We start from the raw sequence: 52,596 nt of genomic DNA, 5'->3' as shown, positions 1-52,596 counted from the left end.
TGGAGCGCCACGGCATCCTCCTGGTGGCGGACGAGGTGCAGACGGGAGCGGGGCGCACCGGGCGCTTCTTCGCCCTGGAGCACGAGGGGGTGGAGGCCGACGTCTACGTGCTGGCCAAGGGGCTGGCCTCGGGGTACCCCCTCAGCGCCCTCCTCTTCCGGGAGGAGCTGGCGAGCTGGCGGCCCGGAGCCCACGGCACCACCTTCGGCGGCCAGGCGGTGGCGGCGGCGGCGGCCCACGCCACCCTGGACCTCCTGGAGGGGGGCCTCATGGAAAACGCCGCGCGGGTAGGGGATTTCCTCCTAAAGGAGCTCAAGGGCATGCAGGAGCGCTTCCCCTTCCTGGGGGACGTGCGGGGCCGGGGGCTCATGATCGGCCTGGACTTCGGAAGCCCAAAGGAGGAGCGGCCCGACCTCCGGGACAAGGCCCAAAGGCTCGCTTTTGAAAAGGGCCTCCTCACCCTGGCCGCGGGGCCCTCCGCCCTCCGCCTCGCCCCGCCCCTCGTCCTCACCCGGGAGGAGGCGGCCATGGGGCTGGAGATCCTGGAGGAGGTCTTCCGGAGCCTGTAGTCCCACCCCACGCTGGCGTACGCCAGCGTGGGGGCCCCGGTAAAAAAAAGCCCACAGGACTTAGGCGAAGGATTCACCAAGAACGCCCCGCCCTGGTACCCCCAGGGCGGGGGATTCGTAACCCTACTTGGGCTCCCCTGGCCAGTCCCCCACCACCCCGGGGGCCGCCCACTCCAGGGTAAGGAGCTCCTCGAGGCTCGCCTTCCGGCCTGCGGGGATCCGCTCCACCCCCTTGCGGTCCCGGAGGGGCCCGGTGAAGGGGTCAAAGGTGGGTTTGGGGCTGGACATGTCCTTCAGAAGGGCCATAATCCGGTCGTAGACCGCCACCTTCTTCCCCCCCACGCTCATCTGGGCCTGCTTCAGGAGGGGCACATGCTTGGGGTTGATGGGCACCCCGTAGTCCGCCCCCATCTCCACCGCCCCGTGCTGCAGGAGCCAGAAGTAGTCCACGTTCTGTAGGTTCTTCGGGGTGTAAATCCCCTCCTTCACCTTCTTGAGGAAGTCAACGTAAATGACCTCCCAGTGGACGATCTGCCCCGAGACCACGTGGTCGGGGGCGAACTTGAGCATGGGGGTGTAGTGGCCGAAGGAGTAGGCCCCCTTCCGGGCCGCCGTCTGGATCACCGTGGGGGTGTCCTCGGTGAAGGCGAAGACGTCCGCCCCCTGGGAAAGCAGGGCCTCCGTGGCCTCCCGGGCCTTGGCCGGGTCGTACCAGGCGTTGATCCAGCGCACCAGGACCTGGGCCTTGGGGTTCACCGCCCGCACCCCCAGGGCGAAGGCGTTGATGTGCCGCTTCACCTCCGGGATGGGGAAGGCCGCCACGTACCCCACCTTGCCCGTCTTGGTGAGGGCCCCGGCGGCGAGGCCATTCAGGTAGTAGACCTGGTAGAAGTCGGCCATGTAGGTGGCCACGTTAGGGGCCCGCTTGATGCCGGTGGCGTGGGCGAAGAGGACGTCCGGGTACTTCTTGGCGGCCTCGAGGACCGCCTCCCCGTACCCGAAGCTGGTGGCGAAGATCACCCGGCACCCCTCCCGCACCAAGCGGTCTATGACCGGCAAGGCCTGGGCCTCGGGCACGCTTTCCACGTAGCGGGTCTCAAGCCAGGGCAGGGCCGCCTCCGCCTTCTTGCGGCCCACGTCGTGGGCGTAGGTCCAGCCCGCGTCCCCCACGGGGCCCACGTAGATGAAGCAGGCCTTGAGCTTGTCCCCCTGGGCCAGCCCTAGGCCCAGGACCAAAAGAAGCGCCAAGAGTCTCCGCATCCTCCTCACCTCCCCCGCTCAAAGGGCACCCCCAGGGCCTTGGGGGCCCGGGTGCGCCCCGAGAGGGCCAGAACAAGGATAACCAGCAGGTAAGGCATGGCGGCGAAGGCCTCGCTCGGTATAGGTACACTGCCCTGCAGGCGGAACTGGAGGAAGAAGAGGAGGCCGAAGAGGTAGGCCCCGAGGACCGCCCGGAGGGGCTCCCAGGCGGCGAGGATCACCAGGGCGATGGCCACGAAGCCGAGTCCCCCCGTCATGCCGTCCGTCCAGGAGGGGCGGTAGGCCAGGGAGAGGTAGGCCCCCGCCATCCCGATGAGCCCGCCTCCCAAAGCCAGGGCCCCGTACCGCACCCGGTCCACGTCCACGCCGAAGAGGTCCGCCGCCTTGGGGTTCTCCCCCACGCTCCTCAGGTAAAGGCCAAAGCGGGTGCGGTAAAGGAGGAGGTGGACGAGAAGGGCGAGGGCCAGGGCGAGGAGGGCCAAGCCTCCCTCGGATAGGGGGTTTTCCAGGGGAACCCCCTCGTAGCGCTTCCCCAAAAGCCCCGAGGCCCCGAGGCCCAAAGCGGCCACGGCGAGCCCCGCCACGAACTGGTTGGCCCTCAAGGAGACGGCGAAGACCCCCAAAAACACCCCGCCCAGTACCCCCACCCCCACCCCCGCCAGGAGGCCCAGGAGGGGGGAGGCCTCGAGGCCCAAGGCGAAGGCCGAAAGGGCGCTTAAGGCCATGATCCCTTCCACCCCCAGGTTCACCACCCCGCTCCTCTCGGCGAGGAGGGCCCCCAGGGAGGCCAAGAGGATGGGGGTGCCGAAGAAAACCGCGCGCAAAAGGGCCTCTTCCATCAACGCCTCCAAACTACCCGGTGCCGGCTAAGGGCCTCGGCCCCGATCAGGGCCAGGAGGAAAAGCCCCGAGACCACGTCCACCACCCGGAAGGGCATGGAGAGGGCCAGCTTCAAGGCGTCCCCCCCCGCCAGGATGAGGCCCAGGAGGAAGGCGGTGAGGAGGACCCAAAGGGGGCGTCCCCGGGCCAGCCAGGCGGCGAGGATGGCGGTGAAGCCGTAGCCCAAGGAGATCTGGGCGGGCTCCAGCAGACGGTGGTGGACCCCCGCCACCTCCCCCACCCCCGCGAGACCTGAAAGGAAGCCGGAAACCCCTCCCACAACGAGGAGAAGCCGCCCGGCGGGCAGGCCCAGGTAGCGGGCCGCGGAAGGGTTTTCCCCCAAGACCCTCAGGGCAAAGCCCAGGGGGGTGCGGAAAAGAAGCCCCTGCAAGGCCAAGGCCGCGCCTACCCCCAGAAGGAGGGTGGGCCAGTGGACCAAGGTGTCCCCAAGGCGGGGCAGGTCCGCCGCCTCAGGGAAGCGGTCGGTGTAGAGAAAGCCGAAGACCATCCGCCCCTTCCAGGGTCCCGCCACCAGGTAGACCACCAGGTAGTAGGCCAGGTAGTTCTGCATGAGCGTGGTGAGGATCTCGCTGGCCCCGAAGCGCACCCTGAGCCAGGCCGCCAGGCCCGCCCACGAGGCGCCCAAGATCCCCCCCAGGAGGAACATGAGGGGCAGGGTCCAGGGCCCCGGGGGAAGGAAGAGGGCCACGTAAGCCCCCCCCACGGCTCCCAAAAGAAGCTGCCCCTCGGCCCCGATGTTGAAGAAGCCCACGCGGAAGGCGAAGGCCAGACCGGAGCCGATGAGAAGCAGGGGTATGGCCCGCCGGGCGATCTCGGAAAGCCCCAGGGGATCGGCCAGGGGGGAAAGGAGGATCCCCAAGGCCCGCAAGGGGGAAACCCCGTAGGCGAGGAAGAGGAGGGCCAAAGCGGAAAGGGCGAGGAGCAGAAAGGCGGCGTAGGTCAAGGCCACCTTGCGCAAGGAAGGCGCTGGGTCCAGCTCCAGCCTCATGCCCGCCCCTCCGTCATCATCCGGCCCAAGCGCTCCCGGCTCGCCTCCTCCCGGGGAATGGGCCCCACCAGGCGGCCGCGGTACAGGGCCGCCACCCGGTGGGAAAGGGAGAGTATCTCGTCTAGATCCTCGCTCACCAAAAGCACCGCTCCCCCTTCCCGGACAAGGTCCACAAGCCTCCCGTGGACCTCCTCCGCCGCCCCCACGTCCACCCCGTAGGTGGGATGCATGGCCAAAACCAGCCTAGGACCCTCCTTGAGCTCCCGGGCCAGGATGACCTTCTGCACGTTCCCGCCGGAGAGGAACCGCACGGGAGCGCGGGGGGAGGGGGCCTGGATCCCGTAGCGGCGCATCAAGGCTTCGGCGTCCCGCTCCATGCGGCCGTAGTCCAGAAGCCCCCGCCGGGCGTAGCGGGGATAGGTGCGCAGGGCCAGGTTCTCCGCCACGCTCATCCCCGCCACCACGCCCGTGCTCCGTTCCTCGGGGATGTGGGCCACCCCCAGGGCGAAGAGCCGGGCCGGGTCCTGGGGAATGGGGCTACCCAGAAGGCGCACCCGGCCCCGGTAGGGGCGAAGGCCGGCCAGGGCCTCGAGGAGCTCCTTCTGCCCGCTTCCCGCCACCCCGGCGATGCCCAGGATCTCCCCCGCCCGCAAGGCGAAGGAAACCCCCTGCAGGGGAAAGCCGTGCCGGGGAACCAGGAGGTTCTCCACCTCCAAGAGCACCTCCTCCCGGGGGGGCGGGGCCTTGGGGGGCGGGGCCACCCCCCGGCCCACCATGAGGCGCACCAGGAGCCCCTTGTCCGCCTCCGCCCGCCACACCTCCCCCACCTTTTCCCCGGCCCGGAGAACGACGATGCGGTCAGCGATGTCCAGGACCTCGTCCAGCTTGTGGCTGATGAAGAGGATGGCGAGGCCCCTCTCCTTAAGCCTCCGCACCTCCTGGAAAAGGTCCTCGGCCTCCTTGGGGGTGAGGACGCTGGTGGGCTCGTCCAGGATGAGCACCTTGGGCCGGGAGAGGAGGGCCCTTAGGAGCTCCACCCGTTGCTTCTCCCCGGCGGAGAGGCGGTGGACGGGGGCCCGTAGGTCCACCCCCAGGGGGTGGTCTTGGAGGAGGGCCTGGAGCCGCTTCAGAAGCGCCCGGCGGGAGAAAAAGGGGGGGAGCTCCAGGCCCAAGGCCAGGTTCTCCGCCACCGAGTGGGCCTCCACGAGCTCGGGGTGCTGGGGCACCAGGGCGATGCCAAGCCTTTGGGCCACCCTGGGGGAGGGGATGACCACCTCCTGGCCCTCCAGGAGGATGCGCCCCTCATCGGGGGCGTAAAGGCCGTAGAGGAGGCTCACCAGGGTGGTTTTCCCCGCCCCGTTCTCCCCGAGGAGGGCCAGGACCTCTCCCCTCTTCACCTCGAGGCTCACCCCGCGGTTGGCCACCACGGGACCAAAGCGCTTGGTGATGTTCTCCAACCTCAGCATGGGAAGGCCCGCAGGCCCGGCCCTGAGGATACCACCCCCACCGCCGCCAGGGGTACAATGTCCCCAAGCCCCCGATGGGTCCGAAGCGGCTCAGAGCGCGGGGCGAGGAGGTAGAGATGGCCAAGGTAAGGCTGGAGCACGTGTGGAAGCGCTTCGGCAAGGTGGTGGCGGTCAAGGACTTCAACCTGGAAACCGAGGACGGGGAGTTCGTGGTCTTCGTGGGCCCCTCGGGTTGCGGCAAGACCACCACCTTGCGCATGATCGCCGGGCTGGAGGAGATCTCCGAGGGCAAGATCTACATCGGCGACCGCCTGGTGAACGACGTCCCCCCCAAGGACCGGGACATCGCCATGGTCTTCCAGAACTACGCCCTCTACCCCCACATGAACGTCTACGAGAACATGGCCTTCGGGCTCCGCCTGCGGCGCTACCCCAAGGACGAGATTGACCGGCGGGTGAAGGAGGCCGCCCGCATCCTGAAGATTGAGCACCTCCTCAACCGCAAGCCCCGGGAGCTCTCGGGCGGCCAGCGCCAGCGGGTGGCCATGGGAAGGGCCATCGTGCGGGAGCCCAAGGTCTTCCTCATGGACGAGCCCCTCTCCAACCTGGACGCCAAGCTCCGGGTGGAGATGCGGGCCGAGATCGCCAAGCTCCAGCGGCGCCTCGGGGTCACCACCATCTACGTGACCCACGACCAGGTGGAGGCCATGACCCTGGGCCACCGCATCGTGGTGATGCGGGACGGGGAGGTCCAGCAGGTGGACACCCCCCTCCGCCTCTACGACTTCCCCGCCAACCGCTTCGTGGCGGGCTTCATCGGTAGCCCCTCCATGAACTTCGTCAAGGCCTCGGTGGAGGCCCAGGGAGAGCGGGTCTACCTGGTGGCCCCGGGCTTCCGCATCCGCACCAACCCCATCCTGGCGCAAAGCCTCCGGCCCTACGCCGGGAAGGAGGTCTGGATGGGCGTCCGTCCCGAGCACCTGGGCCTCAAGGGCTACACGGTGATCCCCGAGGAGGAAAACGTCCTCCGAGGCGAGGTGGAGGTGGTGGAGCCCCTGGGGGCGGAGACGGAGCTCCACGTGAGCGTAGACAGCACCGTTCTGGTGGCCAAGGTGGACGGCCACGCCCCCGTGCGGCCTGGGGACCGGGTGGAGCTCTTGGCGGACACGGGCCGCCTCCACGCCTTTGACCCGGAAAGCGAAAAGGCCATCGGCCACTCCCAGGAGCCTGCGGCCGTGGCCCGCTGAGGCCGCCCCTTATCATGGAGGGGTGAGCACCGCCAAGCCTTTCATCGCTGGGGGTAGCACGGGCGGCGAGGCTACCCCGAACCGCCTGGGGGAGGGGAGAACAGCATGAAGCGGCTTCTGCACCTTCTTCTTTTCCTCGCCCTCGTCCCCTCCCTCCTGGCCCTTTTCCCCAGGCTCCAGGCGGAGCGCCCGGGACCCGTGGTCCTCCTCCTGGACGCCGAGGCGGTGAGGGAAGAGGCCAAGACCCAGGGGAAGAGCCTCCTGGAGGCCCTCGCCGCCTACCGGGCCCTGGGGGTGAACGGGGTGGCCTTCCCCGAGCGGTTCGTCAAGGACTGGGTCGCGAATGGGGTCCTCCTTTACCGCCAAGGGAGGGAGCTTCAGGAAGAGGGGCTTCCCGCCAGGCCGGGCTGGTTCTACCTGAAGGGGGACCCCAAGTTTCTCGCCCTCCTGGAGCGGGCCTACGCCCTACCCTCGGAAAAGCTCGGGCCCTGGCTCGGCTTCCCGGTGGACGTCCAGGGTTTCCCCGCCTTCTACGACCTGAAGGAGATCGCGGCGGCCAAGGCCCAGGGGTTTTACGTGGCGGTGCGGCCCATCAACCAGCGCCTTCGCCGCCTGGACCCAGAGTTGCCCCTGGTGCCGAAGGAGGCCGACGCCGTGGTCTTCGCCGGCCTCGAGGCCCTGGGGTACCCCTACCGCCTGGAGGAGGCCCGGGCCCTGGTGCGGCGGCCCGTGGCCCTTATTGAGGGCACGCCCCAGCCCGGCTTCCAGGCCTTCCGCGAGGCCGGGGTGCTCAGGCTTTTCAGCCTCCGCTACGAGTGGCAGCTCACCCTAAGCCCCGAGGAAGCGGCGGATAAATACACCCTCGCCGCCCGGGAGCGGGGGCACCAGCTCCTCTACCTCAGGCCCTACCCTTACCCCCAAGAGACCGCCCGCCTCCTCGCCCGCCTAAAGGAAGGGCTAAGGGCCAGCCACATCCCCCTGGGGACCCCTAGGCCCCGGGACTTCGCGCCAAGCCCCTTGCGCTACGCCGCCTGGGTGGGGGTAGGGGCGGGCCTTGGGCTTTTGGCCTTGGGGCTTCCCGTGTACGGGCCCTGGGTGGCCTTCCTCCTCCTCCTGCTGGCCCTGGGGTACGCCGGTAGCCAAGCGGGGGCCCTCCTTGCCGCCCTGGTCTTCCCGGTGCTGGGCTTTTTGGGGCCCAGAAACGGGCTTTGGCTGTGGGCGCGGAGCCTGGGATACGCCCTCATGGGGGCGGTCTTCCTCAGCGCCCTGGGCTCGAGCCCGGCCACGGTCCTGGGCCTCGCCCCCTTCAAAGGGGTTTCCCTCACCCTCCTCGTCCCGCCCCTCCTGGTGGCCTTAAGCTTCCTGGAAAAGGACTTCAAAGAGGCCCTCGCCCGCCTCTACGCCCACCCCCTGCGCTTGGGAGAGGTGGCCCTGGGAGGGTTGGCCCTGGCCCTTCTGGCCTTCGCCCTCCTGCGCCGGGGCAACGACGCCCCCTTGGTGCCGGAGCTGGAGCTGAAGCTAAGAAGCTTCCTCCAGGACCTCATGGTGCGCCCCCGGTTCAAGGAGGTCTTCGGGCACGCCCTCTTTCCCCTGGCCTTCCTCCTCCCCTGGCCGCGCTACCTGCAAAACGCCCTCCTCTTCCTGGCAGGCCTAGGCGTCGCCTCCATCCTGAACACCTTCAGCCACTTCCACACGCCCCTCCTCATCTCCCTCTTCCGGGTGCTGAACGGCGCCCTCCTGGGCCTCCTCCTGGGGCTAATCGGGGTTATCCTGGTAAGGAGGCTGAGGACATGGTGGTTGGGGTAGCGGGGTACTACGGGTTCAAAAACGCGGGGGACGAGGCCATCCTCGAGGCCATCGCCCGGGAGGTGCGGGCCCGGGGCCACGAGGTGGTGGCCCTCTCGGGGGAGCCCCGAAGGACGCGGGAGGAGCACGGGGTGCGGGCCTTCCACCGCCTAAACCCCCTCGCCCTCCTCCGGGCGGACCTCTGGCTTTTGGGGGGCGGGGGGCTCCTGCAGGACGCCACCAGCGCCCTAAGCCTCACCTACTACCTCTCGGTCCTCCGCCTCGCCCGCCTCTTCAAGAAGCGGGTGGTGGTCTTCAACCAGTCCCTGGGGCCCCTATCCCCCTCCGGGGAGAGGCGGGTGCAAAGGGCCCTAAAGGGCGTGCCGGTGATCCTCAGGGACCAGGACTCCCTGGAGTACGCCCGGCGCCTGGGGATCCCCGCCGAGCTTGGGGCCGACCCCGCCCTCCTCCTCAGCCCGCCCCCGGTGAAGCGGGAAGAGGACCTGGTCCTGGTCATCCCCCGGGCCGGGGTGGGCCGGGCGGCGGTAGAAACCCTGTACGTCACCGCCAACTACCTGTTCCACGAGGGCAAGCAGGTCCTCGTCCTCCTCCTCCAGCCCGGGTACGACGAGGAAGTCCTGGAAAACTTCCCGCACCACCGGGTGGAGAAGACCTCGGACCCGAGGCGGGTCCTCTACCTGGTGGCCCAGGCGGGGTACGTGATCTCCATGCGCCTTCACGGCCTCATCCTGGCGGCGGCCGCGGGCACCCCCTTCGCCGCCCTGTCCTACGACCCCAAGGTGGCGGCCTTCGCCAAGGAGACCGGGGCCTACTACCAGGAACTCCCCGGGGACCCCATCAAGCTCTCCAAGGCGGCCATGTACGGCCGCTTCCCCGACTGGGAAAAGGTAGAGGCCCTCAAGGAGCGGGCCAGGCGGAGCTTTGACCTCGCTTTAGGGGAGGCCGCCCCCGTCAAGCGCCCCCACGGACGCGGCTAAGGCGGGCGAGGATCCCCTCGCTGAAGGCCTTCAGGTCCTGCAGGGCCTCCTCCACCTCCTGCCTCAGGAGGAACTCCCCCGGGGAAAGCCTTTTCAGGAGGAGGAAGGGGGGCTGGGCGAAAAGCTCCACCCCCTGGCGCACCACCTCGGGGATAAGGCCCTCCTCCAGGGCTTCGGCCTCGAGGTCCGGAAGCAAGAACACCTCCCCCGGGCGCTTGCGGGAGAGGAGGAGCAGGAGGGCGGCCAGAGCCCCCCGCTCGGAAAGCTCGGCCACCAGGCGGTCCTCCAGGGCCTTCACCGCCTCCAGGTCCACCCGCCCCTGGCGCAAGAGGTCCTCCAGGTCCAAAGCCGAAAGGGGGAAGCGCCCTTTAAGGCGCACCAGGCGGTTCACCGCCTCCGGGGAGAGGTAAGCCAGCCCCGGGGGCACCGCCTCCTTTTCGGACTCCGGGGCGAGAAGGGCCACGTGCGCCCCTTGCGCCCGGTAGGGCCTGAGGTCCTCCACCTTCCCCTCCCCGAGGCGGAGAAGGGCCAGCGCCACCTGCCGCCGCCCCAGGGGAGCTTTGTAGAGCCAAGGGGGGCCCCCCTCCAGGAAAAAGCCCAACCGCCTCAGGTCCTCGGTGACGCCCGGGGGCTCGAGGGCCTTGGGCTCATGGGGGAAGAGCACTTCCTTGGGGTAGGGGGTCACCCGGACCCGGCGCTTCTCCCCCCTGGGGGCCTCTTCCTTCGCCTCCTTGGGGTCTTCCCGGGGCCTCTCCAGGCGGGGGAGGGAGCGGGGCAGGGCCTTGAGCTCCACCTCCTCGCCCCGGAAGTGGAGGAGGACGGCCTCGTTGGCCGAGAGGCGCTTCTTGAGGTAGTAGGGCCCAAGGCCCCGCACCAGCCCCTCCTTCCAGTCCACCTCCACCTCGTAGGCCTCCCCGTCCTCGTCCACGAAGCGCACGCGCTCCCGGCCCAGGAGGCGCTGGCGCAAGGAGGCGGTGAGGGCCATGGTACCCGATTGAATGCAAGCGCTGGTCAAAACGTAGCGAGCGGTCATGCTACCTCCCTAGCTCCACTAGGGAACGAGGACTCCCTGCGGTGAGCATATAGTACACCTCGTAGACCACGGCAAGGGTCCTTTCCACGTCGGCCAAGGCCCGGTGCTCCCTCCTGGGGGGAAGCTCCAGGACCGCCGAAAGGGCGTCCAGGCCGTAGCGGCGAAGCCCCCGAAGGGCCCTTTTGGCCAGGCGGATGGAGTCCACCACCGGGTTCGCCAACCCCAACCCCATGCCCTCCAAGGCCGGGCGCAAAAAGGAGAGGTCAAAGGAGGCGTTGTGAATCACCAGGGTAGCCCCTTGCAGAAGGGGATAAGCCTGGGCCAAGACCTCCTCCAGAGGCGGGGCCTCCTCCAGCTCAGAGGCCTTAATCCCGGTAAGGTTCTGGACGAAGAGGCTCGGCGGCCGGGAAGGGCGCACCAGGCTTTGAAAAGCTCGCCGCTCCTTGCCCTCCAGCCGCACCAGGGCGAGCTCAATGATCTCGCTCACCCCCGGGGCCAGGCCGGTGGTTTCCAGGTCCAGAAGGACCACCGGTTCCCCCGGGTGGGGAAAGGGGTAGCGCCACTCCCAAAGCCCCACCTCCTCCCCGGGGATGAACCGCCCGTCCAATAAGGGGCCCACGACAGGGGCCACGGGGCCCCGAAGCCCCAAGGCCTCCCCCAGGAGGGGAAGGGGAAGGGGCCTCCCCTCGGCCCTGAGGCGCCGGGCGAGGCGGGTGGCGAGGCGAACGCGGAAGGCGGGGTCCATCCCTTCTGCCCCCCTCTAGAGGGCTTCTCCCAAGGGCGTACGAAGGAACGCGCGGTCCGTGGCCTCCTCAAAGGCGAGGGCCGCCCGAAGAAGCCGCTCGTCCTCCCCCCAAGGGGCGAGGAGCTGGAGGCCCACGGGCAGGTGCCCCTCAAACCCCGCGGGGAAGGAGAGGGCGGGAAGTCCCGCGAGGTTCGCCCCCACGGTGTAGAGGTCCTCGCGGTACATGGCGAGAGGATCGGGGCGGCTCCCCAAGGGAAAGGCGGGGTGGGGGGTGGTGGGCAGGAGGAGGAGGTCCACCTCCCCGAAGAGGGCCCTGGCCTCGGCCTTGAGGCGGCGGCGGAAGGCCTGGGCGCGGCCGTAGTAGGCCTCGTAGTAGCCGCTAGAGAGGACGAAGGTCCCCACGAGGACGCGCCTTTTGACCTCGAGGCCAAAGCGGGCCCGGGTGGCCATCCTCATCCCTTCCACCTCCTCCCCCTCGCCGCGGAACCCGTAGAGGGTGCCATCATAGCGGGCCAGGTTGGAGCTCGCCTCCGCCGGAGCCAGGACGTAGTAGGCGGCGAGGGCCAGAGGCAGGGAAGGCCAGGAAACCTCCCGCACGGCAAAACCGAGGTCTTGGAACACCTGCAAAGCCCCCTCCAGGGCCCGCTCCACCCCTGGGCTGTTGCCGGAAAGCCCCTCCCGCACCACCCCGAGGCGGAGGGGAGGAAGGGGCCCCTCCAGGGCTTCCTGGAAGCGGGGGGGAAGGTCCAGGCTGGTGGCGTCCAGGGGGTCGGGGCCGGCCACGGCGTCCATGAGGAGGGCGAGGTCCCGCACGGAGCGGGCCATGGGGCCGATCTGGTCCAGGCTCGAGGCGTAGGCGATGAGGCCAAAGCGGCTCACCCGGCCGTAGGTGGGCTTGAGGCCGTAGACCCCGCAGAAGGCCGCGGGCTGGCGCACGCTTCCCCCCGTGTCCGAGCCTAGGGCCAAGGGGGCGAGGTCCGCCGCCACCGCGGCGGCGCTTCCCCCGCTGGAGCCCCCAGGGACCCGGTCGGGATCAAAGGGGTTTCGGGTGGGGAAAAAGGCGGAGTGCTCCGTGGAGGAGCCCATGCCGAACTCGTCCAGGTTGGTCTTGCCCAGGACCAGGGCGCCCAGGGCCTTAAGCCTCGCCACCGCCGTGGCCTCGTAGGGAGGAAGGAAGTTCTCCAGGAGGCGGCTTCCCGCGGTGGTGCGGAGGCCTCGGGTTACGATGTTGTCCTTCACGGCCACCACCAAGCCCGCAAGGAGCAGGCGGGGGTCCAGCTCCCGGGCCTCCTGCAAAACCTCCTCGTTGAGGGTGAGGAAGGCCCCAAGCCCAGGGTCCAGCTCCCGGACCCGCCTATGGTAGGCCTCGGCCACCTCGAGGGGAGAAACCTCCCCGCGGGCCACCCGGGCGCGGATCTCGTAGGCCAACATGCCCCCACTATAGCCGGAAGTGGAGGCGAAGCCAGTCCCGAAAGCCTAGGTACGCCTCCTCGCCCCCTCGGGGCAAGTAGACCACGTCCCCGGGTTCATGCCGGAACCAGGTGTACTGCCTCTTGGCGTAGGCCTTCACCGCCCGGATGTCCCTAAGAAGGGCCTCTTCCAGGCCGTATTCTCCCCGGAGATAACCCACCACCTCCTTGTAGCCGATGGCCTGCAGGGCGGTGGGCATCTCGGGGTAGCGGGCGAGAAGGCCCTTGACCTCCTCCACCAAGCCCCGGGCGAACTGGGCCCTGGCCCTCTCCTCCAATCTTTGGAAAAGCCAGGCCCTTTCGGGCCAGAGGACGAGCTTCTTGTAGGGGAAGCGGGGGGGCCTTTTGGGAAAGCGGGCCGGGGGGGTGCCGGTGCGCCTCAGAACCTCCAGGGCCCGCACCAGGCGCCGGGGGTTCTTCCCCACGCGGAAGGCGTCCTCTGGGCTTTCCCGGGAAAGCTCCTCCCATAGAGCCTGAAAGCCCCGCTCCCTAAGCTCCCGCCAAAGGGCCTCCTGGACCCCGGGGTCGGGTGGGGGGAGGTCGTGGAGCCCCTCGGAGAGGGCCCGGATGTAGTACCCCGTTCCCCCCACCACCAAGGGGAGGCGCCCCCTGGCCCTCACCTCGGCGATGGCTTCTTCCGCCAGGTCCAGAAACCGGGCCACGCTCATGGCCTCGTAGGGCTCCAGGACGTCCACTAGGTGGTGGGGCACCCGCGCCCTTTCCCCAGGAGAGGGTTTGTCCGTGCCGATGTCCAGGCCCCGGTAGACCATGGTGGCGTCCGCGGAGATGACCTCGAGGGGCAACTCCTCCCCAAGCCTCAAGGCGAGGAGGGTCTTGCCGCTACCCGTGGGCCCGGCGAGAACGGGGACGGCCTCCACATCCCTTATGCTAAGGGCATGTTGGAGCGCCTGGACCGCCTGGAAACCCTGCGGAAGCTAAAAGAACTGCAAGACCGCATCGCCGAGCTGGCCTACCGGCTTACCGGCGAGGAGCCCGCCGCCTGGGTCCCCAGGGTGGACCTCCTGGAGGACGAGGACCACTACATCCTCCTGGTAGACCTCCCTGGGGTGCGGCCCGAGGACCTGGAGCTTCTCGAGGAAGGGAACCGGGTGACCCTGGCCGGGGTGCGCCACCCCCTTCCCGGCACCTACCTCCTGGAGGAGCGGCCCATGGGCACTTTCCGCCGCACCCTGGACCTGCCCGGGCCCATTGAGGAGGGCACCGCCCAGGCCGCCCTACGGCAGGGCGTGCTGGAGGTTCGCTTCCGGAAGCGCCCGGGCACCCCCCTTCCCGTGGCTCAATAGACCACCTGGTGGCAGGCCCGGCACCGGGGCTCGTAGTGCTCTTCAGCCCCCACCAAGATCACGGGATCCGTGTACCGGGCCGGTTGACCGTTCACCAGGCGCTGGGTTCGGGTGGCGGGAGCGCCGCACCGGGGGCAGATCGCGGTGAGCTTCTCCACGAACTCCGCCCGGGCTAGGAGCTCGGGCATGATGCCGAAGGGCTCCCCCCGGAAGTCCAGGTCCAGCCCTGCCAGGATCACCCGCACCCCCCTTTGGGCCAGGCGTTCCACCAGGGGAAGGAGTTCCCTGTCTAAGAACTGGGCCTCGTCCACCGCCACCACGTCGGGAAGGGGGTCTAGGTGGGCTTCCATCTCCTTTGCGCGTTCCACGGGGATGGCCTCCACCCTCTTTCCATCGTGGCTTACCACATGGGCCTGGTGGTAGCGGTCGTCCAGCCGGGGCTTGAAGACCACCACCCGCTGCCTGGCGATGAGGGCCCGCTTGACCCGGCGGATGAGCTCCTCGCTCTTGCCGGAGAACATGGGGCCGGCGATGACCTCAATCCAACCCTGGCGGTGGAGTATAGGGGGCATGGACTCCTCCTCATGGAGAAGCTTAAAGGCAACCTGGGGGCCTTAGGCCCCCAGGTCCAGCGAGCCCCTACCGCCCCTTGCGGTAGGAGTCCCCGTAGCGGCGCTGGAAGCGCTCTACCCTACCCTCCGTGTCCACGAACCGCTGCTGGCCCGTGTAGAAGGGGTGGCACTTGCTGCAGACCTCCACGTGGATCTCGGGCCTCACCGAATAGGTGTGGATGACGTTGCCGCAACCGCAGACGATGCGGGCGGGAACCAGCTTCGGGTGGATGCCTTCTTTCACGCTTGCCTCCTCCCGCACGGTCTTGGCCGTGCGAAAACCATCTCCCAGTCTAAGGGCGGAAAGCCCAAGAAGCAAGGCCTAAGTGCCCACACCTCGGCTTCGCAACACGGGATGCCCAAGCTTTTGCTTTAGGAAAGCCCTTTTGGGGCCCCCACCGCGGCAAAAGCCGCGGTGGGGTACTTAGCGGGGCGGGGGAAGGCGCCGCCAAGGGGGGCCCCAAAGCCGCCGCCTGAGCCCCTGCCAGGCTCCGTACCCCAGGCCGACCAACAGGGCCACCGCCGCCAAAAGCCAGACCAGGCCCAGCACCGCAAGACCCAACAGGGCCAGGAGGAGAAGCCCAAGGGCGTACCAAGGAACCCTCACCTCCCCATCTTAGGCCAGGTTTGTGCTAAAATGATGAACGCCCCAGGGCAGGGGTGCGGTCGCGCCTGGAGGCCGAAACCTCCGGGTGAGGAAAGTCCGGGCACCATAGGGCAGGGTGCCAGCTAACGGCTGGGCGGGGCAACCCGACGGAAAGTGCCACAGAGAAGAGACCGCCAGCGGCCGGGGCTTCCCCGGCGCGGGCAAGGGTGAAACGGTGGGGTAAGAGCCCACCGCCTGGCCTGGCAACAGGCTGGGGCACGGCAAACCCCACCCGGTGCAAGGCCCGGTAGGCAGGGAGGGCTTGCCCGGCCCGTGAGAACCTGCGGGATGGGCCGCTTGAGGCCGGTGGCGACACCGGTCCCAGAGAGATGACCGCAAAAACAGAACCCGGCTTACGCCCTGCCCTGGCTCCCCTCGAGGCCTGCCTCGGGGGGATGGTTTATGCCGGCTTACCCCCCTCTTGCACCCCCCAAGGCAGGAGCGATAACACCGCAAAGCGCTAAGCGCCCGCACCTTGGCTTTGCCACATGGGATGCCCAAGCTTTGGCTTTAGGAAAGCCCTTTTGGGGCCCCCGCCGCGGCGGGGTACTTAGAACAAGGGGTCCATATCCCCATTCCGCTTCGCCGTCCGCACCTCTTTGCGCTCGTAGCTCACGTTGAGGCTACCTACGGGAAGGTGGGGGCGCTTTCCCGCAAGAAGGTCCTCCACGGTGAGAATCTGGAGCCTGGGGTAGGACTGGCTTCCCCATCGGTACAGGCCCGCCTTGGCCGCTTCTTCCCGCATGCCCTTGGTGGGCTCGCTGAGGGTGATGAGGAGGCCGAAGGCCGCCTTCTCCCTCTCCATCACGCCCCGAAGGTCCCGCACCATGCTAGGGGCGAGGCGCTCCCCGCCCTTCACCTGGACCACGGCCTTCTCCAGCTTGTTTCCCGCCGGGTCCCGGAAGAAGAGCATGCCGTCAATCCCGGTGTCCCCTCCCCTTTTGCCTCTCTTGGGGTCCCCGTAGGGCTGAGCCCCGACTAGGCCCAGGGCCCAGAGCTGGAACTGGTGGGGGTCCTTTCCGAAAAGAAAGCGGGCGCTTTCCAGGTCCTTGGGCGTCCCCAGGACCTCGTAGTCCTTCCCCGGCTCCAGGCCAAAGTCCCGCTTGAGCCGGGCTTGGATGAGGGTGATGGCGAGGTGGGTGATGTCAATCCCGATCCAGCCGCGCCCAAGCTCCTCGGCGGCGGCCAGGGCCGTGCCGCACCCGCAGAAAGGGTCCAGGACCACGTCCCCGGGGTTGGAGCTGGCCTGGAGGATGCGCTTGAGCAGGGCCACGGGCTTCTGGGTGGGGTAGCCCAAGCGCTCTTTGGATTGGTGGCTTAGCGGGGGAATGTCGGTGATAACATCTTGGATAGGAGTTCCGCGGTAGGCTTCCAGATACCGCTTATACTCGGGAATCCCACCTTCCTTTTTCGGCCAATGAATAAGCCCTGCAGCATCAAGCAAATCAAGGCGCTCTTGAGGTGAAAGCTCCTCCCAGTTCGGTGGCAGAACGAACCATTCGGGTAGGGCATCTGGGTCTGGTACAGCCCAGTGCCGGTTAGAACGGCTTGGGTTAATCCCACGCCAAGGCTGACCCGAAGGCCCAGCAGAAGCTCCTGGACCAGTAAGCGTAACTGTACGATAGATACCCCGCTCATCTTTGTGCCGATAAAACTTTTTCACATAATCTTCTGAGGGGGGCTCAAAGGTTTGGTTCCACGTGTATTTGTCGGTCTTGGTGTAAAAAAGAATGGTGTCGTGTACTCGCGCCCAACGCTGTGCTCCCCCGTGAGCGAAGGTTCGCTTCCAAATGACCTCGTTGCGGAAGTTCCTGGGTCCGAAGATCTGGTCCAGGATGACCTTAAGGTAGTGGCTCGCTGTGGGGTCGCAATGCAGGTAAAGGCTCCCCGTGGGCTTGAGGACCCGGTGAAGCTCCAGAAGGCGCACCGCCATCATCACCAGGTAGGCCGAGAGGTCGTTCTTGCCCAGGGAGCGCACCATGAACTCCAAGAACTCACCCAGCCTTCCGTGGCGTTTTCTGTGGCGTTCCAGGACCTCACCCAAGGCCCGCTCGCTCTCCTCACCCCAGCTCCACGTGTCCTCAAAGGCCTTGATCTGGGCGCCTGGCCCCTTCCCCGAGTGCTCCCGGAAGATAACGTTGTAGTCGGCCTTGGAGTTGAACGGAGGGTCAAGGTAAACCAGGTCCACGCTCTCGTCGGGGATGTGCTCCCGAAGGACCTCGAGGTTGTCACCAAAGTATAGACGCCTCTCCATAAGCCAGTCCCCCTTCCAGGGGCCCCAGGGCGGGGCGTAAGCCGGGTTCCCGGGGCACCCCTATTCTACCATTGGGGGAAGCATTGGGGAAATCGCTCACGCTCCGGTTCAAAACCCAAAGCCGGGCCGCCCCCACCCCGGGCCTTTCAGGGGCCTTCTAGGGGCGCAGAAGCCCATCCGCCGGGAAGGGCCGGACCGGCAAAACGAGGGGGGCCGGGCTGGCCCCGGCCCCCTCCTTCCCCGCCCTCAGAGGCCAAGCCGCTGGAGGAAGGCCTCCCAGGTCTCGGGCACGGGAAACCCCTGGGCCGCAAGCCTCGCCCTCTCGGCAAACACCTCCCGGGCCAGGGCCAAAGCGGCCTCCCGGTCCTCCCGGGCCGCGTCCCGGAGGTAGCGGCGGAAGGGGGTCCACTCCTCCACGGCGTCTAGGAGCTCGTCCGGGTCGGTTTCCTCCTCCAAGAGCCCCCGCACCCAGTCCACGTAGGCGCGGGCCAGCTGGAGGGGGCGGTAAGCCAGGGCGGCGTCCTGAGCCACGTCACTTCCTCCCAGGGGATGTCCAGCTCCTTTAGGGCGTCCACGCTGTACCCGGTCACCAGCGTCCCGCTGTGGAAGGAGTATACCACGAACCAGGGGGCCCCAAGCGGAGAGGGTCATCCCCACGTGCGTGGGGACTACACGCTGTTGCGGTTTATGCCCTCCCAAATGGTCGGGTCATCCCCACGTGCGTGGGGACTACGGATGAGGCGCACCACTATGTGGATTCGCGCGCCGGGTCATCCCCACGTGCGTGGGGACTACGCCGGTATCACCGTCTACCGCCTCGCTCGGATTCGGGTCATCCCCACGTGCGTGGGGACTACGGTGGACCCGCTCAGGGCTCTGGAGACGTATCGGGTCATCCCCACGTGCGTGGGGACTACCCTTCCGTTCCTCCGGGGGGAGGGGGGTGGTCCGGGTCATCCCCACGTGCGTGGGGACTACTCCAATGTTGACGATGTGGCCCCGAGTAGCAAGCGGGTCATCCCCACGTGCGTGGGGACTACGCGGATTTTCAGCCTAGCCATCTAGCACCTCCTGGGTCATCCCCACGTGCGTGGGGACTACCCAAGGGGCCTCCTTGGGGGCCGTGGCGGGGGCCGGGTCATCCCCACGTGCGTGGGGACTACGGAAGGTAGGGGAGGTGGACGCTCACCTGGTACTCCGGGTCATCCCCACGTGCGTGGGGACTACAAGAGTTTCAGGAAAAAAGAAAGGCTCCACATAGGGTCATCCCCACGTGCGTGGGGACTACAAAAAGAGGATATCCCCGATGACGTGTACCTCCGGGTCATCCCCACGTGCGTGGGGACTACCTTTCCTCGGCCACCAGCCGAATAAACTCCCCCGGGTCATCCCCACGTGCGTGGGGACTACGGCAACCCCGCCCCTAGGAAAGCAGCCTCTGGCCGGGTCATCCCCACGTGCGTGGGGACTACACCACAGGCACCAACTACCACACACCTATCCCCGGGTCATCCCCACGTGCGTGGGGACTACGTCCCCGTGCGGCGCTCGGGACCACCGGAACCCGGGTCATCCCCACGTGCGTGGGGACTACCGCTGAGTAGCCAGATAGACGTCCACGCCCACCGGGTCATCCCCACGTGCGTGGGGACTACGCTCACATAGATTTGCCTTCCTACAAAGCCTTCCGGGTCATCCCCACGTGCGTGGGGACTACTGCTGCCCTTCCGGGCGCATGGGTTATTGCCCCGGGTCATCCCCACGTGCGTGGGGACTACATAAAGAGGTTGTATGGTCACTTTGGTAGGTACGGGTCATCCCCACGTGCGTGGGGACTACCGAACGCGAGTCCACATAATGATGGGCCTCATCGGGTCATCCCCACGTGCGTGGGGACTACATGGCGTACTCTGTGCGCGATTGGTCGGTCGCCCGGGTCATCCCCACGTGCGTGGGGACTACCGCCATCCTCAACACCCAAGCTCCGGAAGAACGCGGGTCATCCCCACGTGCGTGGGGACTACCTCGCCGTGGGCTAGCAGAACGATTCCGCGTCCGGGTCATCCCCACGTGCGTGGGGACTACGTCAGTCCTTTGAGTTCCTGGATTTGCGCATACGGGTCATCCCCACGTGCGTGGGGACTACAACCAGCCAGCGCCGCCGCATAGCTTCAGCCCCGGGTCATCCCCACGTGCGTGGGGACTACACATGACCAGGACGGCAAAAACACTCTGCTACCCCCCTTTATGTGTCTTTTTGGGAGTTATGGCAGGTAAGCTTTCAAGTTCCCCAGCCCCCTGGCAGAAATGAGGGCTATTCCCACCATAGCACACCCAGCGCCGTCCGCAAGCCGGACAGGAGAAACCAAAGCGGCGCAAAGTGGGCGAAGTTCCCTCCGCTCAAGCCACCGGAATAGCCTCCTCAGCCAGGGTGGGGTGTAAGTGGGACTTAGGTGGGAGAGAGTGGAAATCTGTGGGGAATACGTGCTATACTCCCGGCGTAAAGCCTCGTCTGGGTAAGGTCCTTACCCCCTAAACCCAAGGGGCGGACCCCAGCGAAGGTGGGAGCGGGTGGGAAATGCCCTTCGGTGAGTACCAGTACAGCCTGGACGACAAGGGACGGGTGGTCATCCCCGCCCCCTTCCGGGACTTTCTGGAAGACGGCCTGGTGCTCACCCGCGGGATGGAAGGGTGCCTTTACATCTTTCCCTCCGACCGCTGGCGCAAGATCGAAGAGCAGCTGGTCAACCTTCCCCTCACCGATGCCGAAGCCCGCGCCTTCGTCCGCTTCTTCTACTCGGGAGCCCACAAGACCCGAATGGACAACGCCAGCCGGGTCCTGATCCCCCCTCCCTTGCGCCAGTTCGCCGGGCTCCAGGAAGGGGGCGAGGTGGTGGTGGCCGGAGCCCCGGGCAGGCTGGAGATCTGGAGCCAGGAACGCTGGTGGAAGACCATCGAAGAAATTATGCGCCACCCACCGGCCCCCGAGGCGCTCAAGGGACTCATTGGGTAGGTATTTATGAAGACCGTTGCCCAGCACATTCCCGTCCTGTACCAAGAAGCCCTGGACTTCCTGAGGGTAGAACCCGGCAAGGTGTACGTGGACGCCACCCTGGGAGGCGCTGGCCACGCCCGGGGCATCCTGGAGCGGGGAGGGCTGGTCCTGGGACTGGACCAGGACCCCGAAGCCGTGTCTCGGGCCCGGGCCTTGGACCTCCCTGGCCTCGGGGTGTACCGGGCCAACTTCCGCCACTTAAAGGCGGTGCTCCACCAAGCGGGGGTGGAAGAGGTGGCGGGAATCCTGGCGGACCTCGGGGTCTCCAGCTTCCACTTGGACGACCCCAGGCGGGGCTTCAGTTACCAGAAGGAAGGCCCCCTGGACATGCGCATGGGGGAGGAGGGCCCCACAGCAGAGGAGGTGGTGAACACCCTGCCCCTGGAGGAGCTTTACCGCATCCTCCGGGACCTGGGAGAGGAAAAGCAGGCCTGGCGCGTCGCCAAGGCCATCGTGGAAGCGAGGAGGAAGAAACCCATCCAGACCACCACGGAACTGGCGGAAATCATCCGCCAGGCAGTGGGCTTCCGCAAGGCCGGGCACCCCGCCCGCAAGACCTTCCAGGCCCTGCGCATGTACGTGAACGACGAGCTTGGCGCCCTGGAGGAGTTTCTCGCGCAGGCCGCCGAGGTCCTGGCCCCAGAGGGGCGGCTTGTGGTCATCGCCTTCCACTCCCTCGAGGACCGATTGGTGAAGCGGTTCCTAAAGGCGAGCGGCCTCAAGGTAATCACCAAAAAGCCCGTGCTCCCCTCCCCAGAGGAGGTAGCGCGAAACCCCCGCGCCCGGAGCGCCAAGCTGCGGGCGGCGGAGAAGGAGGCGGCATGAGGGCGGCCCTGCGCTTTGGCCTCCTGTACCTCTTGGCCCTCCTCCTCCTCTTCGCCGCAGGCCACCGCAACCAGATGGAAAAGGCCCGCCTGGCCCGGATGGAGGAGCGCTTGAAACACCTCAAAGCCCAAGAGGAGTCCCTTCTTAAAGAAGCCTGGCGCCTAAGCCAGCCCCACCGGGTGCTGGAGTGGGCGGAGAAGGAAGGGTTTGTACCCATGAGCCGGGGGAGGTGGGAGCGGTGACCGCGGGCGCCAACCGGGTGCCTTTGGTCTTCCTGGGGATGGGCCTCTACCTCGCCCTTTTGGCCCTGGGGGTCTACGCCCTAGTGAGCCGGGGGCCGAGGCCAGTCCCTCCGCCCCCGTCCCCGCCCCCTTTGCGGGGCAACCTCTACGCCGCCGACGGCACCCCTCTGGCGGTGAGCCTCGAGGGGGGGCGGTACTACCCCCTGGGGAAGAGCGCAAGCCAGCTTTTGGGCTTCGGCGAGCGGGCCTCTGGCCGGGGCCTGGAAGGGCTGGAGCGGGACCTGAACGCCGCCCTCTCGGAAGGGCGCTCCTTCACCCTTACCCTGGACCCGTGGATCCAGGCCCTGGCGGAACGCGCCCTCTGGAAGGGGCTGGAACGAAGCCGGGGAGCCTTTGCCACCCTCCTCGTCCTGGACCGGAAAGGAAGGCTTTTGGCCGTGGCCAACGCCCCGGCCTTTGACCCCATGGGCCCGCGCAAGGACCCGGAACAGGACCTCTCCTGGCGCAACCACGCCTTCCTGGTGGCCTTGGAGCCGGGTTCCACCATGAAGGCCCTCACCGCCGCCATGCTCCTGGAAGAGGGAGCGGCCCGCCTTTCCACCCCGGTGGAGGCCCCCATGCGGCGGAAGGTGGAAGGGTGGGTTATCCGCGACGCCGTGCCCCACCCCCCTAGGCTCACCCTGGCCGAGGTGCTGAAATATTCCTCAAACGTGGGGATCAGCCTTCTGGCCGAGGGCATCCCCAAGGAAACCTTTTATCGCTATATGGAGAAACTCCACCTCACCGACCCTAGGCCCCTCCCCGGGGTGCGCACCGCCCCTCCCCTGATCAAGCCCCCGGAGGCGTGGGGCCGGGTCAACTACGCCAACCACGCCTTCGGCCAGGGCTTTCTCATCACCCCTCTGCACCTGGCGGCCGCCTTCGCCGCCCTGGTGGACGGGGTCTACCGCACCCCCCAGCTCTTCCAGGGCCAAAAGGCCAGGGAAGAGCGGGTCTTCTCCGCGGAAACGGCGCAGGCCGTCCGCCAAGCCCTGGAGGAGGCCCTGGCCCCCAGGGCCGCCCTTCCCGGCTACCCCTTGGCGGGCAAGACCGGCACCGCTCAGGTGGTGGTCCAGGGCCGTTACTCCCAGGAGGTCTTCACCGCCTGGTTCGCCGGGTTCGTCCCCGGGGACGCCCCCCGGTACACCGTGGTGGTGGCCGTCCACCACCCCAAGGGCGAGATCCACGGAAGCCTGGTGGCCGCCCCCATCTTCCGGGAGGTGGCCGCCGGCCTCTTTGCCTATGCGGGTCTTCCCCCCTATGCTGAGGGGCGGTGAGGCAGTGGTGCAAGATGCGCACGTTAGGGAAGTGACGCCGGAATGGGTGGCCGAGGCCACGGGGGGGAGGCTATACCCCGGGGGCCAGCCCGTGGTTGACCTCCACTGGGACAGCCGGGCCGTGGGGCCGGGGTTCCTCTTCGTGGCCCTGCCTGGAAGCCGCACCCACGGGCGGGCTTACGCCAAGGAGGCCTTGGCCAAAGGGGCCCACCTGGTCCTCTCCGACCGCCCGGGGGAGGCCACGGTGGAGGTGGCGGACACGGGCCTGGCCTTGCTCAGGCTGGGGCGGGCCCTGCGGGAGCTTTTCCCGGGGAAGGTGGTGGCCGTGGGGGGGAGCACGGGGAAGACCACCACCAAGGAGGCCCTGGCCCAGGGTCTGGGCTTCCCCGCCCCTTCCGGCAACCTGAACACCGCCCCGCCCCTGGCCCGCTTCTTCCTCACCCTGCCTAAGGAGGCCCCGGGGGCCGTGTTGGAGCTCGGGGTGGACCGGGTGGGGGAGATGGAGGGGCTCATGGCGCTCTCCCGCCCCGAGCTTTCCGTCCTCACCGCCTTGGGGGAGGAACACCTCCTGGCCTTCGGGGACCTAAGAGGCGTGGTACGGGAGGAAGCCCGGCTTCTGGAAGCCCCCCTGGCCCTGGTGAGCCTCCAGGCCCGGGGGGTTCTGGAAGGCTTCGGCTACCGGGGGAGCTGGCCTACCTACGGCTTCGGGGAAGCCAGCTTCCGGGGAGAGGCCTTGGAGCTCCTGCCCCAAGAAAGCCGCTTCCGCTACCGGGGACGGAGAATCCGGGTCCCCTACCCCGGTTTGGGCCCGGCCTTGGGGGCCTTGGCCGCCTTGGCGGTGGCCGAGCTCCTGGGGGAGGAGGTGGAGGCGGTGGCCGAGAGGCTTTCCCGCCTGGTCCTGCCCCCCGGGCGGATGGAGAGGCGGGAGATGGGGGGCGTGGTCTTCCTCCACGACGCCTACAACGCCAATCCCCTCTCGGTGAAGGCGGGCCTCGCCTGGCTTGCCGCCCAGCCCGGGCGCAAGTGGGCGGTGCTGGGGGAGATGAAAGAGCTCGGCGGGTTGGCGGAAAAGCTCCACCTGGAGGTGGCGGAGGAGGCGGCCCGCCTGGGTCTGAAGCCCCTCTACCTGGGGACCCACGCCCGGGCCCAGGCCGCCCTGGGGGGCGAGGCGGTGGAAACCCTGGAGGAGGCCCTTCTCTGGCTCAAGGCCCGGGTGGCCCCGGGGGACCTGGTGTACCTGAAGGCCTCGAGGGTCCTCGGCCTGGAAAGGATCCTGGAGCTATGGGACGCCTAAGCCCCCTTCTCCTCCTCGCGGCCTGCGCCCCCCTCCAGGCCCAAGCGCCCCTCCTCCCCTACCCCGGCGGGTTCGCCCAGGGGGGCTTGGTCTCGGGCCGCTTCCAGGTGGTCCTCCCCGGCCCTCCCCTCTTCCTGGACGCCAGCAAAACCGCCCTCTACGCCGCCTACCCCTACCAGCTTTGGATCTACGAAGGGGGTTCCCTACAAAGCCTCCCCCTCCCCGGGGTCCCCCGCTTCCTCCGGGCCACCCCGAGGCTCGTGGTGGGGCTGGAAGGAGCCATCTGGACGGAGAAAGGCCTTTACCCCTACCCCGCCTACGATGCCCTCTTGGGGGAGGAAGGCCTCTACCACGTGGACGGGAAGGGCCTCTACCGGGATGGCGCCCTCCTGGCCCGCGGAAACTTCCGCCAGGTGGTGGCCTGGGAGGGCCAGGTGGTGGCCCTGGGAGAAGAGGCCCTCTTCTACCCGGAAGGGCGCCTCCTCCCCCTTCCCCGCCCCGCCCGCAAGGCCCAAGGGGGGGCGTGCGGGGCGGTGGCCCTTCTGGACCAGGTCTACCTGGTGCGCCCCGAGGGGGCGAGGCCCTTGGCCGAGGCCCAGGACTTCGCCGCCTTCGGAGAAGCCCTCTACCTCGCCCCCCAGGGAGCGGTACGGTCGTGCAAGGAGGTGGCATGGCCCTAGCCCTCGTCCTGTCCTGGCTTCTCACGGCGGTCTGGATCTCCTTGATGAAAGGCCTGGGCCTGGGGAAAAGGGTGCGCCAGGACGGCCCCCAAAGCCACCTGGCCAAGGAGGGGACCCCCAGCATGGGCGGGGTGGCCTTCCTCCTGGCCGCCTTCCTGGCCTACCTGGCCTCGGGAAAGGACGCCTTCTTTGGGCTTTGGCTCCTCGGCCTCGGCTTCGCCCTCCTGGGCTTGGTGGACGACCTCTCGGGGAGCCTCGCCCGCCCCTTACGGGCCCGGGAGAAACTCGCCTTCCAAGGGCTCATGGCCCTGGTCTTCGCCCTGTGGGCCGTCCGACAGGTGGCCTACACTCCCTGGCCCCTCTTGGACGTCCTCCTCATCCTCCTCGCGGTGGTGGGGGCGGCCAACGCCTTCAACTTCACCGATGGCCTGGACGGGCTCCTGGCCTCGGTAACGGCGGTGATCCTTCTTCCCTTCTACCCCTACCCCTTCGCCCAGACCCTCCTGGGAGGGGTCCTGGGGTTCCTCTGGCACAACGCCCCCCGGGCCAAGGTCTTCATGGGGGACACGGGGAGCCAGGCCCTGGGGGCCATGGTGGCGGGGCTTTTCGTGGTCACGGGTAAGCTTTGGCTTCTGCCCCTTGTGGCCATCGTCCCGGTGTTGGAGGTGCTTTCCGTGGTGGCCCAGGTCCTTTACTTCCGGCGCACGGGGAAGAGGCTTTTCCGCATGAGCCCCCTGCACCACCACCTGGAGCTTTCCGGCTGGGAGGAGGCCAAGATCGTCTTCCGCTTCGCCCTCCTCACCGCCCTGGCCACCGCCTTGGCCTTTGGAGGTGGGGCATGATCCTGGTCTATGGTCTTGGGCGAAGCGGCCTGGGGGTGCTCCGCTTCCTTAAGCGGCGGGGGATGCCCGCCCGCTTCTACGACGACCGGCCCAAGGAGGAGGAGGTGGCGGAGGCCCTGGCCCTGGGCTTCTCCCCGGACTGGGGCCTCGAGGGCACCTACGCCGAGGTGGTGGCCGCCCCCGGGGTGCCCCTCACCCACCCCCACCTGGAGGCGCTGAGGGCAAGGGGCGCAAGGGTGCTGGGGGAGGCGGAGCTCGCCTACCGGCTCTCGGAAACCCCCATCGTGGGGATCACCGGCACGGCGGGCAAGACCTCCACCACCCTCTTCACCGCCCACCTCCTTCAGGGGCAAGGGCTTAAGGCCCTCCCTGGGGGCAACGTGGACCCACCTTTGGTGGAAGTGGTAGACCAGGCCGAGGTGGCGGTGGCCGAGCTCTCCAGCTTCCAGCTGGAACGCGTCCACGCCTTCCGGCCCCGGGTGGCCGTCCTCCTGAACCTGGGGGTAGACCACCTGGACCGGCACGGGAGCCTCGAGACCTACCACGCCGCCAAGCTCAACCTCCTCAAGAACCTGACCCCGGAAGACGCCGTGGTCTACAATTTGGAGGACCCCAAGGTGAGGAAGGGGGCCGAGGCCACCCCCGCCCGGCCTTACCCTTTCCTACCCCAAGCGAGCCCCCGGGAGACGAACCTCGAGGCCGCCCTCCAGGCCACCCGGGCCTACCTGGACCTCCTCGGGCGGCCCCTGGAGGAAAAGGCCCTGAGGGAGAGCCTCAAGACCCTCCCCGAGCCCCCCCACCGCTTCCAGGTCTTCGCCCGCAAGGGACAGGTGGTCTTCATAGACGACTCCATCGCCACCCGCACCCCCGCCGTGGCCGCCGCCCTAAGGGCCGCCCCCGCCCCCATCGCCTGGATCCTGGGCGGGGAGGACAAGGGGGCGGACCTTTTGAGCCTCAAGGCCCTCCTCCCCCGGGTGCGGGTGATCCTGGCCATCGGCCGGGACGGCCCCCGGATGGTCGAGGCCTTGGGGGAAGGGGTGGAGGTGGTGGTCATCGGGGAAAAGGAGGGCAGGAAGGCCCTGAAGCGGGCGGTGGAGGAAGCCCTTAAGCGCTTGGAAGCGGGAAGCGTGCTCCTGGCCCCGCTGGGGGCGAGCTTTGACCAGTTCCGGGACTACCAGGACCGGGCCCGGGCCTTCCGGGAAGCGGTCTTCGCCTTGGGAGGGGAACCATGGACCCCACCCTCCTCTTAAGCGGCCTGCTCCTCCTGGCCTTTGGCCTCCTGGGGGTGGGGGTAGCCGAGCCTGGCCTCCTGGAAGACCACCTCCTCAGGGTGGGGCTCGCCCTTCTGGCCATGCTTGGGGGAAGCCTCCTTTCCGTGAGGTTCCTCTTGCGGCACGCCCTGGCCCTCCTTCTCCTGAACCTCCTCCTCTTGGTCCTGGTCCTCCTGGTGGGGGACGGGCCCATGGGGGTGCGGCGTTGGTTTGACCTGGGGCCCTTCGCCTTCCAGCCCTCGGAGCTGGCCAAGATCGCCCTGGTCCTGTACCTGGCCTCCTTCGTGGACCGCAAGGGGGAAGACTACCCCATTCTCGGCCCCGCCCTCCTGGTGGGCAGCATGGTGGGGCTGGTGCTGGTGGAGCCGGACTTCGCCACGGCCCTTTTCCTCTTCCTCCTGGGGACCTCCCTCTTCGTCCTGGCCGAGGTGCCCTGGCGGCGGCTCATCGCCATAGGCCTTGCGGGCTTCCTGGTCCTCACCCCCTTTTCCGGGGCTTACCTGAACCGCTTCCGCTACGTCTCCGAGCGCTTCAGCGGCTTTCTCAGCTACCTAAAGGGGGAGGCCCGGCCCGAGGAAACCGCCTACCAGGTCCTCCAGGCGCAGAAGGCCATCCTCCTAGGAGGTCCTTTCGGGCAGGGGCCCGGAGGAAGCCTTCCCCACCTGCCCGAGGCCCACAACGACATGGTCTTCGCCAGCGTGGTCTTCGCCACGGGGTGGCTTGGGGGGCTCGTGGTCCTCTTCCTCTATGGCCTCCTCTTCCTCCGGGGGCTGTCCCTGGCCCTGAAGCTAGGGGGGGCGGAGGGCCTGGTGGCCCTGGGCCTCACCCTGTACCTGGTCCTGCAGGCCGCCCTCAACATCGGGGTAACCTTGGGCTTCCTCCCCGTCACCGGGGTGCCTTTGCCCCTGGTTTCCTACGGGGGAAGCTCCCTCTTGGTCTCGGGCCTGGCCCTGGGCCTTCTCCTTAGCCTGGCCCGGAAGGCCATGGGCAAGGGGGTGAGGGAATGGTTCTCCTGACCGGGGGGGGCACCGGGGGGCACCTCTTCCCCGCCCTGGCGGTGGCCGAGGAGCTTGGGCGGCGGGGGCATGAGGTCTTCTACCTGGGGGCCCTGGGGGGCCTCGAGGCCCGCCTCCTCCCCAAGACCCCCATCCCCCACGCCCTCGTCCCCGCGGGCAAGCTGGACCGGAGCGCCCTGAGGCCGAAGGAAGCCTGGCGGCTCCTCCTGGGCCTCCTGGCCGCCCGGGGGGTCCTTCGGGCCAAGCGGCCCAAGGCGGTGCTCTCCACCGGGGGCTACGCGGGGTTTCCCGCCGCCTTCGCGGCGGAGCTCATGGGGATTCCCGTCCTCCTCCACGAGCAAAACGCCAAGCTGGGCCTGGCGGTGAGGCTCCTCGCGCCTTTAAGCCGGGGGCTCGCCCTGAGCGTGCCCCTTCCCCTCGCCCCTGGGCTTGCCACCAAGGCCCGGGTGGTGGGCTACCCGGTGCGGGAGGTGCGCTTCCCCAAGGCCGAGGCCAAGGCCCGCCTGGGCTTTGACCCGGGAAAGCCCCTCCTTTTGGTCCTTGGGGGAAGCCAGGGGAGCCTGGAGCTCAACGAGCGGCTCCCCCCCCTCCTCAGGCCCCTGGGCCTTCCCGTCCTCCACCAGGTGGGGGAGAGGTGGCTGGAGCGGTACCGCCACCTGGAGGGGGAAGGCTACCGCGTGGCGGGCTTCGTGGACGGACCCCTGGCCATGAGCGCCGCCGACCTCCTCCTGGCCCGGGCCGGGGCGGGCACCTTGGCCGAGGCCGCCTTCCACCGGCTCCCCGCCCTCCTCTTCCCCCTTTCTCCCCGCCTGGACGGGGGGGCGCAACGGGCCAACGCCCTGGCCTACCAGAAGGCCGGGGCCGCCCGGCTCGGGGACTACCCCAGGCTCGCCCAGCAGGTGGAGGAGATGCTCCGCAACCCCGAACCCTACCGGGAGGCCATGGGCTCCCTCTCCCCCGAGGGGGCGGCGGGCCGCCTCGCAGATTGGCTGGAGGAGTTCCTATGAAACGGGTGCACGTCATGGGCATAGAAGGGGTGGGGATGAGCGCCCTGGCCCGCCTTCTTCTGGCGGAAGGGGTGGAGGTGACGGGGTGCGACCTCGCCCCGGGGAAGCGGGCCACGGCCTTGGGGGTGCCGGTCCACGCCGGGCACGACCCGGAGCACCTAAAGGAGGAGGACACCCTGGTGGTCCCCACGCCCATTCCCCAAGACCACCCCGAGGTGGTGGCCGCCAGGGAGCGGGGCCTTAGGGTCTTGAGGCGCATGGAGCTTCTGGCCCAGCTCCTGGCCCAAGGGCCTTCCCTGGGGGTCACGGGAACCCACGGCAAGACCACCACCACGGGGATGCTGGCCAGCATCCTCCTCGCCGCGGGGCTGGACCCCTGGGTGCTCCTCGGAGGGGAGCTTTCCCTCCTGCCCGGGAACGCCCGCCACGGCCTGGGCCCCCGCCTGGCCGAGGTGGACGAGTCCGACCCCCTGTTCCGGGAGGTGAGGGTGGAGATCGCCGTGGCCACCAACCTCGAGGCCGACCACGTGGCCCCCCCGGGGCACCGAGCCCCCAACTACCACGGGAGCCTGGAGGAGCTCAAGGCCGCCCTGCGGGGCTTTCTGGAAGGGGCAAAGGTGGTGGTGGTCCCCGCCTCCGATCCCCTGCTCCTAGAGCTCTCCCAGGGGCTACCCCGGAGGACCTTTGGCCCCGGGGGGGAGCTTTCCGCGGAGGAAGCGGAGCTTGGCCCCTCGGGGAGCCGCTTCCTCCTGGTCCACCGGGGAAGGGCCTTGGGAGAGGCCAGGCTCCAGGTCCCGGGGAGGCACAACATCCAAAACGCCCTGGCCGCCGCCCTGGCCGCCCTGGCCCTGGGCGTGGCCCCCGAGGCCGTTCTGGAGGGGCTCGCCCGCTTCCCCGGGGTGGGGCGGCGCTTCCAGCGGGTGGGGGAGGTGCGGGGGGCCCTGGTGGTGGACGACTACGCCCACCACCCCACGGAGGTGCGGGCCACCCTCGAGGCGGCGGGCCACCTCGGGCGGCGCCTCCGGGTCCTCTTCCAGCCCCACCGCCTCCTGCGCACGGAAAGCCTCTGGCGGGAGTTCGTGGGGGCCCTATCCTTGGCGGAAGAGGTGGTGGTCCTCCCGGTCTACACCGCCGGGGAGAAGGGAGGGGTTTCTCCGGAGGAGCTGAGCGCGAGGATCGCCGAGGAGCTTCGCCGCCAAGGGGTGGAGGCCCGGCTTCTCGGCAAGGAAGAGGCCCTGGCCTACGCCCGGGCCGCGGCCGCCCCGGGGGACCTTTGGCTTACCCTAGGAGCGGGGGACGTGACCGAGCTCGCCTGGAGGCTCGTCCATGAGGGTTGAGCGGGTGCTCCTCAAGGACTACACCACCCTCGGGGTGGGGGGCCCGGCGGAGCTTTGGACCGTGGAGACCCGGGAGGAGCTCAAGCAGGCCACGGAGGCCCCCTACCGGGTGCTGGGCAACGGCTCCAACCTCCTGGTCATGGACGAAGGGGTGCCCGAGCGGGTGATCCGCCTCGCCGGGGAGTTCCAAACCTACGAGCTGAAGGGGTGGGTGGGGGCGGGGGTCCTGCTCCCCCTTTTGGTGCAGGAGGCGGCCCGGGCGGGGCTTTCCGGCCTCGAGGGCCTCCTCGGCATCCCCGCCCAGGTGGGGGGCGCGGTGAAGATGAACGCCGGCACCCGCTTCGGGGAGATGGCGGACGCCCTGGAGGCGGTGGAGATCTTCCACGACGGGGGCTTTCACGTCTACGCCCCGGCGGAGCTCGGCTTCGGCTACCGCCAAAGCCGCCTTCCCAAAGGAGGGATCGTGACCCGGGTGAAGCTAAAGCTCAAGGAGAGGCCCCGGGAGGAGATCCAAAGGAGGATGGCCGAGGTGGACGCCGCCCGCAAGGGCCAGCCCAAGCGGAAAAGCGCCGGATGCGCCTTCAAAAACCCGCCGGGGCAGTCGGCGGGCAGGCTCATCGACGAAAGGGGCCTCAAGGGGCTCCGGGTGGGGGACGCCATGGTGGCCCTGGAGCACGGGAACTTCATCGTCAACCTGGGCCAGGCCACGGCCAAGGACGTGCTAGAGCTTCTACGGCGCATTCAAGAGGAGCTCCCTTTGGAGCTGGAATGGGAGGTGTGGCCATGAGTTTAGGGAAGTTTCCCCCTCGGAGGCTAGAATGGGCCTCGTGAGGTTTCTCCTCGTCTTCCTCCTCCTCGCCACCCTCTACGTGGCCAGCCTGGTCCTCTTCCCGGTGGAGGAGGTGGAGGTGGTGGGCTTAAAGCACCTCCAAAGGGAAGACGTCCTCGCCCGCGCGGGCCTTTACCCCGGGGAGGCCTGGCTCTGGGTGGGCCCCTCCCGCCTCGCCCCCCTCCGGCAGGACCCCTGGGTGGCGGAGGCCCATCTGGAAAAACCACAGCCGGGAGCGGTGCGCCTCCTCCTCCGGGAACGGGAGCCCTTTTTGCCCTTGGCGGACGGCTCCGCCCTGGCGGAGGACGGCACCCTGCTCCCCGGAGGAGCCCCCTACGCCCCAGGCCCCAGGGTGGAGGGAACGGGCCCCCTGCCCAAAGCGGACCTCCTGGCCCTGGCCCGGGCCTTCCCCAAGGCCAAGAGGCTCAGGTACACCCCGGCGGGCTACTGGGTGGAGGGGGAAGGCGCGACCCTCTTTGCCCCGGAGGTCCGGTTTCTGTTAGAGTATGCTCAAACAGGTGCTCCTTTGCGGGAAGGCCGGATTTACCTGTATTCTTGGGGGGTGAGCGTAGGCCCATGATTATCGCCGGATTGGACGTTGGCACCAGCAAGGTCACCACCGTCATCGGGGAGCTGGCCCCCGATGGCGTTTTGGACATCATCGGGGAGGGCACCGTCCCCTCCCAGGGGCTCAGGCGGGGGGTGGTGGTGAACCTGGAGCGCACCACCGAGGCCATCCGCCAAAGCCTCCACCAGGCCGAGCGGGTGGCCGGGGTTCGGGTGGAGCGGGTGGTGCTGGGGGTGGGGGGACCCCATCTGAAGAGCGTTACCAGCCACGGCCTGGCCGCCATCCGCCGGGGGCAGAGCATCGCCCAGGCCGACGTGGAGCGGGCCATTGAGCAGGCCAAGGCCTATCCCTTTGACACCGAGCTGGAGCTGCTCCACGCCTTGCCCCTGGAGTTCAAGGTGGACGGGCAGGAGGGCATCCGCGACCCCGTGGGCATGGCGGGGGTGCGCCTCGAGGTGGAGGTCCACCTGGTGGCGGCGGGAAGGGGGCCCTTGGCCAACCTCCGCCGGGCGGTGGAGGACGCCGGCCTGGGAATCGAAGCCCTCGTGGCCCAGACCCTGGCCTCGGGCCTCGGGGCCCTGACCCCTGAAGAGGAGCAGATGAACGTTCTGGTCCTGGACGTGGGCGGGGGCACCACGGACGTGGCCGTCTTCCGGGAGGGGCGGCTCGCCCACTCCTCGGTCCTCCCCCTGGGCGGGGACCACGTGACCCAGGACATCGCCCAGCTTTTGAAGATCCCCTTTGAAGAGGCCGAGCGGGTCAAGAAGAAGTACGGGGCCGCCCTTCCCGAGCTCGCCGACCCCGAGCTCGTCCTGGAGATCAACCAAGAAGGCGGCTCCCTGGGGGAGGTGCCCGCCCCCGAACTTGCCCGCATCATCCGGCCCCGGCTTAGGGAAATCCTCCACCTCGCCCGCCAGTCGGTGGACGAGGCCTTGGGGCCTTTGGAGGTCCGGATCAACCGGGTGGTCCTCACCGGGGGAACCGCCCTCCTTCGGGGCTTTGACCTCCTGGCCCGCCAGCAGTACGGCCTTCCCGTGCGCCTGGGTAAGCCCCACGGGGTTTCCGGCCTCACCGACGTGGTGGCCACCCCCGCCCACGCCACCGCCGTGGGGCTGGTGCGCTACGGGGCCACCCTACCGGTGCGCGCCCCCGAGGCCCGCCGGGGGCGGGTAAAGGAGAAGCGGGAGGAAGGGGCCAAAGGCGAAGGGATTTGGGCGCGGATCAAGGAGATTCTCAGCAACCTGTTCTGAGGAGGGGAAGATGCAAGGAGCCGTTATCAAGGTCATCGGCCTCGGGGGAGCGGGCAACAACGCGGTGAACCGCATGATCGAGGCGGGCCTCTCCGGAGTGGAGTTCATCGCCGCCAACACCGACGCCCAGGTGCTGGCCAAAAGCCTCGCCGATGTGCGCATCCAGCTCGGGGAAAGGCTCACCCGGGGGCTCGGCGCCGGGGCCAACCCCGAGATCGGGGAGAAGGCGGCCCTCGAGGCCGAAGACCTCATCGCCGAGGCCCTGGAGGGGGCGGACCTGGTCTTCATCACCGCCGGCATGGGGGGAGGAACCGGCACGGGAAGCGCCCCGGTGGTGGCCGAGATCGCCAAGCGCCTAGGGGCCTTGGCGGTGGCCGTGGTCACCCGCCCCTTCAGCTTTGAGGGCCCGAAGCGCCTCAAGGCGGCCGAAGAAGGGATCAAGCGCCTCAAGGAGCGGGTGGACGCCATGGTGGTGGTCCAGAACGACCGCCTCCTCTCGGCGGTGGACAAGAAAATGAGCCTCAAGGACGCCTTCCTCATCGCCGACCGCGTCCTGTACCACGGGGTGAAGGGCATCACCGACATCATCAACCTCCCCGGCCTCATCAACGTGGACTTCGCCGACGTGAAGGCCCTCCTGGAGGGGGCGGGCCAGGTGCTCATGGGCATCGGGGCGGGGCGGGGAGAGAACCGGGTGGAGGAGGCCGCCAAGTCGGCCACCATGAGCCCCCTCCTGGAGCGCTCCATTGAGGGGGCGAGGCGGCTTCTCCTCAACGTGGTGGGCTCGGAGGACCTCTCCCTCATGGAGGCCGCGGAGGTGGTGGAGAGGATCCGCGAGGCCACCGGCCACGAGGAGGTGGACATCCTCTACGGGGTCACCTACGACGAGAGGGCCCAGGACGAGCTTCGGGTCATCCTCATCGCCGCGGGTTTCGGGGAGAGCACCGTGGTGCCCAGGCCCGCCCGCCCCCTGGACTTCCCCGCCCACGCCGACCCCTACAACTTTGACATCCCCGCCTTCATCCGCTACGGGGACGCCGACCTGCCTCCAAGAAGGGGCAACTAGGCCTTTCGGATGGTGGTGGCCGGCATAGACCCCGGCATCACCCACCTGGGCCTTGGGGTGGTGGAGGTGGAGGGCAAGGGGGCGCTAAGGGCCCGGCTCCTCCACGGGGAGGTGGTGCGGACCTCCCACCGGGAACCCGCCCAGGAGAGGGCGGGGCGGATCCACGCCCGGGTCAAGGAAGCCCTCCTCCGCTTCCGCCCCGAGGCCTTGGCGGTGGAGGAGCAGTACTTCTACCGGCAAAATGAGCTCGCCTACAAGGTGGGCTGGGCCCTAGGGGCGGTCCTGGTGGCGGCCTTTGAGGCCGGGGTGGGGGTCTACGCCTACGGCCCCATGCAGGTGAAGCAGGCCCTGGCGGGCCACGGCCACGCCCCCAAGGAGGAGGTGGCCCTCATGGTGCGGGGCATCCTTGGGCTGAAGGAGCCCCCTAGCCCAAGCCACCTGGCCGATGCCCTGGCCATCGCCCTCACCCACGCTTTTTACGCCCGGATGGGGGCGGCGAGGCCCCTCTAAACCCACCCCATCTGGCCTGCGCCGACATGAAGGCTTGGGGAAGGACCTCCTTGGCCTTAGCAACGGAGGTACCCGGGGAGGACCTCCTCCAGGGCCTTGGGGGCGGGGAGGAGGCCCCTTAGGGCCTCGGGGAAGGGGGCGGTGTTCCCCTCCTTAAGCATGAGGTACTGGTCCCGGGTGAGGGGGCTGAAGGGAAGAGGGGAAAGGAGGGGGACGAGGCGGTCCATGAGCCAAAGGGGAAGGGAAAGAAGAGGCTTCCTTCGCCCCAGGACCTTCATCACCAAAAGGAGAAGCTCGCGGAAGGTGTGCTCCTTGGGGCCCACCAGGTCAAAGGTGCCCTCGAGGCCCCGCTCCAAGGCCCCCAAAAAGGCCTCCGCCACGTCCCCCACGTACACGGGCCGGAAGGGGAAGCCCCCGTCCCCGATGAGGGGGACGAAGGGCAGAGGGGCGCAGACGAGCCCCTTGAGGATCTTCCCGAAAAACTCGTCCCCGGGCCCGAAGATGAGGCTTGGGCGGAAGATGGCGTGAGAGAAGCCGCTTTGGCGCACCAGGGCCTCCCCTTCCGCCTTGGTGCGGTGGTAGCGGCTTGGGGCCTCGAGCCTCGCCCCCAGGGCCGACATGTGGATAAGCCGCCCCACCCCGGCCCTTTCCATGGCCCGAAGGAGGTTCCTCACCCCCTCCACGTGCACCGCCCGGAAGGTCTCCTCCCCCTCCCGGATGATCCCCGCCAGGTAGATGGCGGCCTCCATCCCCGTTAGGTCCGGCACCTCCCGGGCAATGTCCCCCAGGACCAGAACCGCCCCCGGGGGAAGCTCCCGAGGCCTCCGCGCCAGGACCACGGGGGTGTGGCCCCGCTTCAGGAGGAGGGCCACCAGGGCCCGCCCCACGAACCCCGTGCCCCCAACCACGAAGACCCGCATCCTAGGCGGCCTCGAGGGCGCTTTGGGCCTCCTCCTCCAGGGCCCTCAGGTCCAAGAGGTAAACCCGGCGGTAGGCGGTGGCGATGAGGCCCTGGTGGCGGAGGTCGGAGAGGATCTTGGAGACGGACTCCCGGGTGGAGGCGGTGGCGTCGGCGATCTCCTCGTGGGAGGCCGTGACGTAAAGCCCCCTCTCGTCCCGGAAGGAGGCCGGGGTGTCCGCCAGGAAGAGGAGGTAGCGGGCGATGCGGGCCTTAAGCTCCCCGGTTTGGAGGTGGGCTTCATAAGCGTGGACCCGGCGCATCTGCCGGGCGAGGTTTCTGGCCACCTGGTGGAGGGCCTCGTGGTCCATGGCCTTGGGGTCCAGGCCCTGGACCACGGCCTCGGTCATGGCCTCGGCGGTGTAGCGGTAGCGCTTGCCCTCCAGGGCCTCTTCCCCGAAGTAGTCCCCGGGAAGGACGTGGCGGAGGGTGAGGAGGCGCCCGTCCGGGAGAAGCTCCACGATGCGCACCAGGCCCTCCTCCAGGCGGTAGAGGGTGTGGGCGTTCTCTCCCCTCAGGTAGATGGTCTCCTTGCGGCCGAACCTCTTCATGTTCCCTTCCTTTCTCCCTCTTCGGGGCCATGGAGCTCCTCGGCGAGGGCCTCGAGGCCCTCCACGAACCGCGCGCCAAGCCGCCTGGCCTCCTCGGGGCCCGCCCCCTGCCCCCCCAGGTAGACCCTGGGGGCAAGCCCCGCTAGCGCCCCGTCGGGCAGGGCCCTTAAGGGCTCGGCGAGGAGGGCGGAGAGGACCGCGGCCCTGGCGCCAAGCCGCTCCCCAAGGCGCTTGAGGTCGGGAAGAGGGGTGTCGGGGCCCAGGTAGAGGGCGGGCAGGCCCCGCCGCCTGAGGCCGTAGGCCACCAGCATGGCCCCGATCTCGTGCCGCTCCCCGGGGGGCGTGGTCACGAGGACCGGAGGCCCCGGAGGGAAGCCCGAGAGGTCCAGAAGCTCGTGGAGCCGGGCCCGGAGGAAGGTGGTGGCGAGGTGCTCCTCCGCCACTCCCACCTCCCCCTTGTGCCAGGCCTCCCCGACCCGCCGGAGAACCGGCACGAGGAGGCGGCCCAGGGCCCCCTCGGGACCGAGGAGCCTCACCCCCCTCCGGAAGAGGGCCTCGGCCCCCGAGAGGTCGGCCTCGAGGAGGGCCCGGTAGAGGGCCTCGTCCAGGGCCTCGGCGGGGGCCTCCTGGGCGAGGTAGCGGCGGATGGCCGCCTGCGGGGTGGCCCCCTCCTCCAGCCAGCGGCGGATGGTCTTCAGGGCCTCCACCTCCTCGAGGCGGTAGAGGCGGTGCCCCCCCGGGGTGCGCTCGGGCCGGGGAAAGCCGTAGCGGCGCTCCCACTGCCTCAGGACCTCGGCGGAGAGGCCGGTCATGGCCTCCACCTCGGCGATGGTGAACACCCCGGCGCGGGTCATGCCCAAAGCTTACCTCGTCGTACAGGTTTTGTCAAGCTCTTGTCCATATGTGGCCGGGACAAAAGTCCTAAGCCCGTGGTATCCTGAAGCTGGAGGCGTTATGGAACCCGACTGGCGGGCCCTTTCTCAGCTGGTGCGCGCCCACTCCGCCACCTTCTACCTGGGAAGCCTCCTCTTCCCCAAGGAGGAAAGGAAGGGGGCTTGGGCGGTGTACGCCGCCTGCCGCCTGGGGGACGAGGCGGTGGACGGGGAAGGAGGGGGGGAGGAGGCCCTCGCCCGCTGGTGGGCGGGGGTGGAGCGGGCCTACGGGGGAAGGCCCAAGGAAACGTGGGAGCAGGGCCTGGCCTGGGCCCTGGAGCGCTGGCCCATCCCCCTGGAGGCTTTCCTCCACATGCGGGAGGGCTTCCAGACCGACCTCGGCCCGGTCCGGCTCCAGAGCGAGGCGGAGCTCCTCACCTACTGCTACCGGGTGGCGGGCACCGTGGGGCGGATGATGGTCCCCATCACCGGAGGGGGAAAGGAGGCGGAGGCGCAGGCCATTCGCTTGGGCCAGGCCATGCAGCTCACCAACATCCTCCGGGACGTGGGGGAGGACCTCCAAAGGGACCGGGTCTACCTGCCCCTGGACCTCTTGAAGGTCCACGGGGTGGAAGTGGAGGACCTCCGGGCGGGGCGCGTCCCCCCGGGCTACCCTGCCCTGATGCGGGCCTTGGAGGGGAAGGCCCGGGCCCTCTACCGGGAGGGGCTAGAGGGGCTAAGGCACCTCCGGGTGGGCCGGGCGGCCATCGCCCTCGCCGCCTTCCAGTACCAGGGCATCCTGGACAAGCTCCGCCTCCAGGGCTACGACAACCTGGGAAGGCGGGCCCACCTCAAGGCCTGGGAGCGGGCCCCCCTCCTGCCCCGGGCCCTCCTCGCCGCCCGCCTTCCCCCGGGGGAGGCCCTCTGATGGGCCGGGTCCTGGTCTGGCACCGGGGGGACCTGCGCCTTTCCGATCACTCGGCCCTCCTTCAAGCCTTCTCCCAGGGGACCCCGGTGGGCCTCGTGGTCCTGGACCCCAACAACCTGAGGACCTCCCCGAGGCGGCGGGCCTGGTTTCTGGAAAACGTCCGGGCCCTCCGGGAGGCCTACCGGGAGCGGGGCGGGGCCCTTTGGGTGCTGGAGGGCCTTCCCTGGGAAAAGGTGCCGGAGGCGGCGAGGCGGCTTAGGGCCAAGGCCGTCTACGCCTTAAGGAGCTACACCCCTTACGGCCGCTACCGGGACGGGCGGGTGAGGGAGGCCCTTCCCGTCCCCCTTCACCTCCTCCCCGCCCCCCACCTCGTCCCCCCCGACCTCCCCCAGGCCTATCGGGTCTACACCCCCTTCGCCCGGCGCTTCCAGGGGGTGGAAGCCCCCCTCCCCGCCCCCCTGGCCCTGCCCCGGGAAGAGGAGGAAGGGGAGGTACCCCAGGCCCAAAGCGACGTCCCCCTCCCCGAGCCCGGGGAGGAGGCGGCGAGGGAGAGGCTACTGGCTTTCCTAGAGGCCAAGCTCGCCCGCTACGCCGAGGAGCGGGACCGGCTGGACGGGGAGGGGGGCTCGAGGCTTTCCCCCTACTTCGCCCTCGGGGTCCTCTCCCCCAGGGAGGCCGCCTTCCTGGCCCTGGCCCAGGGGGGAGAGGGGGCGAGGAAGTGGGTCTCCGAGCTCCTCTGGCGGGACTTCTCCTACCACCTCCTCTACCACTTCCCCTGGATGGCGGAAAGACCCCTGGACGCCAGGTTCCAGGCCTTCCCCTGGCGGGAGGACGAGGGGCTCTTTGGGGCCTGGTACCGGGGGCAGACGGGCGTCCCCCTGGTGGACGCGGCCATGCGGGAGCTCCACGCCACGGGCTTCCTCTCCAACCGGGGCAGGATGGTGGCAGCCCAGGTGGCGGTGAAGTACCTCCTTCTCCCTTGGAAAAGGTGCGAGGAGGCCTTCCGCCACCTCCTCCTGGACGGGGACCGGGCGGTGAACCTGCAGGGGTGGCAGTGGGCGGGGGGGTTGGGGGTGGACGCCGCCCCCTACTTCCGCCTCTTCAACCCCACCCTGCAAGGGGAAAGGCACGATCCCGAGGGGAGGTGGCTAAGGCGCTGGGCCCCGGAGTACCCTTCCTACGCCCCCAAGAACCCCGTGGTGGACCTGGAGGAGGCGAGGCGGCGCTACCTGGCCCTGGCCAAGGAAGTGGGCCAGGCTACCCTTCCCCTCGAGGGTCCCGAATAAGCTTGAACCATGTTCCGGGTACGCGACCCGCAAAAGGTCCTCAGGCAGATCACCCTCCTCCGCTACGGCATGGCCCTCCTCTTTCTCGCCCTGGCCCTCTTCCGCCCGGAGAAGCTCCTCTTCCTGGGCCTCGCCCTCTTCGCCTTCCTCATGGCCCGCTCCGGGTACTGCCCCCTGGTGCGCCGATAAACTGGACCCATGAAGACCCTTTCCCCCAAGGAGGCCCTGCCCCACCTCAGGCGCCTCCGGGAAGACCCCTTGGGCGTTCTCCTGGAGTGGGGCCGGGCCCACCCCAGGCTCTTCCTCCCCCTCCCCGGCCTCCCCCTGGCCCTGGTCTTTGACCCGGAGGGGGTAGAAAGGGTGCTCCTCGCCGAAGGGCCCACCAAGGCCACCTTCCAGTACCGGGCCCTCGCCCGCCTCACGGGGAAGGGCCTTCTCACCGACTGGGGGGATAGCTGGAAGGAGGCCCGGAAGGCCCTCAAGGACCCTTTTTTGCCGAGGGCGGTGCGGACCTACCGGGAGGCCCTAAAGGAGGAAGCCGAGGCCTTCTTCGCCCCCTGGCGGGGGGAGGAGCGAGACCTGGACCGGGAGATGCTCGCCCTCTCCTTAAGGCTCTTGGGGCGGGCCTTCTTCGGTAAGCCCCTCTCCCCTACCCTGGCGGAGCACGCCCTCAAGGCCCTGGACCGGATCATGGCCCGCACCCGAAGCCCCCTCGCCCTCCTCAACCTCAAGGAGGAGGCCCGCTTCCAAAGGGCAAAGGCCCTGCTCTACCGGGAGGCGGAGGGCCTGGTCGCCCACCCGCCCCTGAACCGGCTCCCCCGGGAGCGGGCCTTGAGCGAGGCGGTTACCCTCCTGGTGGCGGGCCACGAGACCGTGGCGAGCGCCCTCACCTGGTCCTTCCTCCTCCTCTCCCGCCGTCCGGACTGGCAGGAAAAGGTGGCCAAGAGCGAGGAGGCGGCCCTCGCCGCCTTCCAGGAGGCCCTGAGGCTCTACCCCCCGGCCTGGATCCTCACCCGCAAGGCGCAAGCGCCCTTCCCCCTTGGGGAGGCGGTCCTCCCCCGGGGCACCACCCTGGTCCTCTCCCCCTACGTGACCCAGAGGCTCTTTTTCCCCCAAGGGGAGGCCTTTTCCCCTGAGCGCTTCCTGGGGGAAAAGGGCACCCCCTCGGGGCGCTACTTCCCCTTCGGCCTGGGCCAGAGGCTCTGCCTGGGGCGGGACTTCGCCCTCCTCGAGGGCCCCCTCGTCCTAGGGGCCTTCTTCCGCCGCTTCCGGCTTGACCCCCTCCCCTTCCCCCGGGTCCTCGCCCAGGTGACCCTGAGGCCCGAGGGCGGGCTTCCCGCCCGGCCCCGGCTAAAGGAGGCGCGGGCGTGACCTACCTGGGGTTCCACCTGGTCTTCCTCCTGCCCCCCCTTCTCCTCCTCCTCCTCTGGGCGAGGCCCAGGCCCCCTAGGCTTTGGGCCTACCTCCTCATGCCCCTCATCGCCCTCCTCTACACCACCCCCTGGGACAACTACCTGGTGTGGCGGGGGGTCTGGGGGTACCCCGAAGGCAGGGTCCTCCTCCGCCTGGGCTACGTGCCCCTGGAGGAGTACCTCTTCTTCCTCCTCCAGCCCCTCCTCACCGGGGCCTTCCTCCACCGGGTGGCGGGGGCTCCGCCCCCTCCTTCCTTGGGGCTTCCCCGGGTGATGGGCGGGGGGCTTTGGCTCCTGGTGGCCGCCCTTGGGGTCCTCCTCCTCGCCCTCGAGGGGCGGTACCTCTACCTCGGGCTCATCCTCGCCTACTTCGCGCCCATCTTCGTCCTCCAGTGGGCCTTCGGGGGGGACCTGCTTTGGGCCTGGCGGCGGGCCCTCCTCCTCGGGGTGGGCCTTCCCACCCTCTACCTCTGGGGGGCGGACCTCTTCGCCATCCGGGAGGGCATCTGGTGGATCTCCCCCCGGTACACCCTAGGCCTCGGGGTTTTGGGGCTTCCCCTGGAGGAGATGGCCTTCTTCCTCGGCACCAACCTGGCCGTGGTCCAGGGCCTCCTCCTCGCCTGGCACCCCGAGGCCCTGAGGCGCCTAAGATAGGCCTGTGCGAGACCTCTTTGAGCGGCTCCAGGACCGCCCCACGGGAAAGGCCTTGCGCTTTTTCGTGGGGGCCCTCCTCTTTCTGAGCCTCAAGAGGAGCCTCCGGGGGGTCTACCTCCGGGGGGAGGCCCCGGGGGGCCCCCTGGTCCTCGCCCTGAACCACCACAGCTTCTTTGACGGCCACCTGGTGTGGTTTCTGGGGAGGCTTTACCGGAGGCCGGTGAGCCTCCTCGTGGCCGAGGAGAACCTCAAGGCCTTCCCCGTGCTCAAGCTCGCGGGGGCCCTGGAGGCGGGAAGGGTCCGGGAGGCCCTGAGGAGGCTTGGGCGGGGGGAGTGGGTGGCCCTCTTCCCCGAAGGGGCCATGGCCTACCCCGGGGCCCTCCGCCCCTTGCGGCGGGGGGCGGGCTGGCTTGCGGGGAAGGCGGGGGCGCCCCTCCTCCCCGTGGCCCTAAGGGTGGTCCTCCGGGGTTACGAGCACCCCGAGGCCTTCCTCCTTATGGGAAAGCCCCTCCTTCCGGGGGAGGACCTGGAGCGCGCCCTGGGCGGGCTTCTCGGGGACCTAGACGCCCTCCTCGCCAAGACCCACCCTCGGGAGGTGCCGGAGGGCTTTCGGGAAGTGCTCCGGGGAAGACGGAGCCTGGAGGAACGGATTCGCCCTCTGGTGAGGCTTCTCCCATGACGGGGGACTTCTTCTTCGGGGTCTTCCTCTTCCTCCTCCTGAGGTGGCTCGCCCTCCTCTTTAACCTCCTCGCCTTCCCCCGCCTAAGGCCCCGCCCCACCCCCCCATGGCCCCGGGCCTCCCTCCTGGTCCCGGCCCGGAACGAGGCGGAAAACCTAAGGAGGACCCTCCCCGGCCTCCTCCGGCAGGGGGCCCTCGAGGTCTTGGTCCTGGACGACCTCTCGGAGGACGGCACCGCCCAAGCGGCCCTGGAGGTGGCGGGGCACCACCCCGGCTTCCGCCTCCTCCGGGGCGCCCCCCCGCCCCCGGGCTGGACGGGGAAGAACTGGGCCTGCTTCCAGCTCGCCCAGGAGGCGCAGGGGGAGGTCCTGGTCTTCACCGACGCCGACGTCCTCTGGGAGGAGGGGGCCCTGGGGGGGCTTTTGGCGGCCCTGGAGGGGAAGGAGATGGTCTCGGCCCTCCCCAAGCAGGAGGTGGGCCCCTTGGAGGGAATCCCCGTGGCCTTCGTGATGAATGGGCTCTTCTCCTTCCTGCCCCACCCCCTTCTGGAAGGCCTACGGGTGGCGAACGGCCAGGTCCTGGCCTTCCGGAAGGAGGCCTACCTCGCCTCCGGCGGGCACGGGGCCGTAAAGGGGGAGGTCTTGGAGGACGTGGCCCTGGCGAGGCGGGTGGAGGCCTACGGGCTTTTCCTGGGCGGGGGGCTCTTCCGGGTGCGCATGTACCGGGGCTACGGGGAGGCGGTGGCGGGCTTCGCCAAGAACTTCCTGGAGGTTCACCTCAAAAACCCCGCCCTTCTCCTGGGCTCGGCCTTCTACCACCTCGCCCTCTACACCCTGCCCTGGGCCTTCGGGCGGTGGGAGCTCGGGCTCATGGGGCTTCTGGAGCGCCTTTGGGTGCAGTGGGCCCTGGGGGAGCCCCTCTGGCCCGGCCTCCTCGCCCCCCTCGCCCCCCTTCTCCTCCTCCCCGTGTACCTGCGGGCCCTCCTCCCGGGGAAGCGCTGGAAGGGGCGAAAGGTGTAGGCGCCCTGCCGACCCGGGCCAGCGTGGAGCCCCGGCGAACCCATGGGGTTGAACCTGGCCGCTCCCGTCTCAACTAGACAGACCGGTCTATTCCGGGTACCCTGAAAGCGTGAAGGCCGTTTGGCAACTCCAGGAGGCCAAGGCCCGCTTCTCGGAGGTGGTGGAGCGGGCCCTAAAGGGCGAGCCCCAGCTCGTCCTCCGCCGGGGCAAGAAGGCGGTGGTGGTGCTGGACTGGGAAACCTATGCCCGGCTCGCCGGGGAGGAGACCTCGGTCCTCGAGGCCCTGAGGCCCCCTAAGGCCCTTCCCAACGAGGAAGTGGAAGCCCTCTTCCAAAGGCCAAAGGCGGGCTTCCGGGAGGTGGAGCTCTGAAGTACCTCCTGGACACCAACGTGGTCTCCGAGCCCCTCAAAAAGCGCCCCCATCCCAGGGTGCTCGCCTTTTTGCGCCAGCTCAGGGTGGGGGAGGCGTACCTCTCGGCCCTGACCCTAGGGGAACTCGCCCAGGGGGTAGCCCGGGCCCCGGAAGCCCGGCGGCCTACCCTCGCGGCCTGGCTTTCGGAGCTGAAGGAGAGCTTCTCTGGGCGGATTCTCCCCTTGGATGCCGAGGTGATGGAGATCTGGGGGGAACTCACGGGGAAAGCCCTGGTGGAGGGCAGGCCTCTTTCCCCTCTGGACGCCATGCTGGCCGCCACGGCCCTCCGGCACGGCCTGACCCTGGCCACACGAAACGCCGAGGACTTCCGCCACCTCCCCGTGCCCCTCCTGAACCCCTGGGAAGTGTGAGGGCAAGCCGCGCCAGAAAGGCTTTACCTTCATGGGAAGAAGCCCCTCCGCCTCCTAAGGGGATGGGCGCCCTCTTCGCCAGCAAACCTCCCCTGACCCTCCCAGGCCCGGGAGTAGGTCCTTTGTGGGCCACGCCCAACTTTACAAGCGGAGCGGCCTGGTAAACTCCTCCCCATGCGCGCCGTGGTCATCGGAAGCGGGGTAGGGGGGCTCTCGGCGGCCATCCGGCTCGCCGCCATGGGCCTCGAGGTCCTGGTCCTGGAGAAGCTCCCGGGGCCCGGGGGAAGGGCTTTTGTGCACCGGGCCCAGGGCTTCACCTTTGACATGGGCCCCACGGTGATCACCGTCCCCCCCTTCCTGGAGGACCTCTTCGCCACCGCCCCAGGCAACCCCAGGCTCTACCCCGACTTCCCCGAGGAGGAGGGGCTAAGGCACACCGAGCGCTACGTGAAGCTCGTGCCCTTAGACCCCTTCTACCGCCTCCACTTCCCAGACGGCACCCACTTTGACTACAAGGACGACCCCGAGCACCTGAAGGGCGAGATCGCCCGCATCGCCCCGGAGGACCTCGAGGGCTACCGCCAGTTTGAGGCCCACGCCCGGGCCCTCTTCCAGAAGGGCTTTTTGGAGCTCGGCTTCACCCACTTCGGCGGCCTCCTGGACCTCCTCAAGGTGGCCCCGGACCTCCTCCGGCTGGACGCGGTGCGGCCCCTCTTCTCCCTGGTCTCCCGCTACTTCAAAAGCCCCAAGACCCGGCAGATCTTCTCCTTTGAGTCCCTCCTCATCGGGGGAAACCCCCTAAAGGTGCCCGCCCTCTACGCCATGATCCACTTCGTGGAGCGCCGCTGGGGGGTGCACTTCGCCATGGGGGGGACGGGGGCCTTGGTGGCGGGGCTCGTGCGGAAGCTCGAGGAGCTCGGGGGAAAAATCCGCTACAACGCCCCCGTGCGCCGCATCCTCACCAAGGGGCGCCGGGCCGTGGGCGTGGCGCTCCAGGACGGGGAGAAGATTGAGGCCGACCTGGTGGTCTCCAACGCCGACTACGTCCACACCTACGGCGAGCTCCTCGCCCCCGAGGACCGCACTTTTAACGGCGACTGGCGCCTCAAGCGCACCCGGCTTTCCATGAGCCTCTTCGTGGCCTACTTCGGCTTCAAGGCCCGGGGGGACGAGGGGGAGAGGCTCCGCCACCACAACGTCCTCTTCGCTCCCCGCTACGAGGAGCTCCTCCGGGACATCTTCGGGCGCAAGGTCCTCCCCGAGGACTTCGCCCACTACCTCCACCTCCCCACCCTCACCGACCCCTCCCTGGCCCCCCCGGGGCACCACGCGGCCTACACCCTCATCCCCGTGCCCCACAACGGGAGCGGCCTGGACTGGGGAAGGCTCAGCCCCCAGTACCTGGAGAAGGCCCTCCGCTACCTGGACGAGGCGGGCTACCTCCCCGGGCTCATGGACCGCCTGGTCTACACCCACTTCATCACCCCGGACTACTTCCAGTGGACCCTGAACAGCCACCTGGGCAACGCCTTCGGCCCCGAGCCCGTGCTCTGGCAGACGGCCTCCTTCCGCCCGAAGAACCGCTCCGAGGACGTGCGGGGCCTCTACCTGGTGGGCCAGAGCTACCAGCCGGGGGCGGGCCTGCCCAGCGTGATGATGTCCGCCAAGATGACCGCCCGGCTCATCGCCCGCGACCTGGGCCTGGAAAGGGCCCCCAAGGGGATGCGGGAGGGCCTTGCGTGAACCTGAAGGAAAGGAAGCGGAGGCACCTCGAGGCCTGCCTGGAGGGCGAGGTGGCCTTCCAGAGGACCACCACGGGGTTTGAAGGCTTCCGCCTCCGCTACCAGGCCCTGGCGGGCCTCGCCCTGGGCGAGGTGGACCTCACCACCCCCTTCCTGGGGAAGACCCTGAAGGCCCCCTTCCTCGTCGGGGCCATGACCGGGGGGGAGGAAAACGGGGAGCGGATCAACCTGGCCCTGGCCGAGGCGGCCGAGGCCCTGGGGGTGGGGATGATGCTGGGCTCGGGCCGGATCGTCCTGGAGCGCCCCGAGACCCTAAGGAGCTTCCGGGTGCGCAAGGTGGCCCCAAAGGCGCTCCTCATCGCCAACCTGGGCCTCGCCCAGCTCAGGCGCTACGGCCGGGAGGACCTCCTGCGCCTGGTGGAGCTTTTGGAGGCGGACGCCCTCGCCTTGCACATCAACCCCCTGCAGGAGGCGGTGCAGGGGGGGGACACGGACTTCCGGGGGCTTCTGGAGCGGCTCGCCGCGCTCCTCCCCCTCCCCTTTCCGGTGATGGTGAAGGAGGTGGGGCACGGCCTCTCCCGGGAGGCGGCCCTGGCCCTGCGGGACCTGCCCCTTGCGGCGGTGGACGTGGCCGGGGCCGGGGGGACGAGCTGGGCCCGGGTGGAGGAGTGGGTGCGCTTCGGGGAGGTGCGCCACCCGGAGCTTTGCGAGATCGGGATCCCCACCGCCCAGGCCCTCCTGGAGGTGCGGGAGGTCCTCCCCCACCTTCCCCTGGTGGCCTCCGGCGGGGTCTACACGGGTACCGACGCCGCCAAGGCCCTGGCCCTGGGAGCGGACCTGGTGGCGGCGGCGCGGCCCCTCCTCAGGCCCGCCCTGGAAGGGGCGGAAAAGGCGGCGGCCTGGATCCGGGACTACCTGGAGGAGCTTAGGACCGCCCTCTTCGCCATCGGGGCGAGGAACCCAAAGGAAGCCCGGGGGCGGGTGGAGCGGGTGTAGGTTTCCGCAACCTCCTGGTGCACGAGTACCTGGACATAGACCGCCGCATCGTCCACCGGGTCCTCCGGGAAAACCTCATGGACCTCGAGGCCCTGGGCCGGATCTTCGCCCGGTTTCTCTAGGCGCCGGGCACGCGCATCAGGGCCCGGGGGTAGGGCTCCAGGAGGGCCTGGGCCTCCAGGTAGGGCTCGGCGAAGCGCCGGGCCCAGGAGGCGAGGAGGGCGAGGGGGGCCTCGAGGGGCAGGCGCTCCTCCCGGAAGTCCACGAGGAGGTCCAGGAAGTGGGCCTTTTCTCGGGCGCCAAGGGCCTTCTTGAAGTGGCCGAAGGCGTGGAGGAGGGCGTCGGCCATGGCCCCGAGGCGGTAGGGCCTCTCCGTGGCCCGCAAAAACCCCTCCTCGTAGGTCCTCTGGACCTCGGAAAAGGGCCTCCCCCGGGCCTCGGCGAGGAGGCGCCCCAGGGCCCTCGCCTCCTTCTGGCTGTAGGCCAGGAGGAGGAGCTTGTAGCGGGCGTGGAAGGCCTGGAGGCCTGAAAGGTCCCGCACCTCCCGGAGCCTGGCCAGGCCGAAGACCCGGGTGAGGAACTGGGCCCGGATCCGGGCGTTGGTGAGCCTCCCCTCGTCCTCCTTGGGGAGGAGGGGAAAGCGCTCCTCCACAAGCCTCGCGAAAAGCCCCGGGCCCTTCCCCACCACCCCGCCCCCTTCGGGGTGGGCGTAGACCTTGGCGTCCTTGAGGGCGCAGGAGGGGGAGCGGTTCTTGAGGAGGAAGCCCTCCAGCGGCCCGAGGCCCTGAAGGAAGGCCTCGGCGAAGGCCTCCATCCTCTCCGTGAGGTCCTCCCCGGTCCGGGGCTGGACCATCCTGGGACCCCCTTCCCCCCGCACCAGGCGCACCACGGGCCTCGGCACCCCGAGGCCGATCTCCACCTCGGGGCAGACCGGGGCGAAGTCCACGTGCTCCCTCAGGGCGGCCACGACCTTGTCGGGGATGAGCTCCCCCGAGTAGCGCACCGCGGCGAACCCCAGGCAGGCGCTCACCACGAGGCGGGGCTTGGGCCAGGAGGAGGCCATGACCCCATGGTACCGGGCGGCGGCCAAGAAGGGCCCTAGAATGGAGGGGTGGCGGAAGTCCGCGTGGGCACGGCGAGCTGGACCGACCCCACCCTCCTCGCCTCGGGCTGGTACCCTCCCGGGGCGAGAAACCACCCGGAAAAGCGCCTCCGCTATTACGCGGAGCACTTTGACACCGTGGAGGTGGACAGCACCTTCTACGCCCTGCCCCGCCTCGAGGCGGTGCGGAAGTGGGCAGAGAGAACCCCAAAGGGCTTCCTCTTCCACGTCAAGGCCTTCTCCGCCTTCACCGGGCACGGCCTGGAGGCGGGCGCCCTCCCCAAGGACCTAAGGGCCCTCCTCCCCCAAAAGGAAGGCCACCTCCCCCAGCGGGAGGTGCCGGAGGAGGTGGTGGAAGAGGCTTGGGGGCGCTTTTTCGCCGCCCTAGAGCCCTTGAAGGAAGCGGGCAAGCTGGGCTACCTCCACTTCGGCCTTCCCCCCTGGACCGAGCCCAAGCCCCGGAGCTTCCAGTACCTGGAGCGCCTGGCGGAAAGGACCCAGGGGTACCTGGTGGCGGTGGAGTTCCGAAACCCCAGGTGGTACGCCGCCTGGGGCTTCGTGAAGAAGGAGCTCACCCGCCTCGGCCTCGTCCACGTGAGCGTGGACGCGCCCCCCCACCCCGAGGCCCCGCCCAGGGTCCTGGAGCCCACCCGGGAGGTGGCCGTCCTCCGCTGCCACGGGCGGAACGCCGAGACCTGGAAGGGACCCCACCGAGCCCCCTACGAGCGCTTCAACTGGCGCTACTCCGAGGAGGAGCTTCTGGACCTCGCCCAGGCCACCCGCACCCTGGCGGAAAGGGCGGAGCGGGTCTTCGTCATCTTCAACAACAACTACGGCACCCAAGGGGTGGAGGCCGCCCTGGGCCTGAAGCGCCTTCTGGGCCTCTAGAGGGCCAGGGCGAGCCCCTCGGCCCTGGGGTCGCTCGCCCCCACGAGGGCCTCCCCCAGGCGGAAGACCGCCTGCCCCCGCCCGAAGAGGCCGTACTCCGCCTCGTAGCGCACCCGGTGCCCGAGGTCCTTGAGGAAAAGCGCCGTGGCCTGGGGGATGCCGGGCTCCAGGAGCACCTCGTCCCCCGGCACCACCTGCCAGCGGGGCCGGTCCAGGGCCGCCTGGGGGTTCAGGCCGAAGTCGGCGAGGCCCACCACCACCTGGACGTGCCCCTGGGGCTGCATGAACCCCCCCATGACCCCGAAGGGCCCAAGGGGCCTCCCCTCCCGGGTGAGGAAGCCCGGGATGAGGGTGTGGAAGGGCCGCTTCCCCGGCCCCACCCGGTTCGGGTGCCCCTCCTCCAGGGAAAACCCCAGGCCCCGGTTCTGCAGGGCGATCCCCGTCCCCGGCACCAGGACCCCGGAGCCGAACCCCTGGTAGTTGGACTGGATCAGGGAGACCATCACCTCCCCGTCCGCCGCCGCGAGGTAGACCGTCCCCTCGGGGCGAAGCCCAGGGAGGACCCGGGGAAGGGCCCTTTCCCCGATGAGCCTCCTTCGCTCCGCCGCGTAGGCCTTGGACAGGAAGGCCTCCGGGGAGAGCTCCATGTGCCGGGGGTCGGCCACGAAGCGGTAGGTGTCCGCCAGGGCGAGGCGCATGGCCTCCACCTGCACGTGGTAGCTCCAGGGGTCCTCCGGCCTCAGGTCAAACCCCAAGAGGAGGTTCAGGGCGAGGAGGACCGCCACCCCCTGGCCGTTTGGGGGAAGCTCCCACACGGTGAGGCCCTTGTACTCCGTGGAAAGGGGGGCCACCCACTCCGGGGCGTGGCCCTCGAGGTCCTCCCAGGCAAGGAGCCCCCCCGTGGCCTCGCTGAAGCGGAGGAGGGCCTCGGCCAGGGGCCCCCGGTAGAGGCTTTCCCCGTAGCTCTCCGCGATCTCCCTCAAGGTCTTGGCGTGGAGGGGGCTCCGCCACACCTCCCCCGCCCTTGGGGCCCTTCCCCCGGGGAAGAAGACCTCCTTGAAGGCCTGGAACTCGGGCCCCTCCAGGGGGAGAAAAACGCCCTCCGCCCGCCGCCAGCTCCTCGCCGTCTCCGGCCCCACGGGAAAGCCCTCCTCGGCGTAGCGGATGGCGGGGGCGAGGACCTCGGCGAAGGGAAGCCTGCCCCAGCGCTGGTGCAGGGCCCGCCACCCCGAGACCGCCCCCGGCACGGTGACGGGAAGCCAGCCCTTTTCCGGCATCCTTCCCTCGGGCAGGCGCTCGGGAGTGAGGGCCATGGGGCTTTTCCCGGAGGCGTTCAGGCCGTGGAGGGCCCCGTCCCACACCAGGGCGAAGAGGTCCCCCCCGATCCCGTTGGCGGTGGGCTCCACCACGGTGAGGCAGGCGGCCATGGCGAGGGCGGCGTCCGCGGCGCTTCCCCCTTTGAGGAGGACCTCCATCCCCGAAAGGGCCGCAAGGGGCTGGCTCGTGGCCACCGCGCCCCGCCTTCCCAGGACCACGTGGCGGCGGGAGGCGTAGGGGTAGTGGGTAAGGTCCATGCCCTCATGCTACCTTTAGGGGGATGGCGAGGCCGCCCCTCACCGAGGCCCAGGAGGACTACTTGAAGCACCTTTTCCTTCTGGAGGAGGCCCTGGGGGGGCCCGTCCCCACGCAGGCCCTGGCGGAGCGCCTCTCGGTCAAGCCGCCCTCCGTGACGGAGATGCTGAAGAAGCTCAAGGCCCTGGGCCTCGTGGAGCACGAGCCCTACCGGGGGGCCCGGCTCACGGAGCGGGGAAGGAAGGTGGCCCTCGAGGTCCTCCGCCACCACCGCCTCCTCGAGGCCTACCTCCACCAGGCCCTGGGCTACGGCTGGGAGGAGGTCCACCAGGAGGCGGAGAGGCTGGAGCACGTGATCAGCGAGGACCTGGAAGAGAGGATCGCCGAGGCCCTGGGCCACCCCCCCTTTGACCCCCACGGGGACCCCATCCCCACCAAGGACCTGACCCTCCCCTCCTCCAGGGCCCTCCCCCTCACCGAGGCCCCCCTGGGGCGGGCCCGGGTGGCCCGCGCCCTGGCCCAGGACCGGGGCACCCTGAACCTCCTCGCCCGGCTCGGCCTCACCCCGGGCCGGACCCTGAGGGTGCTGGAGGGGGGCGAAGGCGTGCGGGTGGAGGTGGAGGGGGAGGTCTACCTCCTGCCCCGGGCCCTGGCCCAGGCGGTGGGGGTGGAGCCTTTGGGCTAGGGGCATGCGCCCCGGGAACCTGGAGGCGGCGGAGCCACTTCACTCCAGGCCCAGGTAGACCAGGGTGCGGAAGGCGTGCTGGAGCCTGGCCCCAAGCCGGGAGTGGAGGGCCTTTTCCGGCTCCAGAACGGAAAGGAGGTTCGGGGCCTGGGCGAGGTAGAGGGCGGCGATCTCCCGGAAGGGGTCCACGAAGAAGAAGGTGCCGCCGAAGCCCGCCCAGGTCCACTCCCCGGGAGAGGCCGGGGAAAAGCCCATGGGCTCCACCCGCACCGCCACCCCGAGGCCGAAGCTGTACCCGGGCCCGGGCAGGTACTCGGGGCCCCGCTTGAGGCCCTCGGGGTAGAGGGCCCCCAGGTGGTCCTGCACCATGAAGCGGGCCAGGGCGGGGTGGAGGGGGCCCTTCCCCGTCCTTAGGGCCTCGAGGAAGCGGAGGTAGTCCCGGGCCGTCCCCACGCCCCCCATCCCCCCGGCGTAGCGGGGCGGGGGGCTTTCCACCGGGAGGAGGCGGAGGCTTCGGCCCGTCTCCGGGTCCTTGGGGAAAGGCTGGGCCAGGCGGGCGGGGTCCAGGGCCTGGAAGCCCGAGTCCTCCATGCCGAGGGGAAGGAAGACCCTCTCCTCCAAAAGCTCCGCCAGGCTCCGCCCCGAAAGGGCCTCCAGGAGGTGGCCGAGGAGGTCGGTGGCGAGGCCGTACTCAAAGGCCTCACCCGGCTGGAAGCGCAGGGGAAGCGCGGCAAGGCGCTCCAAGAAGGCCTCCCGGGAGAGGTCAAACCGGTCCACCCCGGCCTCGAGGTAAAGCCCCTTCACCGGGGAGCGGAAGAAGACCCCGTAGGTGAGGCCCGCCGTGTGGCGGAGGAGGTCGTAGACGGTGAGGGGGCGCTTCAGGGGCTCCAAGACCACCTCCTCCCCCACCTCCCGGCCCACCTTGAGGGCGGCAAAGCCGGGCAGGTACTTCTCCACCGGGTCCAGGAGGGAAAGCTTCCCCTCCTCCACGAAGGTGAGGGCCAGGGCCGAAACCCAGGGCTTGGTCATGGAGTAGAGGCGGAAGAGGGCGTCCTCCCGCATGGGAAGCCCCCGCCCCGGGTCCAGGTACCCGTAGACCCCCAGGAAGGCCACCTCCCCTCCCCGGGCCACCAGGACCACGGCCCCGGGGAGGAGGCCCTCCTCCACCATGCGCCGGAAGTAGGCGTCAAGCCTCCTCAGGTCCATCACCACCCCTCAGGAACGGGCTTCCTTGGGCCCAAAAGGAGCCAGAGGGCGAGGAGAAGAAGCCCCAAGGGCAAGAGCCACTTCGCGAAGAAGCCCAAAAGGCCGAGGGCGGCCCCCAAGAGGGCGAGGAACAGGGCCACGGGGAGGGCCAAGGCGGCGAGGAGGAGGGCGAAGATGGCGAGGGCCAGGGCCACGAAGGGGCTCAGGAGAAACCAGGCGAGGACGAGCCCCACCAGGAGGAGGAACCCGCCGAGAACCCGCATGCCCCAAGCCTACACCCTCTTCCGCCTCCCGCACCCCGGTTGATGCCCGAGCGAAGGCTAGACCTTTTGGGGCCCCCACCGCGGCGAAAGCCGCGGTGGGGTACCTATCAGGCGGGGGCCGCCCCGACCGTCCTCCCCCCGTCCACGAAGAGGACCTGGCCGGTGATGAAGCTGGACTCGTCGGAGACCAAAAAGAGGGCGGCGTAGGCCACCTCCAAAGGCTTCCCCGCCCGGCCCAAGGGCGTGGCGGCGATGGCCTTCTCCCGCACCTTCTCCGGCACCTGGGCCGTCATCCGCGTCTCGATGAACCCCGGGGCCAGGGCGTTCACCCGGACCCCCCACCGCCCAAGCTCCAGGGCGAGCGTCCGGGTAAGCCCCACCACCCCCGCCTTGGAGGCGGCGTAGTTCGCCTGCCCCAGGTTCCCCAGGTACACCCGGCTCGCGGTGAGGACGATGCTCCCCGGGTTTCTCTCCCGCATGGCCTCGGAGGCCGCCCGCGCCACCAGGAAGCTCCCCGTGAGGTTCACCCGGAGGACGAGCTCCCAGTCCTTCAGGGGCATCTGGCCACGAGCCTCGCCCCTTCCTTGGCGAAGAGCTCCAGCGTGGCCCGGCCGAGG

General features: G+C 69.3%; 56 protein-coding genes, 1 other RNA gene and 1 CRISPR repeat array (1 of these 58 only partly in view). Of the genes, 36 read left to right on the top strand and 21 right to left on the bottom strand.

Annotated elements, in window-relative coordinates; translation table 11 throughout:
• Positions 1-569 carry the final stretch of an acetyl ornithine aminotransferase family protein gene (locus tag ABJK26_RS00770; RefSeq protein WP_347240278.1) on the top strand. 730 nt of this gene lie to the left of the window's left edge, so 569 of the gene's 1,299 nt are visible here — the last part of the coding sequence; the start codon falls outside the window, past its left edge; it ends in the stop codon at positions 567-569.
• Between the two features lie 123 nt (positions 570-692).
• Here the strand turns inward: ABJK26_RS00770 and ABJK26_RS00765 are convergent, their stop codons facing one another.
• Genes ABJK26_RS00765 through ABJK26_RS00750 form a run of 4 tightly spaced genes read right to left on the bottom strand, consistent with a single transcriptional unit; the run spans position 693 to position 5,183 of the window.
• Positions 693-1,829 (bottom strand): BMP family ABC transporter substrate-binding protein, encoded by a 1,137-nt coding sequence (locus tag ABJK26_RS00765; protein ID WP_347240277.1) that lies wholly within the window; start codon positions 1,827-1,829, stop codon positions 693-695.
• A 5-nt stretch (positions 1,830-1,834) separates the two neighbouring features.
• Positions 1,835-2,668, bottom strand: coding sequence for an ABC transporter permease (locus ABJK26_RS00760; RefSeq protein WP_347240276.1), 834 nt, complete (start codon positions 2,666-2,668; stop codon positions 1,835-1,837).
• Positions 2,668-3,717 (bottom strand): ABC transporter permease, encoded by a 1,050-nt coding sequence (locus ABJK26_RS00755; RefSeq protein WP_347240275.1) that lies wholly within the window; start codon positions 3,715-3,717, stop codon positions 2,668-2,670. The genes ABJK26_RS00760 and ABJK26_RS00755 overlap by 1 nt, the downstream gene beginning before the upstream one ends.
• Complete coding sequence (locus tag ABJK26_RS00750; protein ID WP_347240274.1) at positions 3,714-5,183, bottom strand: ABC transporter ATP-binding protein; 1,470 nt, start codon at positions 5,181-5,183, stop codon at positions 3,714-3,716. The genes ABJK26_RS00755 and ABJK26_RS00750 overlap by 4 nt, the downstream gene beginning before the upstream one ends.
• A 116-nt stretch (positions 5,184-5,299) precedes the next feature.
• Between ABJK26_RS00750 and ugpC the strand changes: the two genes are divergently transcribed.
• From ugpC to csaB, 3 genes are all read left to right on the top strand, one after another.
• Positions 5,300-6,430, top strand: coding sequence for a sn-glycerol-3-phosphate ABC transporter ATP-binding protein UgpC (gene ugpC / locus ABJK26_RS00745; RefSeq protein ID WP_347240273.1), 1,131 nt, complete (start codon positions 5,300-5,302; stop codon positions 6,428-6,430).
• Positions 6,431-6,535: 105 nt separating this feature from the next.
• Positions 6,536-8,236, top strand: a complete 1,701-nt coding sequence (locus ABJK26_RS00740; protein ID WP_347240272.1) for a DUF5693 family protein — start codon at positions 6,536-6,538, stop codon at positions 8,234-8,236.
• Positions 8,221-9,213, top strand: coding sequence for a polysaccharide pyruvyl transferase CsaB (csaB, locus tag ABJK26_RS00735; RefSeq protein ID WP_347240271.1), 993 nt, complete (start codon positions 8,221-8,223; stop codon positions 9,211-9,213). The genes ABJK26_RS00740 and csaB overlap by 16 nt, the downstream gene beginning before the upstream one ends.
• Here csaB and ABJK26_RS00730 read toward each other — a convergent pair.
• The 4 genes from ABJK26_RS00730 to miaA are packed head-to-tail and all read right to left on the bottom strand — an operon-like array spanning position 9,188 to position 13,338.
• Positions 9,188-10,246 (bottom strand): hypothetical protein, encoded by a 1,059-nt coding sequence (locus tag ABJK26_RS00730; protein WP_347240270.1) that lies wholly within the window; start codon positions 10,244-10,246, stop codon positions 9,188-9,190. The genes csaB and ABJK26_RS00730 overlap by 26 nt on opposite strands.
• 1 nt (position 10,247) lies before the next feature.
• Positions 10,248-10,991 carry a 3'-5' exonuclease gene (locus ABJK26_RS00725; RefSeq protein ID WP_347240269.1) on the bottom strand — a complete coding sequence of 248 codons (744 nt, stop codon included), beginning with the start codon at positions 10,989-10,991 and terminating at the stop codon, positions 10,248-10,250.
• Between the two features lie 15 nt (positions 10,992-11,006).
• Positions 11,007-12,422, bottom strand: a complete 1,416-nt coding sequence (gatA, locus tag ABJK26_RS00720) for an Asp-tRNA(Asn)/Glu-tRNA(Gln) amidotransferase subunit GatA (protein WP_347240268.1) — start codon at positions 12,420-12,422, stop codon at positions 11,007-11,009.
• A gap of 7 nt (positions 12,423-12,429) precedes the next feature.
• Positions 12,430-13,338, bottom strand: a complete 909-nt coding sequence (miaA, locus tag ABJK26_RS00715; protein ID WP_347240266.1) for a tRNA (adenosine(37)-N6)-dimethylallyltransferase MiaA — start codon at positions 13,336-13,338, stop codon at positions 12,430-12,432.
• Between the two features lie 18 nt (positions 13,339-13,356).
• Here miaA and ABJK26_RS00710 point away from each other — a divergent pair, with 18 nt between their 5' ends.
• Entirely contained in the window at positions 13,357-13,764 is a 408-nt protein-coding gene (locus ABJK26_RS00710; RefSeq protein WP_347240265.1) for an Hsp20/alpha crystallin family protein, read from the top strand.
• Here ABJK26_RS00710 and ABJK26_RS00705 read toward each other — a convergent pair.
• The 3 genes from ABJK26_RS00705 to ABJK26_RS00695 form a co-directional block, all read right to left on the bottom strand.
• Positions 13,758-14,336 carry a thymidine kinase gene (locus ABJK26_RS00705; protein ID WP_347240264.1) on the bottom strand — a complete coding sequence of 193 codons (579 nt, stop codon included), beginning with the start codon at positions 14,334-14,336 and terminating at the stop codon, positions 13,758-13,760. The genes ABJK26_RS00710 and ABJK26_RS00705 overlap by 7 nt on opposite strands.
• Positions 14,337-14,403: 67 nt before the next feature.
• Positions 14,404-14,619: a 50S ribosomal protein L31 gene (gene rpmE, locus ABJK26_RS00700; protein ID WP_347240263.1), complete on the bottom strand. Its 216-nt coding sequence runs from the start codon at positions 14,617-14,619 to the stop codon at positions 14,404-14,406.
• Between the two features lie 180 nt (positions 14,620-14,799).
• Positions 14,800-14,982 carry a hypothetical protein gene (locus tag ABJK26_RS00695; RefSeq protein ID WP_347240262.1) on the bottom strand — a complete coding sequence of 61 codons (183 nt, stop codon included), beginning with the start codon at positions 14,980-14,982 and terminating at the stop codon, positions 14,800-14,802.
• Positions 14,983-15,025: 43 nt separating this feature from the next.
• On the opposite strand from ABJK26_RS00695, the gene rnpB reads away from it, so the two are divergent.
• An RNA gene (rnpB, locus tag ABJK26_RS00690) (RNase P RNA component class A) lies at positions 15,026-15,393 on the top strand.
• A 178-nt stretch (positions 15,394-15,571) separates the two neighbouring features.
• Here the strand turns inward: rnpB and ABJK26_RS00685 are convergent.
• Positions 15,572-17,275 carry a DNA methyltransferase gene (locus ABJK26_RS00685; protein WP_347240261.1) on the bottom strand — a complete coding sequence of 568 codons (1,704 nt, stop codon included), beginning with the start codon at positions 17,273-17,275 and terminating at the stop codon, positions 15,572-15,574.
• A 246-nt stretch (positions 17,276-17,521) separates the two neighbouring features.
• Positions 17,522-17,806, bottom strand: coding sequence for a hypothetical protein (locus ABJK26_RS00680; protein WP_347240260.1), 285 nt, complete (start codon positions 17,804-17,806; stop codon positions 17,522-17,524).
• Positions 17,807-17,918: 112 nt separating this feature from the next.
• Positions 17,919-19,482: direct repeats of the CRISPR family, unit length 29 nt; unit sequence CGGGTCATCCCCACGTGCGTGGGGACTAC.
• A 371-nt stretch (positions 19,483-19,853) separates the two neighbouring features.
• Between ABJK26_RS00680 and mraZ the strand changes: the two genes are divergently transcribed.
• The 16 genes from mraZ to ABJK26_RS00600 are packed head-to-tail and all read left to right on the top strand — an operon-like array spanning position 19,854 to position 34,383.
• Positions 19,854-20,288: a division/cell wall cluster transcriptional repressor MraZ gene (gene mraZ, locus ABJK26_RS00675; RefSeq protein WP_347240259.1), complete on the top strand. Its 435-nt coding sequence runs from the start codon at positions 19,854-19,856 to the stop codon at positions 20,286-20,288.
• 6 nt (positions 20,289-20,294) lie between these two features.
• The gene (gene rsmH, locus ABJK26_RS00670; RefSeq protein WP_347240258.1) at positions 20,295-21,155 is read left to right on the top strand and encodes a 16S rRNA (cytosine(1402)-N(4))-methyltransferase RsmH; all 861 of its coding nucleotides are present in this window, start codon (positions 20,295-20,297) and stop codon (positions 21,153-21,155) included.
• Positions 21,152-21,397, top strand: a complete 246-nt coding sequence (locus ABJK26_RS00665) for a hypothetical protein (protein ID WP_347240257.1) — start codon at positions 21,152-21,154, stop codon at positions 21,395-21,397. Before rsmH ends, ABJK26_RS00665 begins: the two co-directional genes overlap by 4 nt.
• Positions 21,394-22,713: a penicillin-binding transpeptidase domain-containing protein gene (locus tag ABJK26_RS00660; protein ID WP_347240256.1), complete on the top strand. Its 1,320-nt coding sequence runs from the start codon at positions 21,394-21,396 to the stop codon at positions 22,711-22,713. The genes ABJK26_RS00665 and ABJK26_RS00660 overlap by 4 nt, the downstream gene beginning before the upstream one ends.
• Positions 22,697-24,007 carry a cyanophycin synthetase gene (locus ABJK26_RS00655; RefSeq protein ID WP_347240255.1) on the top strand — a complete coding sequence of 437 codons (1,311 nt, stop codon included), beginning with the start codon at positions 22,697-22,699 and terminating at the stop codon, positions 24,005-24,007. The genes ABJK26_RS00660 and ABJK26_RS00655 overlap by 17 nt, the downstream gene beginning before the upstream one ends.
• A complete protein-coding gene (locus ABJK26_RS00650) occupies positions 23,995-24,687 on the top strand; it encodes a hypothetical protein (protein WP_347240253.1) in 693 nt (230 codons plus the stop codon). Before ABJK26_RS00655 ends, ABJK26_RS00650 begins: the two co-directional genes overlap by 13 nt.
• Positions 24,678-25,529 carry a phospho-N-acetylmuramoyl-pentapeptide-transferase gene (locus ABJK26_RS00645; RefSeq protein ID WP_347240252.1) on the top strand — a complete coding sequence of 284 codons (852 nt, stop codon included), beginning with the start codon at positions 24,678-24,680 and terminating at the stop codon, positions 25,527-25,529. Before ABJK26_RS00650 ends, ABJK26_RS00645 begins: the two co-directional genes overlap by 10 nt.
• Complete coding sequence (locus ABJK26_RS00640) at positions 25,526-26,779, top strand: Mur ligase family protein (RefSeq protein WP_347240251.1); 1,254 nt, start codon at positions 25,526-25,528, stop codon at positions 26,777-26,779. The genes ABJK26_RS00645 and ABJK26_RS00640 overlap by 4 nt, the downstream gene beginning before the upstream one ends.
• Positions 26,758-27,816, top strand: a complete 1,059-nt coding sequence (locus ABJK26_RS00635; protein ID WP_347240250.1) for an FtsW/RodA/SpoVE family cell cycle protein — start codon at positions 26,758-26,760, stop codon at positions 27,814-27,816. Before ABJK26_RS00640 ends, ABJK26_RS00635 begins: the two co-directional genes overlap by 22 nt.
• Entirely contained in the window at positions 27,804-28,823 is a 1,020-nt protein-coding gene (locus ABJK26_RS00630) for a glycosyltransferase (RefSeq protein WP_347240249.1), read from the top strand. The genes ABJK26_RS00635 and ABJK26_RS00630 overlap by 13 nt, the downstream gene beginning before the upstream one ends.
• Positions 28,820-30,160: a UDP-N-acetylmuramate--L-alanine ligase gene (gene murC / locus ABJK26_RS00625; protein ID WP_347240248.1), complete on the top strand. Its 1,341-nt coding sequence runs from the start codon at positions 28,820-28,822 to the stop codon at positions 30,158-30,160. Before ABJK26_RS00630 ends, murC begins: the two co-directional genes overlap by 4 nt.
• Positions 30,150-30,947 carry a UDP-N-acetylmuramate dehydrogenase gene (locus ABJK26_RS00620; RefSeq protein ID WP_347240247.1) on the top strand — a complete coding sequence of 266 codons (798 nt, stop codon included), beginning with the start codon at positions 30,150-30,152 and terminating at the stop codon, positions 30,945-30,947. The genes murC and ABJK26_RS00620 overlap by 11 nt, the downstream gene beginning before the upstream one ends.
• Before the next feature lie 31 nt (positions 30,948-30,978).
• The gene (locus tag ABJK26_RS00615; protein ID WP_347240246.1) at positions 30,979-31,569 is read left to right on the top strand and encodes an FtsQ-type POTRA domain-containing protein; all 591 of its coding nucleotides are present in this window, start codon (positions 30,979-30,981) and stop codon (positions 31,567-31,569) included.
• Positions 31,566-32,807, top strand: a complete 1,242-nt coding sequence (gene ftsA / locus ABJK26_RS00610; protein WP_347240245.1) for a cell division protein FtsA — start codon at positions 31,566-31,568, stop codon at positions 32,805-32,807. Before ABJK26_RS00615 ends, ftsA begins: the two co-directional genes overlap by 4 nt.
• A 10-nt stretch (positions 32,808-32,817) precedes the next feature.
• On the top strand, positions 32,818-33,873 hold the full coding sequence (gene ftsZ / locus ABJK26_RS00605) for a cell division protein FtsZ (RefSeq protein WP_347240244.1): 1,056 nt from the start codon (positions 32,818-32,820) through the stop codon (positions 33,871-33,873).
• 9 nt (positions 33,874-33,882) lie between these two features.
• Positions 33,883-34,383, top strand: coding sequence for a crossover junction endodeoxyribonuclease RuvC (locus ABJK26_RS00600; protein ID WP_347240243.1), 501 nt, complete (start codon positions 33,883-33,885; stop codon positions 34,381-34,383).
• Positions 34,384-34,439: 56 nt separating this feature from the next.
• Here ABJK26_RS00600 and ABJK26_RS00595 read toward each other — a convergent pair whose 3' ends face one another.
• Genes ABJK26_RS00595 through ABJK26_RS00585 form a run of 3 tightly spaced genes read right to left on the bottom strand, consistent with a single transcriptional unit; the run spans position 34,440 to position 36,746 of the window.
• Complete coding sequence (locus ABJK26_RS00595) at positions 34,440-35,303, bottom strand: complex I NDUFA9 subunit family protein (RefSeq protein WP_347240242.1); 864 nt, start codon at positions 35,301-35,303, stop codon at positions 34,440-34,442.
• Position 35,304: 1 nt separating this feature from the next.
• The gene (locus ABJK26_RS00590) at positions 35,305-35,892 is read right to left on the bottom strand and encodes a helix-turn-helix domain-containing protein (protein ID WP_347240241.1); all 588 of its coding nucleotides are present in this window, start codon (positions 35,890-35,892) and stop codon (positions 35,305-35,307) included.
• Positions 35,889-36,746, bottom strand: coding sequence for a MerR family transcriptional regulator (locus tag ABJK26_RS00585; protein ID WP_347240240.1), 858 nt, complete (start codon positions 36,744-36,746; stop codon positions 35,889-35,891). Before ABJK26_RS00585 ends, ABJK26_RS00590 begins: the two co-directional genes overlap by 4 nt.
• 100 nt (positions 36,747-36,846) lie before the next feature.
• Between ABJK26_RS00585 and ABJK26_RS00580 the strand changes: the two genes are divergently transcribed.
• The 12 genes from ABJK26_RS00580 to ABJK26_RS00525 all read left to right on the top strand — a co-directional run bounded on the left by ABJK26_RS00580 (position 36,847) and on the right by ABJK26_RS00525 (position 46,385).
• Positions 36,847-37,692 (top strand): phytoene/squalene synthase family protein, encoded by an 846-nt coding sequence (locus ABJK26_RS00580; protein ID WP_347240239.1) that lies wholly within the window; start codon positions 36,847-36,849, stop codon positions 37,690-37,692.
• Positions 37,692-38,978 carry a deoxyribodipyrimidine photo-lyase gene (gene phr, locus ABJK26_RS00575; protein WP_347240238.1) on the top strand — a complete coding sequence of 429 codons (1,287 nt, stop codon included), beginning with the start codon at positions 37,692-37,694 and terminating at the stop codon, positions 38,976-38,978. Before ABJK26_RS00580 ends, phr begins: the two co-directional genes overlap by 1 nt.
• Positions 38,979-38,987: 9 nt before the next feature.
• Positions 38,988-39,167 carry a hypothetical protein gene (locus ABJK26_RS00570; protein ID WP_347240237.1) on the top strand — a complete coding sequence of 60 codons (180 nt, stop codon included), beginning with the start codon at positions 38,988-38,990 and terminating at the stop codon, positions 39,165-39,167.
• 9 nt (positions 39,168-39,176) lie between these two features.
• Entirely contained in the window at positions 39,177-40,349 is a 1,173-nt protein-coding gene (locus tag ABJK26_RS00565) for a cytochrome P450 (protein ID WP_347240236.1), read from the top strand.
• A complete protein-coding gene (locus ABJK26_RS00560) occupies positions 40,346-41,044 on the top strand; it encodes a lycopene cyclase domain-containing protein (RefSeq protein WP_347240235.1) in 699 nt (232 codons plus the stop codon). The genes ABJK26_RS00565 and ABJK26_RS00560 overlap by 4 nt, the downstream gene beginning before the upstream one ends.
• Positions 41,045-41,048: 4 nt before the next feature.
• Entirely contained in the window at positions 41,049-41,723 is a 675-nt protein-coding gene (locus ABJK26_RS00555; RefSeq protein ID WP_347240234.1) for a 1-acyl-sn-glycerol-3-phosphate acyltransferase, read from the top strand.
• Positions 41,720-42,742 (top strand): glycosyltransferase, encoded by a 1,023-nt coding sequence (locus tag ABJK26_RS00550; protein ID WP_347240233.1) that lies wholly within the window; start codon positions 41,720-41,722, stop codon positions 42,740-42,742. Before ABJK26_RS00555 ends, ABJK26_RS00550 begins: the two co-directional genes overlap by 4 nt.
• 109 nt (positions 42,743-42,851) lie before the next feature.
• Positions 42,852-43,112: a type II toxin-antitoxin system prevent-host-death family antitoxin gene (locus ABJK26_RS00545; RefSeq protein ID WP_347240232.1), complete on the top strand. Its 261-nt coding sequence runs from the start codon at positions 42,852-42,854 to the stop codon at positions 43,110-43,112.
• Positions 43,109-43,525: a type II toxin-antitoxin system VapC family toxin gene (locus ABJK26_RS00540; protein WP_347240290.1), complete on the top strand. Its 417-nt coding sequence runs from the start codon at positions 43,109-43,111 to the stop codon at positions 43,523-43,525. Before ABJK26_RS00545 ends, ABJK26_RS00540 begins: the two co-directional genes overlap by 4 nt.
• A gap of 174 nt (positions 43,526-43,699) precedes the next feature.
• Complete coding sequence (gene crtI, locus ABJK26_RS00535; protein WP_347240230.1) at positions 43,700-45,268, top strand: phytoene desaturase family protein; 1,569 nt, start codon at positions 43,700-43,702, stop codon at positions 45,266-45,268.
• A complete protein-coding gene (gene fni / locus ABJK26_RS00530; RefSeq protein ID WP_347240229.1) occupies positions 45,265-46,263 on the top strand; it encodes a type 2 isopentenyl-diphosphate Delta-isomerase in 999 nt (332 codons plus the stop codon). Before crtI ends, fni begins: the two co-directional genes overlap by 4 nt.
• A 17-nt stretch (positions 46,264-46,280) precedes the next feature.
• Positions 46,281-46,385, top strand: coding sequence for a hypothetical protein (locus ABJK26_RS00525; protein WP_347240227.1), 105 nt, complete (start codon positions 46,281-46,283; stop codon positions 46,383-46,385).
• Here the strand turns inward: ABJK26_RS00525 and ABJK26_RS00520 are convergent.
• On the bottom strand, positions 46,382-47,326 hold the full coding sequence (locus tag ABJK26_RS00520; RefSeq protein WP_347240226.1) for a DUF523 and DUF1722 domain-containing protein: 945 nt from the start codon (positions 47,324-47,326) through the stop codon (positions 46,382-46,384). The genes ABJK26_RS00525 and ABJK26_RS00520 overlap by 4 nt on opposite strands.
• A gap of 48 nt (positions 47,327-47,374) precedes the next feature.
• On the opposite strand from ABJK26_RS00520, the gene ABJK26_RS00515 reads away from it, so the two are divergent.
• Positions 47,375-48,253 carry a DUF72 domain-containing protein gene (locus ABJK26_RS00515; RefSeq protein ID WP_347240225.1) on the top strand — a complete coding sequence of 293 codons (879 nt, stop codon included), beginning with the start codon at positions 47,375-47,377 and terminating at the stop codon, positions 48,251-48,253.
• Here ABJK26_RS00515 and ABJK26_RS00510 read toward each other — a convergent pair.
• A complete protein-coding gene (locus tag ABJK26_RS00510; protein ID WP_347240223.1) occupies positions 48,250-49,827 on the bottom strand; it encodes a gamma-glutamyltransferase family protein in 1,578 nt (525 codons plus the stop codon). The two genes, ABJK26_RS00515 and ABJK26_RS00510, sit on opposite strands and share 4 nt — an antisense overlap.
• 23 nt (positions 49,828-49,850) lie before the next feature.
• On the opposite strand from ABJK26_RS00510, the gene ABJK26_RS00505 reads away from it, so the two are divergent.
• A complete protein-coding gene (locus ABJK26_RS00505) occupies positions 49,851-50,510 on the top strand; it encodes a metal-dependent transcriptional regulator (protein ID WP_347240222.1) in 660 nt (219 codons plus the stop codon).
• A gap of 39 nt (positions 50,511-50,549) precedes the next feature.
• On the opposite strand, the gene ABJK26_RS00500 is transcribed toward ABJK26_RS00505, so the two are convergent.
• The 3 genes from ABJK26_RS00500 to ABJK26_RS00490 all read right to left on the bottom strand — a co-directional run.
• On the bottom strand, positions 50,550-51,716 hold the full coding sequence (locus tag ABJK26_RS00500) for a serine hydrolase domain-containing protein (RefSeq protein WP_347240220.1): 1,167 nt from the start codon (positions 51,714-51,716) through the stop codon (positions 50,550-50,552).
• Positions 51,716-51,979 carry a hypothetical protein gene (locus ABJK26_RS00495; RefSeq protein WP_347240219.1) on the bottom strand — a complete coding sequence of 88 codons (264 nt, stop codon included), beginning with the start codon at positions 51,977-51,979 and terminating at the stop codon, positions 51,716-51,718. The genes ABJK26_RS00500 and ABJK26_RS00495 overlap by 1 nt, the downstream gene beginning before the upstream one ends.
• Before the next feature lie 107 nt (positions 51,980-52,086).
• The coding region (locus ABJK26_RS00490) for an SDR family oxidoreductase (protein ID WP_347240218.1) at positions 52,087-52,596 on the bottom strand (510 nt) is incomplete at its 5' end.

It is taken from the genome of Thermus sp., assembly GCF_039793865.1.
Taxonomy (GTDB): domain Bacteria; phylum Deinococcota; class Deinococci; order Deinococcales; family Thermaceae; genus Thermus.
The sequence above is the reverse complement of the archived record's forward strand: the minus strand, read 5'-3'. Positions and strand labels throughout refer to the sequence as shown.

What these genes read in the sequence shown, in the direction of transcription:
- ABJK26_RS00765 (WP_347240277.1), bottom strand. Translation starts at nt 1,829, where the DNA reads ATGCGGAGACTCTTGGCGCTTCTTTTGGTCCTGGGCCTAGGGCTGGCC.
- ABJK26_RS00760 (WP_347240276.1), bottom strand. Translation starts at nt 2,668, where the DNA reads ATGGAAGAGGCCCTTTTGCGCGCGGTTTTCTTCGGCACCCCCATCCTC.
- ABJK26_RS00755 (WP_347240275.1), bottom strand. Translation starts at nt 3,717, where the DNA reads ATGAGGCTGGAGCTGGACCCAGCGCCTTCCTTGCGCAAGGTGGCCTTG.
- ABJK26_RS00750 (WP_347240274.1), bottom strand. Translation starts at nt 5,183, where the DNA reads ATGCTGAGGTTGGAGAACATCACCAAGCGCTTTGGTCCCGTGGTGGCC.
- ugpC (WP_347240273.1), top strand. Translation starts at nt 5,300, where the DNA reads ATGGCCAAGGTAAGGCTGGAGCACGTGTGGAAGCGCTTCGGCAAGGTG.
- ABJK26_RS00740 (WP_347240272.1), top strand. Translation starts at nt 6,536, where the DNA reads ATGAAGCGGCTTCTGCACCTTCTTCTTTTCCTCGCCCTCGTCCCCTCC.
- csaB (WP_347240271.1), top strand. Translation starts at nt 8,221, where the DNA reads ATGGTGGTTGGGGTAGCGGGGTACTACGGGTTCAAAAACGCGGGGGAC.
- ABJK26_RS00730 (WP_347240270.1), bottom strand. Translation starts at nt 10,246, where the DNA reads ATGACCGCTCGCTACGTTTTGACCAGCGCTTGCATTCAATCGGGTACC.
- ABJK26_RS00725 (WP_347240269.1), bottom strand. Translation starts at nt 10,991, where the DNA reads ATGGACCCCGCCTTCCGCGTTCGCCTCGCCACCCGCCTCGCCCGGCGC.
- gatA (WP_347240268.1), bottom strand. Translation starts at nt 12,422, where the DNA reads ATGTTGGCCTACGAGATCCGCGCCCGGGTGGCCCGCGGGGAGGTTTCT.
- ABJK26_RS00710 (WP_347240265.1), top strand. Translation starts at nt 13,357, where the DNA reads ATGTTGGAGCGCCTGGACCGCCTGGAAACCCTGCGGAAGCTAAAAGAA.
- ABJK26_RS00705 (WP_347240264.1), bottom strand. Translation starts at nt 14,336, where the DNA reads ATGCCCCCTATACTCCACCGCCAGGGTTGGATTGAGGTCATCGCCGGC.
- ABJK26_RS00685 (WP_347240261.1), bottom strand. Translation starts at nt 17,275, where the DNA reads ATGGAGAGGCGTCTATACTTTGGTGACAACCTCGAGGTCCTTCGGGAG.
- mraZ (WP_347240259.1), top strand. Translation starts at nt 19,854, where the DNA reads ATGCCCTTCGGTGAGTACCAGTACAGCCTGGACGACAAGGGACGGGTG.
- rsmH (WP_347240258.1), top strand. Translation starts at nt 20,295, where the DNA reads ATGAAGACCGTTGCCCAGCACATTCCCGTCCTGTACCAAGAAGCCCTG.
- ABJK26_RS00665 (WP_347240257.1), top strand. Translation starts at nt 21,152, where the DNA reads ATGAGGGCGGCCCTGCGCTTTGGCCTCCTGTACCTCTTGGCCCTCCTC.
- ABJK26_RS00655 (WP_347240255.1), top strand. Translation starts at nt 22,697, where the DNA reads ATGCTGAGGGGCGGTGAGGCAGTGGTGCAAGATGCGCACGTTAGGGAA.
- ABJK26_RS00650 (WP_347240253.1), top strand. Translation starts at nt 23,995, where the DNA reads ATGGGACGCCTAAGCCCCCTTCTCCTCCTCGCGGCCTGCGCCCCCCTC.
- ABJK26_RS00645 (WP_347240252.1), top strand. Translation starts at nt 24,678, where the DNA reads ATGGCCCTAGCCCTCGTCCTGTCCTGGCTTCTCACGGCGGTCTGGATC.
- ABJK26_RS00640 (WP_347240251.1), top strand. Translation starts at nt 25,526, where the DNA reads ATGATCCTGGTCTATGGTCTTGGGCGAAGCGGCCTGGGGGTGCTCCGC.
- ABJK26_RS00635 (WP_347240250.1), top strand. Translation starts at nt 26,758, where the DNA reads ATGGACCCCACCCTCCTCTTAAGCGGCCTGCTCCTCCTGGCCTTTGGC.
- ABJK26_RS00630 (WP_347240249.1), top strand. Translation starts at nt 27,804, where the DNA reads ATGGTTCTCCTGACCGGGGGGGGCACCGGGGGGCACCTCTTCCCCGCC.
- murC (WP_347240248.1), top strand. Translation starts at nt 28,820, where the DNA reads ATGAAACGGGTGCACGTCATGGGCATAGAAGGGGTGGGGATGAGCGCC.
- ABJK26_RS00620 (WP_347240247.1), top strand. Translation starts at nt 30,150, where the DNA reads ATGAGGGTTGAGCGGGTGCTCCTCAAGGACTACACCACCCTCGGGGTG.
- ABJK26_RS00615 (WP_347240246.1), top strand. Translation starts at nt 30,979, where the DNA reads ATGGGCCTCGTGAGGTTTCTCCTCGTCTTCCTCCTCCTCGCCACCCTC.
- ftsA (WP_347240245.1), top strand. Translation starts at nt 31,566, where the DNA reads ATGATTATCGCCGGATTGGACGTTGGCACCAGCAAGGTCACCACCGTC.
- ftsZ (WP_347240244.1), top strand. Translation starts at nt 32,818, where the DNA reads ATGCAAGGAGCCGTTATCAAGGTCATCGGCCTCGGGGGAGCGGGCAAC.
- ABJK26_RS00600 (WP_347240243.1), top strand. Translation starts at nt 33,883, where the DNA reads ATGGTGGTGGCCGGCATAGACCCCGGCATCACCCACCTGGGCCTTGGG.
- ABJK26_RS00595 (WP_347240242.1), bottom strand. Translation starts at nt 35,303, where the DNA reads ATGCGGGTCTTCGTGGTTGGGGGCACGGGGTTCGTGGGGCGGGCCCTG.
- ABJK26_RS00590 (WP_347240241.1), bottom strand. Translation starts at nt 35,892, where the DNA reads ATGAAGAGGTTCGGCCGCAAGGAGACCATCTACCTGAGGGGAGAGAAC.
- ABJK26_RS00585 (WP_347240240.1), bottom strand. Translation starts at nt 36,746, where the DNA reads ATGACCCGCGCCGGGGTGTTCACCATCGCCGAGGTGGAGGCCATGACC.
- ABJK26_RS00580 (WP_347240239.1), top strand. Translation starts at nt 36,847, where the DNA reads ATGGAACCCGACTGGCGGGCCCTTTCTCAGCTGGTGCGCGCCCACTCC.
- phr (WP_347240238.1), top strand. Translation starts at nt 37,692, where the DNA reads ATGGGCCGGGTCCTGGTCTGGCACCGGGGGGACCTGCGCCTTTCCGAT.
- ABJK26_RS00570 (WP_347240237.1), top strand. Translation starts at nt 38,988, where the DNA reads ATGTTCCGGGTACGCGACCCGCAAAAGGTCCTCAGGCAGATCACCCTC.
- ABJK26_RS00565 (WP_347240236.1), top strand. Translation starts at nt 39,177, where the DNA reads ATGAAGACCCTTTCCCCCAAGGAGGCCCTGCCCCACCTCAGGCGCCTC.
- ABJK26_RS00550 (WP_347240233.1), top strand. Translation starts at nt 41,720, where the DNA reads ATGACGGGGGACTTCTTCTTCGGGGTCTTCCTCTTCCTCCTCCTGAGG.
- crtI (WP_347240230.1), top strand. Translation starts at nt 43,700, where the DNA reads ATGCGCGCCGTGGTCATCGGAAGCGGGGTAGGGGGGCTCTCGGCGGCC.
- ABJK26_RS00520 (WP_347240226.1), bottom strand. Translation starts at nt 47,326, where the DNA reads ATGGCCTCCTCCTGGCCCAAGCCCCGCCTCGTGGTGAGCGCCTGCCTG.
- ABJK26_RS00510 (WP_347240223.1), bottom strand. Translation starts at nt 49,827, where the DNA reads ATGGACCTTACCCACTACCCCTACGCCTCCCGCCGCCACGTGGTCCTG.
- ABJK26_RS00505 (WP_347240222.1), top strand. Translation starts at nt 49,851, where the DNA reads ATGGCGAGGCCGCCCCTCACCGAGGCCCAGGAGGACTACTTGAAGCAC.
- ABJK26_RS00500 (WP_347240220.1), bottom strand. Translation starts at nt 51,716, where the DNA reads ATGGACCTGAGGAGGCTTGACGCCTACTTCCGGCGCATGGTGGAGGAG.
- ABJK26_RS00495 (WP_347240219.1), bottom strand. Translation starts at nt 51,979, where the DNA reads ATGCGGGTTCTCGGCGGGTTCCTCCTCCTGGTGGGGCTCGTCCTCGCC.